Origin of the sequence: Microcoleus sp. PH2017_34_RAT_O_A (genome assembly GCF_020737885.1) — a bacterium.
Lineage (GTDB): Bacteria > Cyanobacteriota > Cyanobacteriia > Cyanobacteriales > Microcoleaceae > Microcoleus.
Genome location: NZ_JAEQDD010000051.1, coordinates 1 through 57,671, shown reverse-complemented (window position 1 = coordinate 57,671; position 57,671 = coordinate 1). Strand labels below are relative to the sequence as shown.

Below are 57,671 nucleotides of genomic sequence, written 5' to 3'. Positions count from 1 at the left end.
CGGGCGGTGGATTCTACGTCAGCGGCTAGTTGTTCGGCGGACATCCATTCGGCACCGTAGCCGACTACGGTCAATTGCTGCGCTCGGTCTGAGGTGGCGACAATCATCCGCCCTTTGCCTTTGACCGATCGCAATTCGTAGCGCAAACTAGCACAAGACTTTTCAATATAAGTATCTGCCGTCTGACCAAAGTCAGTGTAGTGCACTGATAAATTTTTAGTAATAATTTCTTTAACGCTCGGAGTATCTCGATAGTGAGCGTCAAACACCAGTCTGGCCTCAAAATCTTGAACGGCGCTGTAGTTAACTAAAACCTCAATCAACTCGCGGCGGGCTGTTTCGAGTTCGTCGCGATCGCGCTTCTCTCGGAGTCGAGGCCAAAGTCCAATCATGTTATAGCCGTCTACAAGTAACACTGCTTGCGATATATAGGGTGACATGGTTCAAGGCTGAAGAGCTCCAGCAGATAGAGGACGTTATTTGCATTGTTCATCAAAGCTTTTGTTAAATCTTATTACAGATTGATGATTGATTGCTACCTCCGATCGCAATAATTAAACCCCCCAAATCCCGAAAAGCTTGGGATGTGGGGGGTGATACGATTTTCGATTTTTGATTTTCGATTTTTGATTAAATAATCTGGAATGACTTGTCAGATAAGGGTTTGGAGTTTGCTTACAGTTGCATTCCTGTGGGAAATTGGTGTGGGATTTGTGCGATCGTCTTCTGCAAGCTTTGCTAGCGCGCGATCGATAAATTTTTCCGCTTACTCGACAGATTCCACGGATACGGGCGATGGCTTACGCCCCGCTTCGCTACGGACAACCGTCGGCAGAGATATTTTCTCCACCGCAGGAGTACAGCCCAGCCACTGCACCGACAAGTCCGCAAACTGCTGCGGGGCGCCACTCACGCAAAAACGAGTCGGCAGCGCAGCACCCGAATTTCGCAGCCCTAAAACCTCCAATTCTCTGGCAGCAGCAGCCACCACGCGCACCGCAGGATCGATTAAATTCACCCCAGCAGGCAAGAGCGATCGCAACACGGGAGCCAACAGCGGATAATGAGTGCAGCCATAGATCAGCGTATCAATTCGCTGCTGAATCAAAGGAGCCAAATATTCCCGAGCCACCTCAGAAGTATAAGGATCGTGAATCCGATTTTGCTCCACCAGAGGCACAAAAGCCGGACAGCTAACCTGCCATACCCGACAAGAATCATCCATTTCCAAAATCGCATTTCGATAGGCATTGCTAGCAGCCGTAGCAGGAGTTGCGATCACCCCGATCCGCTTGCCTTGCTGCACCGCAGCCTGGGCCCCCGGCAGAATTACTCCCAGCACCGGAATATCAAACTCAGCCTGCACCATCTCCATCGCCAAAGCAGAACTGGTGTTGCAGGCCATAATGACCATTTTCACATCCTGTTCCACCAGCCAGGCCATAATTTCGCGGACAAAATGCACAATTTCCGACGCAGCCCGAGTGCCGTAAGGCAGCCTTGCCGTATCTCCAAAATAAAGTATTGATTCGTTGGGCAATTGTTTGTATAACTGCGTCAAAACAGTCAAACCGCCCACGCCACTGTCAAATATACCGATTCTTTGTTGTCTGGAGTCTGTTGTCATTTGTTAATTGTTAATTGTTAGTTGTTAGTTGTCTGTTGTCTGTTGACTGTTGACTGTTAACTGTTAACTGTTGGCAGGAAAGCAGTTGACAGGAAAGCAGTTGTCTGTTGTCATTTCAACTGTCAACTGTCAACTGTCAACTGTCAACTGTCAACTGTCAACTGTCAACTGTCAACTGTCAACTGTCAACTGTCAACTGTCAACTGTCAACTGTCCACTGTCAACTGTCAACCGCCCATTATCTTTGTTGAAGATAATATAAAATGCCACGAGCGATCGAAGCCGCCATTTGACTCCGGTAAGCTGGATCGGAAAGTTTAGCAGCATCCTCAGCACCTGTGACAAAACCGACTTCCAGCAACACAGAAGGCATAGCACTCTTCCTCAAAACATAAAATCTCGCCTGCCGCACCCGGCGGTCTTTCGCCCCCGTCCCATCCAAAATACTGGCGTGAATCACCCGAGCTAAATCTTCCCCGCTATCGAAATAATAAGTCTCAATCCCGCTAATATCCGGGCGACTCATATTAATCGCGTTGGCGTGAATGCTGACAAACAAAGTAGCATTCACCCGTGATGCTAAAGAAACTCTCGGTTCTAGGTCAATTTCGCTGTCGTCAGTCCGAGTCATTACGGCTTGCACGCCCTGCTGTTCTAGCAGCCTTGCCACCTGATATGAGATATCTAAAACAATTTCCTTCTCCTGAATGCCCCCAATCCCGACGGCACCCGGATCGCGGCCGCCGTGGCCAGGATCGATCGCCACTACGAAACGACGGTTAGAACCTTGGGGCAAATCACCCGCTCCTATACTGCTTCTCGGCGGCAACGGCTGCGGATTTGGATCGCGAGTCAAAGGTGACTGCGCGCTAGCACTCGATCGCAACTGCAAAGACAGCATCTGCGGGTTAGGTCTCGTCACCCTGCCTACCTGTACCCCCGATCGCGGTTGCACCCAAATCACCACAGTCTCCGCGTCTTCCTGGCTGGCGGTAAACGATACAGGACTGTTGCCATCGAGCTGAGGAATTTGCCCCGCCAGAGAACTAGAAGCAAGCCGAATCCAGTAAGCTTTCGATGATTGATCCCACCCGCTGGTATAGGAGACTTGGCGGTCAGTTCTCACCACGAATTGCGTGCCGTTACTCGCTAAATCAATGGACTGAACTCTCGCTAAACTTCCTTGAGCTGGTCTCCCAACAGTTAGGGGTTGGGAGCGCGTCAGGATTGGCGGACTCGTGCCTCCTGGCGATAGCACAACCGAGCCAGAATTGCCGACAGAAGCGCGCCACTGAGTATTAGAACTCTTCATCCGCAAAGTTACGCGGGTAACGGGCGGATCTGTTGGCAATTGCCGGACTTCAATCTTGTCAACTCCGTGCTTGCCGTTAGTTTGAGGCTGTTGGCCGCCCGCGCCCGCAGCTAAAGTAGCTCCTTCAATATCGAGGGTGGCGATGTCCCCGGCTCGACTTTGTTGAAAATTAATTTGGGGGTTGCCACCGGCAGTACGGATCAAAAAACCGTCCGCCGTCACCTGAACGTTCTGAACTACAGTCGCTTCAGCAGATTGGGTTTCCCTTGCTGAAGGTTCAACCGATAATCTTTCTCCCCCAGGTTCTGAGATCGAATTTTGAGTTCCTCCGCGTACTGGTGCGGGCAAATCTACTGTCCACTCGCTGGCAGAAATGCCCCGAAATTTTACTTGCTGGGGGTCTAGAGTAAACCCGTCTTTGAGTTCGACGACTATTCTGGTGGTATCGTCGTCAAACTGTCCTACTCGCACAGATTCGATCGCCCCTGACAGCGGTTTGTTGACCGAGGGACTGCCCAGACTCGTCCCCGGTAAGTCGATTACCAATCGCGTGGGGTTGAAAATCAGTTGAGCCTTGGGTTGGACTCCCCCCTCTGTTCTAATGTAGAGCCGGTTCTCTGAAGCATCAAACCGCCAAGATTGCAGTCTAGCTGCTTCGGCGGCTCCGGCGAGCAAAAATACACTTAAGAAACTTGGTAGTAGCCAGTGGAATTTCACGACAGTTTTTTCCTCGTTTGCGTTACTGCTAAAAGCTGGAAGGGTGCTGCTTGCCCGAGTGGCTTTCAGCAGTTCGCCGCCAGCAGACCGGGGGCCAGGGGCCGTCAGTTGTTGGCTAAATGACTTTTTTATGCGTTAACTGGCCGCCAAATCCCCAATTATGACATTTTGGAACTTTCCTGCATACTTGGGGGCGATCGGTTATAAGCTGACTGAGAAATTGTTGGCACAAGGGAAGGTATTTATAGCAAAAGGAAGAAGGAAGTTCGGCAACGAGCACGCGATCGGGATTTTTAAAATGCGATCGGTTAGAAAACTTTAATTATCTATCGTCGCCAGAGAACTCAGAAGCAATAAAGTCAATGGTTTCAGCAATTCATAATATCCGGACGATCTGGTGCTGCTACTATTTATAGGAGCAATTAACCCTTATTTCTTGAAGTTAGAAGTTGAAATTTTACCAGAAAGAATTGGTTGAAAGCCGGAACCCCGATCGGGAGAATTTAAAATCAGACTATTCATTACTCCAATCCTCATCCTTCTAGGTAGAGGTCGCTCTCCTTCGGTCAACTGTCAACTGTCAACTGTCAACTGTCAACTGTTGAACGCTCTTCAAGGAATCTGTACGACGGGTCTTTAATGGATAGAGATAGTTACAGTAAGGGTAATAATCCGTTTGACAGTTGCATTGTCTTCTAACTTTTCATAGGCTACCTTGATAACTTAACAACCTACTTTCAGCATGATCAGGATTTCCCAGATTGAAATGACTTTTGAATGCAGCTAAATATTAGTTCCAGACCAACTGGCATATCCTTTTATAAAATCATTGTCTCTCACAGCTTGACATTGACATACAACTACATAGCGCCTCTTCCGTCTTTTTTTATGGCATTGTTACAGTCGGACATTTTGGGTAGTAATGGAAACTTAGTTGTTAGTTAGGTTTCCGGCATCGCTAATCTTAAACGATGATAGCCAGTCAATGCTGTTAACTGTAAATGGAGAATGTTTTGTCTCACTTTGTTTGGTGCCTAATGCTTTGTCACCAACAGTCTTTGAGCGTATACGATCGACAGCCAAAGGATTGGTTGCTTGACGGGGGAAAAGTTTTGACCGGAGATATTGTTATCGCAGTTGTCAAGTTTTTGCGACACCAGAAACAATCGATCGGCTTCTGGCAAAAACCTGTGATTTGGTTTGATGACCTGCCTTTCGACTAACTGCATAACTCCCACGTATACTACCAGTTAGAGAAGATACAGTATCTTGGCGATTCTGTCAATCTCTAAATTGCTGAAAAAAGCGACCATAAAATTAAATAAATCAACTCACCTTAGCTGCAAAATTTCGATCGATCCAGTTCAAAATTGCTTCATTTACTTGTTCCGGGCATTCATCCTGGGGACAGTGGCCGGCATTGTCTAATTCAACTAGCTCTACATACTGGGGATTGCATTCGACAAATTGGTGGGGCCGGGCGAACCGAGGGGGAATCATCCGGTCTTGTTTGCCCCAAATTAACAGCATCGGGATTGTGGAATTTCGCAGTACAGTCTTGACACCGGGGCTGAATTGTGAACTGCCTACAGCTTTAAATACAGCGCAGAAGGTACGGGCGGCTCCCCGATCGCCCGCAGGCCCTGATAGAATGTCCACTAATTCGTCGGTAACAGATTCCGGGTTGGCGTAGGCAAAGCCGACCCAGCGGCGGACAACTGAAGGTTTGCGGACGAAAGCAAACAGAGGTCTGAGGATGAGCGGAGAAACAAACCAGCTTTCCACAGCTTCGATCGCCGGTAACAGCCATCCGGGTACCGCCTCGGCTCGCACAGACGGGTCTGGGAGGCTAATCATCACCGTGCCGGCTACCATCTCCGGGTGAGCGGCGGCGGCGGCCAGACAAATCAGGGAACCGATCGAATTTCCTGCCAATACTACCGGCTCTCTGATAAAAGTCAGCCAAAAATCATACACTTGATCGACCCACAAAGACACAGAGTAGTTAACGGGAGCTTTTTGGGAAGCGCCAAAACCCAACAAATCCAAGGCGTAAACTGTATGTTTTTCAGCGAGGGGGCCGAGATTTTGACGCCAATGACCGATCGAAGCTCCAAACCCGTGCAGTAAAATAATTGGGGTGCTTGATGTGGCGGAGGCTATTGGTTTGGTAGCAGCATCTGGAAGATCGATCGCGCCTTGATTGTTCCCCAAAGCCGGCCGCAAATAGCTGTAGCGAGTTTGCCAACCGCGCCACACCCAGTCTCGTTGAGTTCCTACCCGTTGGTGCCAGTGCAGATAATTTGTCAATTTTGCCTCAGCTCGCAACATAAATTTACATTTGCTTATACCCATTCTACAAGGCAAATCAGGGGACTTGGGGAACGGAGCGGACTGGCTAGATTAGCTAATAAAAGCCGTTTTAGCTGATTTTTAACGATTTACCGGGAATTTGCGACCTTTTTACCATCAATCTGGCACGGGGGCGGGCGATCGTGTGTGAAGTTAAAATAAAACTAAGCAGAAACTTAGCCAGACTGAGTAGAATAACAGGTATTGTAAGAATTCATTTACGATAGTCCAAATATTCCCTAAGGCTTTAGCTGAGGGGAGAGAGGGCGCGGTAGTACGTCCGGTAAGGGTAACACCTTACAAAATAGCTCGATCGGACAAAATGAAAGATTGGTCGATCGAACCTGTAATTATCAAGAAGCTTCAATATTAAACTACTGATTGTAAAACCATTCATGCCTGTGATTGAAAGAAGACAAAATCGCAACCTACCCCAGATTAACGAAAATATTCGATACCCCAAAATCCGGGTGATCGATACCGACGGCGCGCAACTAGGGATATTGACACCCGCAGAAGCGCTGCGTCTGGCAGAAGAAAAAGAACTCGACCTCGTACTTGTCAGCGACAAAGCTGACCCGCCTGTATGTCGCGTCATGGACTACGGGAAGTACAAATTCGAGCAGGAAAAGAAAGCGCGAGAAGCTAAACGGAAGCAACACACTGCTGACGTGAAGGAAGTGAAGATGCGCTATAAAATTGAAGAACACGACTACCAAGTGCGCCTCAAACTAGCAGACCGCTTTATCAAATCTGGGGACAAAGTAAAAGCCACGATCATGTTCAGAGGTCGGGAAATCCAACACAGTAACCTAGCAGAGGACTTGCTCAAGCGCATGGCCACAGATTTGCAGGAAATCGCAGAGGTGCAGCAAGCGCCGAAAAAAGAAGGCCGCAGTATGATGATGCTGCTGTCGCCGAAAAAATAGTTATGAGCGATTAGTCATCAGTCATCAGTCATCAGTCAATAGTAATAGACTGGTGACGGTAGACTAATTGCCACGCCCCAAAAAAGATATAGGTTTCCGACTCTAGTCGTCGAGGGTCAAAACAAAAATTTTAGACCAAAGTTCCAGCTCCTAGATTCCATCTGTGGAGCAAATCTAAAATCGTTCGATGCTCGCGCTAGCCGAAGTCTAAAATCTAAAATCTAAAATCTAAAATCGGGATATCTACGCACTCTTAAGCATGGAAAATTTTCAAATCAGCGCTTGGGCGGGAGCAGGAAAAGGAGTGCTGCGATCGCTCAACCTGCGATCGGAAGAAGTAGAGCGAACCATACTGATGTTCCTCGTCTACACTCTAACCTCCGTCGGGCTGATCTGGCTGGAACTCAGCACGGTAGGTCTGTTTTTAGACGAATTCGGTGCGGACAAAATGCCCTTTATCTATATAGCCAGCGCCTTTATTGGTTCTGGTTTGGGATTTGTCTACTCGTGGATGCAAAAAATCCTGCCGCTGAGACGCACCGTTGTAGCGGTTCTGGGAATGATGTCGGTACCGCTATTTTTGTTTAGATTCGGCATCGGCTACGAAAATACTAAGATAGCTGGCATCAGCATCGCTTTTATTACTATTTTTTTGATGTGGCTGTGGGTGGAAGCTTGCTATGTCCTCAACGACCTCAATACTTCCATTACTTCCAACCAACTGTTTAATATTAGAGAAATCAAGCGCACCTATCCGCTAGTCAGTAGTGGTTATCTAGTGGCTGGGGTAGTTAGCGGGTTTTCTCTGCCAGTTTTGCTCTATGTAGTCGGACTCAAAAACGTTACTCTAGTATCGGGGTTAATGGTGGCGACAGGCTCGCTGTTGCTGTACTACCTCACAGAAAAATACCGTCAAGCTTTCCCGGAAACGGCTCACTGGACAGATGACGAGGACGAAGACGACCAACAAGAATTTACCGCCCGAAAAATAACAGGCCCTCTCCAAAAATACGCCATACCTCTAGTTAGTTTTTTCGTCCTTGCAGAAGTCCTCTATGTGTTGGTAGATTTTCAATTCTACAGCCAGCTAGAATACCAAAACCCTTCGGACGGCGCTAGTGGAGCTAGCTGGATTGCTAGCTTTTTGGGCATTTACGAGGGGATTCAAGGTCTGTTTCAAGTGGCGACTCAGTGGTTCGCATCGAGCCGCTTGGTAGAACGAATCGGTGTATTCGTGACGGCGATGATTTTGCCGGCGGGAATCGCTATTCTGGGCGTGCTGACGATAGGAGCATCCCTGGGCCAGCTAGTATCTGTGTTCATCGGACTGATATTGCTGAGATTTCTGGACGAACTGCTGCACTACACGCTGTTGGAAACTGTGAGCCCGGTTTTATTCCAACCGATTCCTGACAATATTCGATCGGGAATTCAAACTCTAGTCAACGGTGTGGGCGAACCTCTGTCCTGCGGTGTGACAGGAGTTGGCATCCTAATTATGCTGTGGGTGACAGACAAGGTACTTCCCCACCAAGACGAAAAAGACACACTATTTCATGACAACCAAAGCTTGGTATTCATCGGGGCGATCGTACTTTTGGCTTTGGTGTGGCTGTTTGTAGTCTGGCTGATCCGCTCTCAATACGTGGGTTTGTTGGTCAAAAGTGCTGAACGGGGGCGCTTGGGCGTCACTGACGTTGACCTGAAAGCTCTCAAACGCGCAGTGGTGGAAACTCTGGAAAAGCCGGGGGGCGAAGATGAAAAGCGCTCTTGTATAGAACTGCTGACGCAAATTGACCCGAAAAATGTCGGAGAAGTTTTGGCGCCGATCCTGGAAGTGTTACCTTCGGCTTTGCAGCGCCAGAGCTTGGAAACAATGCTGCAACACCCAAACCCGGAATATTTAGAAGCTGTACGGGCTCTATCGCAGCAATCCTTGCCGCCGGAGGTGCTGGCCTTGGCTTTGCGCTACATCTGGCTGACGGAGGCTGAACCGAATATTGACAACTTGCGGCCTTATTTGCAGCCGAATGTCGATCCGGTAGTACGGGGTACGGCGGCTGCTTTAATTATGAGAAGGGGCGATCGCCAGCAAAAGGCAGAGGCTACTAATACGCTGCGCCAAATGCTGACGCACAAGATGGAACGAGAACGGGTGATGGGGACGCGGGCTCTGGGAGAGGCTGATTATTTGCAAGGACTGCGGCTTTATATTCCCAATCTGTTGCAAGATGAATCTCTGCGAGTGCGCTGCGCTCTGTTAGACGTGATTTCTTCTACTCATTCGGAAGAATATTATCCTTCGCTGCTGCGCGGACTCGGTTACAAATCGACTCGGGAAGCGGCTTTGCAGGCGATCGTCAAACTTCACAATGATGCGATTCCTTTGCTCGTCTATTTGGCTGAGGATATCCATAAGTCAGATTTGGTCAGATTGCAAGCTTGGACGGCTCTCGGTCAAATAGGGACTGTGGAGGCGATCGACATTTTGGTCAGCAATTTGATGACGGCTTGGGGAACTACCAGGCGCAACATCCTCCGCATCCTGTTGAAAATGCCATCGGAAGCGGGTATAGAAGGGATTCTAGACCGCATCGGCCGCAGCGGATTGGAAACTCTTATCGAACAGGAGTTGATGTTTATCGGTCAAATTTATGCAGCTATGGTGGATTTGTCTGGTGTAACAACCTATGGCAATTTTGCCGATCGAGATGCCAGCAGGGGTGCACCCGAGAACGATACGGCTCAATTGTTGCAGCGCGCTCTGGCGGGGTTGGAAGCTGATGCTAAGGAACGATGTTTTTTGCTGATGAAGTTTCTTTATCCGTTGGACACCGTACAAGCTGCTGCTTTCAACATTGCTTCTGGCCAACCTTCTTTGGTGGCTAGGGGATTGGAAATTCTCGACAATACTGTGGATATCGCTAAGAAGCGATCGCTGATCAATTTGTTGGATCAGCACTCGGAAAGAGAGAAATTGAGCAATCTCTCGGAATTAATGGTGTACAAACCTCTATCCCCGAGCGATCGTTTGCGCCGCTTACTGGAATTGCGCCATTTCCTTTCGGATTGGACTTTAGCTTGCTGTTTTCACTTGGCGAGGGAAGCGCGTTGGAGCCTTACCGCCCAACAAACTCTTGTCTGTCTGCAACACCCGACGGGTTTTGTCCGCGAAGCAGTGTTAGCCTATTTGAAAATAGCTTCACCGCGGGCTTTGCTCGAATTGTTGCCGAGGCTGCAAAATGACCCCGATAATTTGGTATCAGCTCAAGTTGAAGAGATGATGGCAGAGTTGGGTGCTGGGGGGAAAAGGTAAAGAAGGAAGAGGGAAGAAGGAAGAAGGAAGAAGGAAGAAGGAAGAAGGAAGAAGGAAGAAGGAAGAAGGAACAAAAAGAAACTATCTTCAATACCTAATTCCCAATACCTAATGCCCAATGCCCAATGCCCAATGCCCAATGCCCAATTCCCCTTCCTTTGTTAAAGTTTAAATTAATCACTGCATCGCATTATGTTAACTAGCGTCGAACGCCTATTGTTTGTCAGGGAAGTTCCGATTTTTAAGGAACTGCGGGATGATTTTCTTGTCCGTCTAGCATCGGTAATGGACGAACTTTCGTTTCCTTCTAAGCACAGGATTTTTACGGAAGGACAAGAAGGTCGATCGCTCTATATCTTGGTATCGGGTACGGTGCGGGTGCATATAGGCGATCGGGATTTGGCACAGTTGAAAGCGGGGGCTTGTTTCGGGGAAATGTCGCTATTTGATGCGGAACCTCGATCGGCTTCTATTTCGACTCTGGAACAATCGGAGTGTTTGATGCTGACTCAAATGCAGCTTTATGATGCGATCGATGAAACGCCGGGAATTGCTGTTAATATTATTCGCTTGCTGTCGCGCCGGATTCGCGAGTTGAATATCAAGTTGAATGCTAAAGAGGCGGTTATGCCACCGACAGATCCTGTGAGAGTTCCTGAAATGCGATGAATATTGGGAATCGGGAATTGGGAATTGGGAATTGGGAATTGGGAATTGGGAATTGCGGATAGTTTATTCCTTCTTCCTTCTTTCCTCTTCCTTCTTCCTTCTTCCTTCTTCCTTCCGGGCTAGAAGCCCATCCCACAAAAATCTTTTTTCTTGTGGGATGGGCTTCTAGCCCGTCCCAAAATTTGGTTAAAAGGATTTTTGCAAGAGGTCTATTGAAGAAATCGGGTTGTTTAAAATCGATAATGAAGCGCGATTTGCTGTCTAAACTATTCGGAAAATAAAAGGGTAGCGGTAAGCTTCGTTTGGAGTTTGCAACACGTGGATAATAGCCATGATTGTCAGTCCCCAATGTAGGAGATAACCTAGCGGCACTAGGATAAACCCGGCAAGCCCAAAAGTCACCACAGTTAACGCCACAATCACAGCGCTGTACACCCATACATTCAAGTGAAAATTGATGGCTTCGGTGGCGTTTTCTTTGACAACGGGGTCATCAGATACTAACAATACAGCGATCGGCGCTCCGATCGATAAAACTAACGTGCTGAAAAAAATCGCCCCGTGACACACCAGTGATAGCAGCTTTCGCTTGTCGGAGTCGTACATATTACTTTGATTCCTTGACTTTAGTGATAATTTTACCTTTAATAGCAACTCTAGCACAGGCTATAATGGCGATCGGGTGATGATTCCCCTACCTATTTTGTGATGACAACAGAACTCGAAACTGAACTGCTAACTGCTGTTGAGCGCCGGCGCAACTTTGCTATTATCTCGCACCCTGACGCGGGGAAAACTACTTTGACAGAAAAGCTGCTGCTTTACGGAGGTGCAATTCACGAAGCAGGTTCTGTGAAAGCACGGCGGGCTCAGCGACACGCTACTTCTGACTGGATGGCGATGGAACAGCAGCGGGGAATTTCGATTACTTCTACTGTTTTGCAGTTTGAATATCAAAATTATCACATTAATCTGCTCGATACTCCCGGACACCAAGATTTTAGTGAAGATACTTATCGTACTCTGGCGGCTGCTGATAATGCGGTGATGCTTGAGGATGCTGCTAAGGGTTTGGAACCGCAAACTCGCAAGTTATTTGAAGTTTGTAAGTTGCGACGTTTGCCTATTTTTACTTTCTTTAATAAGCTCGATCGCCCTAGCAGAGATCCTTTGGATTTGTTGGACGAAATTGAGAAGGAATTGGGGTTGCAGACTTATCCGGTGAATTGGCCGATCGGTACGGGCGATCGCTTTAAAGGTGTTTTCGATCGCAGAGGGCGCAAAATTCACTTGTTCGAGCGGACTAAACACGGTTCTCGCGCTGCTGTTGATACGGTGATCGAATTGGGCGATCCGCGCATTGAGGATTTGTTGGAACAAGACCTTTACTATCAGCTCAAAGAAGAGTTGGAACTGTTGGATGAGTTGGGAACTGAACTCGATTTAGACTCCGTTCGCGCTGGGAAAATGACTCCCGTTTTCTTTGGTAGTGCGATGAGCAATTTTGGGGTCGAGCTGTTTTTGGATGCGTTTTTAGATTACGCCATGAAGCCGATCGCCCGCAACAGCAGCGCCGGGGAACTTCCGCCAACTTACGAAGATTTTACCGGGTTTGTGTTTAAGTTGCAAGCGAATATGGATCCGAGACATCGCGATCGCGTGGCGTTTATTCGCGTTTGTACCGGCAAGTTTGAAAAGGACATGAACGTCACTCACGCTCGGACTGGTAAAACGGTGCGTTTGTCAAGACCTCAAAAGTTATTTGCTCAGGATCGGGAATCGATCGAGGTTGCGTATCCGGGCGATGTTATCGGTTTGAACAATCCGGGGGTTTTTGCGATCGGCGATACTATTTTCACCGGTCAAAAAGTCGAATATGAAGGGATTCCCTGTTTTTCGCCGGAACTTTTTGCCTTTTTGAGAAATCCGAATCCTTCTAAGTTTAAGCAGTTCCGCAAAGGTGTTTCGGAGTTGCAGGAAGAGGGCGCTGTGCAAATTATGTATTCGGTTGATGAGTCGAAACGCGAACCGATTTTGGCGGCTGTGGGACAGTTGCAATTTGAAGTGGTGCAGTTCCGAATGCAGTCGGAATATAATGTCGAAACTACGATCGATATGTTGCCTTACAGTGTAGCTCGTTGGGTAGATGGCGGTTGGGATGCCCTGGCCAAGGTGGGACGGCTGTTTAATACTGTGACGGTGAAGGATTGTTGGGGAAGGCCGGTTTTGTTATTTAGGAATGACTGGAATTGCCGTCAGGTGGAAGGTGAGCATCCTGTTTTGATGTTAAATGCGATCGCGCCTGTGGTTTCTGGTTTGGCCGTTACCGCGGAGTGAGATTACCACGATTACCTTGAATGAAAGACAACCCTAGATTCGATCGAAATCTTCCGAGTGGCGATCGTTGACATAAGCGCGATCGCCTCCATCAACCCCAAGCAGTGCGAAGTGCAAGCAGATTTCGACATTCGGGGCGATCGAGTTTGATCGATCGCCCCCGGCTACGGCAAACTGATCGCTTTGTACGAATCCCGCAAACAAGAAACCAGGAAGCATCCAGTCACAAATGATTCCCTCACCTACCGCCGCTTGTTTGAATTAGAAGCGTGTCTGCTGGAAAAAGAACGATCGGGAAAAAGCGGTTTATTCGGTCAATTAATTGTGCGCTGAGGTGATACAATGGCATCAGAAAAAAACTGGTATCTAGTTGGCATCGCATTATGGTTGCTTTACCCGATCGCCTATTGATGAGCGCAGAAGAATACCTGACTTGGGAACCCACCCAAGAAGAGCGCTACGAGTATTGGGATGGCGAAGTCGTCGCTATGAGTGGCGGAACCCGCAATCACAATCGGATTACCTTCAACTTCTCCAAGGTTCTAGATGATGCCCTTGTCGATCGCCCTTGCGAGATGTACATGGCCGATGTCAAAGTCCAAGTGGAACCAGGACAAAAGTATTTTTATCCTGATGTTGTGGTAACTTGCGACGATCGCGATAACGATCCGCAATTGGTGCAATTTCCTTCCTTGATTGTCGAAGTTTTGTCACCTTCAACAGAAGCTTTGGATCGCGGCGCAAAATTTGCTAAATATCGCCAATTTTCAACGCTGCAAGAGTACGTCTTGGTGCAAGTCGAACAGCCCAGAGTAGAAATGTTTCGGCGCAACGAACAAGGGCTATGGGTGCTGTCGGAGTATGGTTTGGGCGATACTTTGCGACTGGAATCAGTGGATGTCGAAATTGCGATCGACCAATTGTACCGCCAAATACAATTTTCTTAGTCTCGCGTTGCGCGGACATTGTTTGTGTAGCCACGAATTCCATTCGTCCTTTCTCTCTTTCTTTCTTTCTTTCTTTCTTAGTCCGCGGAGGCGGACATTGTTTGTGTAGCCGCGAATTCCATTCGCCGGGTATCCAACGGAAATTCACCCAATATTCACCCAATATTCACCCAATATTCACCAGATATTCCCCCTTTCTTCCTTACAAAACTTGCTTGGGGGCGATCGGAATTTCAATAATAAACTCAGTCCCCTCTCCAGGTGCAGAAACACAACTCAACTTTCCGCCATGAGAACTCACAACAATCGAGTGCGAAATCGATAATCCCAAACCAGTTCCCGAACCCACCGGCTTAGTTGTAAAAAACGGATCGAATATCTTGTGCAGCACCTCACTGCTCATCCCTGGCCCACTATCAGCCATTCTAATAATAGCAGAATTGCGATCGGTCACCTCCGTAGAAATTGTAATAGTAGGCTGTTTATGAGAGCTTTCCGGGCAATCTCTTGCCAACAGCAGCGCATCGATCGCATTTGTCAAAATATTCATAAATACCTGATTCAACTGCGACGCATAACAAGTAATTAACGGTAGCTTGCTGTAATTTTTAATCACCTCAATTCCCAAACGGCCACCTTCTTTTCTCAGGCGGGGTTGCAGCAACATCACTGTACTGTCTATGCCTTCATCGATATTAACCGACTTCATTTGCGCTTCATCCAGGCGCGAGAAATTCCGCAAACTCAACACAATATCCCGGATTCTTTCCGCTCCGACTTTCATAGAATCCAGCAGCTTTTGCAAATCTTCGCTCAAAAATTCCAGTTCAATTGTTTCTATTTCCTCGATGATTTCATCAGCAGGTTCGGGATAGTGGTGCTGGTAAAGCTCAATCAACTTCAGCAAGTCTTTCACGTAGTCGCTAGCTGGATTGAGATTGCCGTAGATAAAACTTACAGGGTTATTAATTTCGTGAGCAACACCAGCCACCATTTGCCCCAAACTCGACATTTTTTCAGTTTGAATTAATTGAGCTTGAGTTAGTTTCAGCTCCAGCAAAGTTTGTTCTAAACGCTCATTCTTGTCATTTAACTCATACGTCCGCTCTTGCACTTTCTGCTCCACAGAATTGTAAAGCAGAGCATTTTCCAAAGAAATAGCAACTTGCGAAGAAAGCAGCCTTAAAACTTCCAATCTATGCGCCGTAAAAGCCCCGAGTGTTAAATTGTTTTCTAAATAAAGAATCCCAATTAGTTTGCCTTGATTGACAATCGGCGTACACAAAAGAGATTTGAGCTGGTGTTTGGCGATGTAAGGATCGGCAGTAAATCGCCCCTCAGCCACAGCATTGCTCAACACCAAGTCCGAGCGAGTCCTTTCCACATAATTAATCACCGTAACAGGCAAATCCTGACATTCTTCCACAGGCGTAAATTGCAGCACTGCTACATCTTCAGCAATTACTGACGCTTTGGCAGAAATCAACAGTTTTTCATCTCTCACCAAAATTAAAAACCCGGATTGTGCGCCTGCGTTTTCGAGGGATATCCTCATCAAAGAAGCCAGCAATTTGTCTAGGACAATTTCGCTGGAAATTGCCAGAGATGCTTTCATTACAGTTGCTAAATCCAGCACTCTCGCATCGCTTCCAGTAGAAGTATGAATAGTTGTGGTAGTTTGATTGTTGTGAAAACTGCCGTTGAGCGGCGTCATTTCCCGCAACTGGGGATACTTCTGTTCTAAATCTTCAACTTTGCGGACTGCACCCCAGCGCAAGTAGCACGAGTGAGCTTCGCGCAAGTGGATTTTGGCATATTGATATTTGCCTTTACTCAACCAAAACTTGGCGGCTAGTTCGTTAGCGAGGGCTTCATTTTGGACAAACTCATTGTCTTGAGCTAAATTGATCGAGAAATCGTAAAGCTCTACAGCTTCTGAATCTTTCTTAGTAATTCTGGCTATTTCTGCTTGTACTAAAAGATACTTGTGCAGAAAGTTTTCACGACAGTTATCAGCCCAGATTTTCATCTGTTTTTGATTGGCTTCTAACTTTTCCAGATATTGTTTTTGCTTGCTTTTTGAAACATTGGGAAAAACGGCAGCTAAAACTAGAGAAAAGAAAAAATTCCACTCGGTAGCGGGTATCGCTCCGGTAATAAAAGATAGTTGCTTTTCTACTTCCAATGCTAGTTGTAGTGCTTCATTGAAGTTGCCATACCAGTACATTACCTGGCATTTGCGAATCTGGTAAAGGCAAAGCGAGTACAAATTTTGATGAGCTTGACAGTTTTGTACGTATTCAGCTTCGCTCATATCGTCGCTTTCAAAGACAAACTTGTCAACAGTGAGTTGGCTCAAGTTACGCAGTATCAGCTCCACTCCTAATAATGTATCGGTAACAAGCTGATTTTTGGTTTTTTGGCTGAACTGCAAATACCTGCTCGTGTCTGCCAGAATTTGCGATATTTCTTTGCCTTGAAAAAAGTAATTGGCTATGCGGTTGGATAGGATATAACCGGCATATTCTAAATCTCCTGATTCTAAAGCTGCTTGATATCCTTCATTACTGATTGCGTGTGCCTCTTTAATATGGTTGAACCAGTAATGAAAAATACTAACCAGCGAAGAACAAGCTCTGCACTTCAAGCCGATATTGCCAGATTTTTCACTCAAATTCAGCGATAGCATGGCAAATTGATACGCGGCTTTGTAATCTCCCGAAACAGCGTTTAAGAACATACCGTAGCCTGCGTAGCAGAGAGATGCTTCGGGTACTAAACCGTAGGTGAGAGAAAGATTGACTCCTTTTAAAACGCTGACTTTCCACAAGTCGGGATTGCTGAGGTAAGCTGATGTTAAGAAGTTGGTGATTAATTTGACTGCGACTTTTTTGTCGGGTACTGTCATTTCGGGAGCGTCAATCAGGGAAGCTATTTCTCTACCTGCTAAAAAGTTTGTGGCTGCTGCAAATTCTTCGGCTATGACTTTTTGCAGCCCGTCTAGCGGCAAGTCAATGCCCAGCAAGTTCAAGGCTTTGATTCCAGCTTTAACTGCTTCCTCGTATTTGGCTCGCAGGGTGTACTGCACGATCAGGAGGTTGTAAATTTCTACTTTTTCTAAAGGCGATCGCGCTTTTTGCAAAGTTATGTTGATAAATTCTTCTGAATGCTCGAAATAGCCGTTCAGATACTCAACGTTAGCGCGCTCCATGTGCAGAGCAAAGGCTAAATCGTAGTGGGAATCCCAGATATCGGCGGTTAAACCGTCCATACCTGCGGTTAAATACTGCAACGCAGCAACATAAGCAGTGGCATCTTTGGCTCTGCGGGCGGCGTCTAAATTCAGGGTTGCCAGTTCAATTAGTTCTCGCTCGTCTCGAATTAGCGATCGCGCTACATTCAAGTGATCGACTAACTCAAAGATTCTGTCAGCGCGATATTCAGCAGGAGTATTTTCGAGGATCTGCCTGCCGATTTTCAGGTGAACGTCTTTTTTTTGCGAATCATCAATTAAAGCATAAGCTGCTTGTTGTACGCGATCGTGCAAAAATTTATAATTGAGAATTAACAGCGGAAACAGCACGTAATCTAATGACTTGCTTTCCAATTCCGAAGTCGGCAGAATCAGCCCCGACTTAATCGCCGGCAACAGGTGAGAAAAAGTTTCCGACGCTTCTTTCTCATTAATTAAAGAAAGAGTATTTAAGTCAAATTCGTTGCCCAAACAAGCCACTAAACGCAAAACCTGCTGCGTTGAACTTGGCAGTTTTCTCAACTTCTGCACCATCAAATCTACTACATTGTCAGTGATAGCGCACTGCTCAATTTGAGTCATATCCCAATGCCAGCCGCCCTTGCTCCCCAACTGTGGCGGATGAAAAACTAGCAGATTTTCTTGATACAATGTTTGTAGGAATTGATTAACAAAAAAAGGATTGCCGTCTGTTTTACTGACAACCAGTTCAGCTAAGGGTTTGACCGATTTGCGATCGCTGTGCAAAGTCTCGGCAATCAAATGAGTGATGTTGTCCACCCCCAGCGGCGACAGAGCAATCTCATTAATGATGGCTTCCTGATTTCGCAGCGTCTCCACAGTCATCATTAAAGGATGAGTGGGACTGACTTCATTATCCCGATAAGCGCCAATTAAAAACAGATATTGAGTAGCTTCATCTGTCATCATCAACTCAATCAATTTGAGTGTGGCAGAATCAGCCCACTGCAAATCGTCGAGAAAAATTACCAGCGGATGTTCGGGCTGGCAAAATACGCGAATGAAATTTTGAAAGACTAAATTAAAGCGGTTGAGAGATTCCGTCGGCCCCAATTCAGCTACAGGAGACTGAGCTCCGACAATTAGTTCTACTTCGGGAATTACATCAATAATAATTTGCCCGTTTTGCCCGAAAGCAGTACGGAGTTTTTCGCGCCAAACTGCCAATTGAGCTTCGCTTTCAGTTAAGAGTTGTCGCACCAATTCCGAAAAGGCGCTAACAACTGCTGAGTAAGGAATAGTCCGCTTGTACTGGTCAAATTTTCCCCAAATAAAATAGCCGCGCCTGCGGGTAATAGGTTTGTCTAAAATCTTCACCATTGCAGATTTGCCAATGCCGGAATAACCAGCAATCAGCATCATCTCGCTGCGGGATTTATGCTGTCCTCTCGCGAGCACTGACAGGGAACTTTCTTTGCGCGATTTGCTCTCTTTCTTGATGACAGAAATTTGGGACTGTTCGATGCGGTAGGCTCGATTATTTGTTGCTGCTACCCGTTCAAATGCCGCTAAAAGAGTTTCAACTTCTCGCTGTCTGCCGTAAAGTTTTTGAGGAATTTGAAATTTGTCAGAAATATCTTGGCTGCCGAGAGCAAACTCGGAAATAACCCCAGATGTTTGCAACTGAAACAGACAGGATTCCAAATCCGCTTTCAGTCCCCAAGCACTTTGATAGCGATCCTCAGCCGCTTTTGCTAGCAATTTCATCACAATGTCTGAAATAGCTTGAGGAATTTCTGGTGAAAGTTCAGCGAGAGGTACTGGCTGTTTGGCGATGTGACAGTGAACTAACTCCATGGGATCGGTAGTGGTAAAAGGGAGCTGTCCTGCCAGGACTTCATAGAAGGTGACGCCAAGGGAATAAAAGTCCGTGCGGTAATCGATTACCCGGTTCATTCTGCCGGTTTGTTCCGGCGACATATAGGCTAAAGTCCCTTCTAAAAAGTTGGGATTTTTATTGGCAACGTTTTCCTGATTTGAGTCACTTGAGATGCTAAAATCTATGACTTTAACTTGTCCAGTCGCGGGATTAAAAACTATATTAGAGGGGTTTATATCTTTATGAATTACATTTTTTGCGTGAATCTCTCCCAAAGTTTCAGCAACTTTGATGGCTGTGGTCAAAAATCCCAAAGAGGTAAATTTTTGGGTAGCCATAAATATTTTTAAAGATTCGCCACCAAAATCTTCTAAAATCATTGCCAGACTATTTCTAACCTGCTGCAACCTGTGCATTTTAACAACTCCGTCGAGCTGGTTTAAGTTGGCAGTGATGTCATATTCCCGTTTGTATCTATTCAGTTCTTCGGGAGTCGGATAGTCTTCTTTGAGAATTTTGATAATAACAGGTTGGTTGTCTTGCTCGTTGCGGCCGCGGTAAACCAGGGAAGTGCTGCTTTCATAAATGAGAGCGAGAACTGCAACGCCGGGAATTGCCATCATAGTTGGTTCTCTCAAATTAGGTGTGCTTGTTGGTCAATATTACAGGACTTACGCGCGGCGGGCTAGAAACCCGGTTTCTTTGTTGGTAGTTGCTGACAATCTCAAGATTTTTTCCTATGAACCGGGTTTTTTCCGTAAATCCTATGTTATTCTTCATTATCACTCAAGAGCTATGTTTTGGGATGTGTGGGAAGACACGCCGTATCCAGCAAAGAGCTGTTGCTGACTTGCATGGGCCTGGGGCTTTTTCACCTCAGCAGTTAGGTAAACAAAAGCACAGATACAGGATTTGTGCAATGATTTGGTGTGGCGATCGATCGCACGGCTGACAAAAAAACAATCTCAGCTTTTAGGAGATTGCTTGAATTTAGCCTCGCATCTATGTTTTCGGTCAAATTACGCAAGTATTCACACTTCAATCAAACCGCTTCACTGTGCGACTGCTAACTACACGCCCGTCAGTCGATTTTCCATTTTTCGATTTGAGATTTAATTGCAGCGCTGTGAATCACCCGATTCCGAACTTAAGTGTAAAATTTTAATCTCTCCAGGATAGGAGTCGAGGGCTTGTATCCGTTTTAGAGCGAGTCATCTACGCACCGGCTGGAATAATAACCTTTAATCTCGGAGTTAAAAAATCGGCCTGTAGAATCAGCTTCTTGCAGAGATTCCCAAATTTCCGATTCTACGTCGCTGTATTGATAGACTGACCCGCTGCTAAATTCTATTTGCAAAACTTGATCCTCTTCATTGTATCCGATCGCGCTAGCCATTGCCGAATCAACCGGCATCATAGCAATGGGTTCGTCGGCTGGGGCAATTTCTGTTAATTCAATACCGCCACTGAGTTCGGTAGAATCTGTATTGGCTATGAAATCAACCATGTGCAGGCCGTGCATTGCAGCTTCGGGTGCGGCAATTTCGATAAATTCGAGGCATTCCCCGCGATCGATCAACAGTCCTAGCTGGCCGTTAGAGTGACCGACTGCTAAGACATTGCTCAAGTCTATTTTGGATAGTTTCATGGGTTTTGTCAACAAGGATTTGTTTTACGTCAATATTTCCCGATCTTTGCAAGTTTCGGTGTCGAGGAAATAGTGGATTAATTAATAGTGTAGCCCGTATTGCCTAAAAAGTCAACTAACGTATCTTTTATGTGTAAAGTGTGCATTTAGCATCCTAATTTGGTATGATTTGTCTGTTGCTTAAGGAAATTAGACCTCTTCCACTCCTAAGCTTTCCTACCCTAAAATTATCTGCGTTTATCTGTATTTATCTGCCTGAAATCTGCGGTTTGTGTGTCGATCGCAGACTTATGCAAGAGCTGTATTGAGCAAGGTTCGCCATAAGCACCCTACTTTGATAAGATGTGTCAGCTTCTTAACGAAACTTGACAATAAATTAAGAATTATTGCCATAAAACAAAGGTAAAGTTGTGGCAATGGCGAGTCAAAGCCCAACCTGTAAAAGCGTTTGAGGATTTTTCCCATCTGTAAATCTTCAGAAAGTTACTATTTCTAAAGGATTCATCTGGTGAGAAAATCTCAAACAACCTTAAAATTTAGCAGTAATCGCCCGATCGGGCAAATCTCAACCAGCATAAGGGAAAATACCTATGAAATTGGCTTATTGGATGTACGCAGGCCCAGCCCACATCGGCACTCTGCGCGTTGCGACTTCCTTCAAAAACGTCCACGCGATCATGCACGCACCGATTGGAGACGACTATTTTAACGTGATGCGATCGATGCTGGAGAGGGAACGGGACTTCACTCCGGTAACTACCAGCGTGGTTGACAGACACGTACTGGCGCGGGGCTCGCAGGAACGGGTGGTGGACAATATCACCCGCAAAGACAGAGAAGAGCACCCCGATTTAATTGTACTTACCCCGACTTGCACCTCCAGCATTCTGCAAGAAGACTTGGAAAACTTTGTTAACCGAGCTCAATTGGATGCCAAAGGCGATGTGATGCTGGCGGATGTTAACCATTATCGGTTTAACGAACTCCAAGCTGCCGATCGGACTTTGGATCAAATCGTCCAACTTTACATTAACAAAGCTCGCAAAAAAGGCGATTTGGAAGGTAAAAGCGAAAAACCATCGGTGAATATTATCGGTATGTCTACGCTGGGTTTCCACAACCAGCACGACTGCACCGAGTTGAAGCGTTTGATGGCAGATTTGGGAATCGAAGTCAACGAAGTTATTCCCGAAGGTGCTTCGGTTCACAACTTAAAAAGACTGCCGCGCGCTTGGTTTAACCTTGTTCCTTATCGGGAATTGGGGATGGCAGCCGGGGAGTATTTGCAAAAAGAATTCGGCACGCCGATGGTGGATATTACGCCGATGGGTGTGGTGGAAACTGCGCGCTGCATTCGGAAGATTCAGGAAGTTCTGAATGCTCAAGGTGCGGATGTTAATTATGAAGAGTTTATTGACCAACAAACGCGGTTTGTGTCTCAGGCTGCTTGGTTCTCAAGGTCGATCGACTGCCAAAACTTAACCGGCAAAAAAGCCGTCGTATTTGGCGATAATACGCACGCTGCGGCGATGACGAAGATTTTGGCTCGCGAGATGGGTATCCACGTTGTGTGGGCAGGAACCTACTGCAAACACGATGCTGATTGGTTCCGGGAAGAGGTAAAAGGATATTGCGATGAAGTGCTGGTGACGGAGGATCATGGGGCGATCGGGGATGCGATCGCCAAAGCCGAACCTTCGGCGATTTTCGGCACGCAGATGGAACGCCACGTGGGTAAAAGGCTTGATATTCCGTGCGGTGTGATTGCTGCGCCGATTCACGTGCAAAATTTCCCGATCGGCTACAAGCCATTTTTGGGCTATGAAGGCACAAATCAGTGCGTAGATTTGGTCTACAATTCCTTTACTTTGGGCATGGAAGACCACTTGCTGGAAATCTTTGGCGGCCACGATACTAAGGAAGTTATTACCAAGGGAATTTCGGCTGATTCTGATATGAATTGGACGAAGGACGGACAGGCAGAATTGAACAAAATCCCCGGTTTTGTGCGCGGGAAAGTCAAGCGGAATACTGAGAAGTTTGCTCGCGAGCGCGGTATTGCTCTAATTAATGCTGAGGTGTTGTACGCGGCCAAGGAAGCTGTCGGCGCGTAGTTACGCAGTACGGGGCATCTCTTGTAGATGCCCTTGCTTATTTATGAAATTTCAGATAAAATGACGGAAGATAGCAATCTACTTTGGACGAGCCGTTCATTCAATAATGTTCCAATACGCCTCACCAAAGAGCGATGGCAACATATCTTGAAAGAACACCCTGAAATGCAAGCTCAATATGAGCGAGTTTTAGAAACTTTAGAAAATCCCGATCTGATTCAAATAGATGACGTTACAGGCGGATTACTAGCCCTACGCTTCTATCCATTGATTCCCGAAAGTAGAAAATTTGTGGTAGTGGTGTATCTAGAAATAAATAACTCTGATGGATTTATCACAACAGCTTACCTCAGAAGACAGCCATCATCAAATAAGCGAATAATATGGACACAACAGTAAAAATTCTCGAAGACTCCACAAATATTACAGGTTTTTACGATAAGGAAGCGGATGTTCTCTATCTCTCGCTGGGAGAACCGCGAGAGGCTGTAGCTGTGGACATTAGCGATGGAGTTATCGCCCGCTATAATGAGGATAGTGAAACAATTGTCGGCATTACTTTAATTGGGTTGCGGCAGCGGGTATTGAAGGAATTAAATCGGAAACTGCACGTATTACCTCATCCAAATGGGTGGGCGGTGACTGAGGAAAATCTAGAGTCAAGTGAGAAGGTGTTTGCTACTCAGGAAGCAGCTTTTAAATATGCCGTTGGTTTGGCAAAAGCTCGATGGCTTGAGGTGGTAATTTATGATGAAAATGGAGAAGTTCGGGAAACTATAAATCCAGCGATAGATGCGTTATTGCAGCGTAGAATCGATCGCCCCGAATCTGACGGAGAGAAGCGGGAATGTTTAGAAATTGTTTAGATGTAGGGAAATAGATACCTGTGACCAAAGGAAGAATATATCAAATTAGTTAGGTGTGGTTTTCTGTGATGCTCGTAAATTCTTTCAATGCTGCATCAAGCCAGTGTTCGTACCACTGAAAAAAGGTAAAGTGCTTTGGGATATCAGCACGAGGCTCTTGCTCGGGATCGTGAAGGTGAACGGCATAGCCAAAGGGACAATATGATGGAGAATTGCTTTCCCAAATCCAAATTTCTCCGCAATACTTACCGTTGAGAACAAGCTCCCCATAAATATCGCAACCGTAATGTGTTAGCAACAGGCTACCACCGTCAGGAATTTTTTTCCATTCGGCGAGAAACTTCTTGTAAGCTTCCCATTCCTGCTCTGAATCGAGCTTTGAAGTGTCAATCGATCCTAAACCTAAAAATGGTTCAACGAGGGGAAAGGGCTCTTTTAGATCCGACGTTAAATTTGTCTCGGTGAGCTTCCGCATCCCCAAACCAGGGCCTGCTGGGCCTTCTCCAAGCTCGCGGAGAAATAATCGGTATTCTTCTGGGAGCTTTACCTGGGCACGAGCTTCCCAGTTGGCGATAAATTCTTCCGACAAGGGAGGGGAAAGCTGATACTTGTGGTGTTCGACCTGCATCACCCATAACTTGGTGTCGTGCTCTCGGAGTTGTGCCAACTTTTCTTTAATTCGTTCGATCGCGCTCATAACAAACTTCTCTCTTGCCTGCTAATTATTCACTAAGCTACTCATTTGTGTCACGGCTATTTTTTCCTGAGTTAACACGATCGCCCTTATTCAGTTTAACACGAGGGAGGAGCGATCGCCCTTTTCAAAGCAAGTGCGATCGCCCATCTGAAAAATTGCTATAATATCAAATGAGCCAACCTTGCTCTCAGTGAAAAAATATGTCAACCCCTACACAAACTCCCCAAACAAGCACCCTTGAGATAACTATCAATCAGGAACAAAAAGAACTGTTAGAAAAAGCAGCTACCCTGTGGGGTATTAGTCTGAGCGAATATCTGCTCGAAGTTGCTCTAAATCTAGCCCAAGAAATGCCACTTAAACCAGAACCGATCGTTCTTTCCGAACCAAATTGGAAAATTGTTACCTCAGCGATAGAAAATCCACCAGCACTTAACTCTAAGCTGAAAGCAGCGATCGAAAGGTATCGACAAAAATACAATCGCAAATAAATAATGGAATGGATTTTTTGCTCTATAGATGATAGGGTAAATTGCTACAATAAAATTAGTCGATCGCTATTTGGTAACAAAACAATGTCAACAGCAAGCGACACCCAAACAAAAATAGAGTTAACTCTCAGCCAATTTGACTAAAGTGCTTGAATAAATAAGAAAGCGATCGCCCTTATTCCACCTCACTCTCTTCTGGCTGATTCTCCGCCTCATCTTCCGCCGCAAAATCCACCTTCTCATAGACATCAGCCAGTGGCACTTCAACTTGAAAGAAATTAAAAACTAGCGCCGCATCTTCCTCATCGTACTGATGGTACGACCACCGCTTGTTAGCCAACTTACAATACTGTTCTACATAAACCTGAGATTGGTCAATCAGAATATACTCTTGAAATGCCGGCAGCGTTTGATAAAACTTAAATTTATCACTGCGATCGTAAGCTTTCGTAGATTTCGATAAAACTTCCACAATTACTTGCGGATTCATCACCGTATCCTGGCGATTATTGTAATACTCAGGTTTACCCGGAATTACCATCACATCGGGATAAGTATAAAATCGCTTTTTCGGCAGCCACAAACGCACGTCACCGAAGAAAACTCGATAGTCCTGTTTTTTGAGCCCAAGACTTAATGCAATATAAATATTGCCAGCGATTTGATTGTGATTTGTAGTTCCGCCTGTCATGGGAATAATTACTCCATCGCGATACTCACTTTTGTACTCTGCTGCTTCTTCCAGGGCGAGATATTCTTCGGGAGTGAAGTAGCATTGTGCTGTTGGCTGTTCTGTTACTTGTAGAATAGCTGTCACGGTTTTTTCCCCAACTCAATTGATATCTTGCATCTAGTTTAACATTGCCCTAAATTGCGGGCGGGCAGGATGCCCACCCCACAACAAAACTCATTCTTTGTGGAACAGGCATCTTGCCTGTTATTGAAAATAGTGCAACATATGCGATCGCCCTTCTCAAACAAAAAGCGATCGCACTTCAATAACTCGCAACCAAAATTAGTCGATCGGATCGAAAACTAAAGTCAATCTCGCAGCCGGAAGCAGTTATTTGATCGCACGCAAATGACCCTCTGCATCAGACCAACTGCGAAAGCGACCGATAACGACCCTTTGCAGGTTCGGAAGCAAACGAACCACAATCCACGGCTTGAGACGTTTCTCATACGGCATAATAGTTGTATCTCCTTGTTAATTGGAGCCATAGCCAGTCCTTGCTTTCCATGGCGGGGGACTGGCTTTTGACTGTGTATTGATTGGATTAGAGGAATTATAACATAATAAGCCCAAATATGTGTCAATTCTTTTCAAGAACAGGGCAACAACACGATCGGGAGCGTAAGCTTGTACCATTAAAAGCGTTAGTAAACCAACAAATATTTACATTGAGCAAGCGCGTTCACGTTACGTTTCCTGATTACGTATATGAAGCTTTGGATCGATGGGCTGACAAACAAGGCCGATCCACGGCTAACCTGATAGCCTTTCTCGTGGAAACGGCTTTATTGGAAGCCCAACAAAAGGGAGAAGTACCCCCTGGGCCCGAAGATCCCAAAAGTGACAAGTAAAGAGTTCCCTCGTGGGTTACATTGGTGGCAACTTAAGTTCAAACCCATCGACAGACTGCTGTTTAAGTATTAAACTTAGATCCCCCCCCCTAGCTCGCCTTAAGAAGCTATGCTTTATAAACATCTTTCTTGACAATCTTGAAAGCTTTGTACAGCAAAAATTTCAGGAGAAGTTGTGACACAAGCCTTGACAATTTAACAACTTTATTTATTGAAAGCAGCTTGCGTTTATTGAGAATTGGCAATCGAGGAATAAGGGTTTGATAGCCTCGCTCGCGCTCGCTCTCAAATGTTAAGAAAAATCCTTATAACGCAGAGCTTCTTAAGGGGGGAACCGGAATCTTCTCAAAGTCCCCCTTCTTAAGGGGGATTTAGGGGGAACTCCTCGGAGTAAACAGTTTTAACCCAGGCGTATTGCGGTATACATCCCATGTCTATCGCAACTCGCCCATATTTCAACTAATCCCCAAAACCCAAAAAACCCTCCCCAACAAGGAAGAGGGAGGGCGCACATAAAATAGAGTTAGAAATTCAGGCTTTTGCAAAATTAACAATAATGAGTCACATCCTCGCCGCACTCATCGGCCAAATAACACAAAGCACGAAAGCGCAGCCCCACCACTTGCTCGTATAGCGGATTTAACTTGCACAGCGGCGGAATGTAAAATAAAGTGCGATCGCAAATTTTGACTTCCCGCTCAAACGGACACTGGCTGGGAATAAACTTGCACAGAAACCGAGCTAACTTTTGACTTTTAATTGCACTATTGTCAAGCCACTGTTTCAGCGGATTCAACAAGTCAAAGCGCGGCTTGTGGCCGTAAGGTTGAGGATTTGTAGCGACACTAACAGGGGTTTCTTCTTTGCCATGCCATACCCAAATTGGCAGAATTCGATCGGACTGTGTATTCTCAAATACGTTCATATTTCTCTGTTCCTCTTTTACAACGAGGTGCCAAGAACTCTTTGTAGAGCTTGTACGAGATTTTGTCTACAATAAGTACCTACAGCAGCTCGTTTTGCTTTACCGGATGAAACTTCTTGAATTAATGACTTGATCCGAGAAAAGTAGTTCCTGATTATTTTTGAGAGACGGTGTGCGATCGCAAAAGTGTCCTCATTGCCAGCCCAAGGATTTATCTATGGGGTAAAAACTCTGCCTTAAACCTTAAACCTTCAACCTTCAGTTAACTCTCCTTTTGTACTTCCTCTACGATAATGACGCATCGAGGTCAATAATTCCCTGCGTGAAAATGCGGAATTTTCAATCAAAGTTATAATAGTTTCAAATAAGCACGGCGCTGCAAAAAACCCTGAAACCCAGCGCCCACTGTCGCTGCGTGCGTGAATCGTAGCTATCCCGAGCGTGAATCGGCCAGAAACTCCTACAATTATAAATAATCGGCATTACCGCCCTCACCACCCATGAGCAACCCAGAAACCAAATCTATCACCCGCGAATTGCAAAGCCACGTCGCCATTCTCGGCGGCTTCGTCTCCCTCCTCTGGATTATTGAGATTCTCGATGTATTCATATTTCGAGGCGCGCTGAATTCCTACGGAGTCCGCCCCCGCAGCATCGACGGACTTGAAGGCATCCTATTCATGCCTTTTCTGCACGGCAGTTTTGCTCACTTAGCCGCCAATACCCTCCCGTTTCTGACATTTGGTTGGCTGATAATGTTGCAAGAAGTAAGCGACTTTTTTATAGTTAGTGCCGTTACTGTACTCATCAGCGGATTGGGAGTTTGGCTGACAGGCGCGCCCAATTCCGTGCACATTGGTGCCAGCGGATTAATCTTTGGTTACTTCGGATTTTTGCTATTGCGGGGCTTTTTTGAACGCAGTTTTACGTCTATTATGGTATCTTTAATTGTCGGTTTCTTCTACGGCGGTTTAATCTGGGGAGTTTTGCCCTCGCAGCCTGGAGTTTCCTGGCAAGCGCATTTCTTTGGCTTTGTCGGCGGCGTATTAGCAGCTCAACTTTTGGGGCGGCAGAAACGGCAAATCAACTAGGATAAGACTTATGCTGCATCGTATTATGACCTTAGGTACGTTGTTGCGCTTCAGCGCTCTTTTCTATAGCAATGAGCGCTGAAGCGCAACAACGTACCTTGCCAGCCCAAAAAATAAATTTAAATGCAGAAAAGCTTAACAATTTCGTCCCGAAAAGTAAGACTAACTGCTTACTAATAATTCTACTTGCGCCGGCAAGCACACAGTAAAAACCGAACCGCCACCTAACTGGCTTTGAACTTGCATATCACCGCCCATCATCAAACAAAAGTGACGGCTAATAGTCAATCCCAAACCCGTGCCGCCGTACTTGCGCGTAGTTGAGGCGTCACCCTGCATAAAAGCTTGAAATAAATGCTGCATTTGTTCGGGGGGAATCCCAATACCAGTATCAGCTACGCGGAAAATTATTAAATCGGAAGGTTCTGCTATTTCTTGAGTTGTTAAGCTGTCATGTTTAACTCTTTCAATGGACAGGGTAATAGTCCCGCCTTCGGTAAATTTTGCTGCATTGCTCAGCAGGTTGAGCAATATTTGACGAGTTTTGGTAATGTCAGCATACATCACTCCCAAGTCATTAGCACAATTAACTTCAAATTTATTAAATTTTTTCTCTACCAAGGGTTCGGCAGTAGAAACTACCTCGTCAATTAAATTAACCGGGTTGAAAGTTTCTAAATAAAGTTCCATCCGCCCCGCTTCAATTTTAGAAATATCGAGAATGTCGCTAATTAAAGATAGCAAGTGTTTGCCGGCAGTTTGAATTTTGTGCAAGTCTGGGATAAAATCTTCGCAGCCCAAATCCTCGGCGTCTTCTTTGAGCATCTCGCTGTAACCGATAATGGCGTTGAGGGGAGTTCGCAATTCGTGGCTCATATTGGCTAAGAATGAGCTTTTGGCTTGGCTGGCTGCTTGAGCGGTTTGAGCGACTTGTTGGAATTCTTCTGCTAGTTTGCGTTGGGTAATGTCTTCGGCAATGCCGACTATACGGTAAATTTCTCCTGTTTCGTTGCGGACTGGAAAAGCCCGATCGCGCACCCAGCAAACTGAACCGTCGGATCGCACTACCCGATACTCCTCATCATAATCCCCCTGCACCTGTTTTTCAAAGGCAGCCTTAACGCGATCGCGATCGTCTCGGTGAATAGCATCCCAAAAAGCCTCCGGATGTGACAGCAAACTCCGATAGCTTAAATTCCATATTTTCTCGCAAGCAGGGCTCACATAAATTATGTGCTTTTGATTCGGTTCTCTAATCCAAAATACCTCATGAATATTTTCTGCCAACTGGCGAAACCGTTCCTCGCTGGCGCGCAACTGATCCACAGCACGGTGAAACTCTGTCACGTCTTGAACCAGCGATGCCACCCCAATTATACAGCCCTCAGCATCAACCAAAGTCGTATTGTACCACTCGCAAAGAATAATTTTGCCGTCCTTTCTAATGTTCTCGTTAATGCTACTAATTCCTCCTTGATTAGTGAGCAAAGTTATAGATAGTTGCCTGACATACTCCTTAGCATTTTCAGGAACTATGAGATCTACTCCGTGGCGTCCCATTGCTTCCAAGCGATTGAATCCAAAAATTCTTTCTGCTGACAAATTCCAGTCCGCAACTTCAAAATTGAGATTCCATTCGATCGCCCCCAAAGGAGTTTGATAGAGGTGAAAAGCGAGTTTTTCCTGAGATAGTTTCAGAGAGCGAATTAATTGAGTTTTATCAGCAATCGCAGCTTCCACCCGCTCTTCGAGAGTAGTAAACGACTCTTCCAATTGATCTGCCATCGTATTAAAAGAGCGAGCCAGGACACCCACCTCATCCTCCCGCTCTACAGACGCCATCAAGCGGGGATCTACCGCCATTGAGTCCCATTCTCCCCGCGACAAAGCCTCCGCAGCCTTGCTCAGACGCTGAATTGGCATGACAATCCACCTCGAAGTCACACATCCTAGAGCCGTCGCCACAACCAAAGCACCGAAACAGAGCAAAATTGTGTAGCGAGTATTGGCGTTAATCGCTTCCATAAAATCGGCTTCGGGAACCGCCACCACAATCAACCAGTCGAGGCCCTTGCTGTCTGAGAGCGGTGTCACCTGTAGAAATTGTCGTTTCCCATCGATCGCAAAATCTAACTGGTAAATACGATCGATCTTGCTCAAATGCCCGAAGCGTTGTGTCAAATAGCGGGCAGTCGATCGAATTAGAACATTTTTGCTATTCGCTGCCCCAATCCGTTGTGGAACGCCTTTGCTCACAATAAATGGCGCTTCTGGAGTTGAATTTGCAACCAATTCTCCAGACCTTTCGACAATAAAAGTTTGTCCTGATTTACCAATCTTCAGTTTTTCCAAAAATTGATGAATATCAGAGAGTGTCAAATCAGAACCAAGAATTCCAATCAGTTTATTATTCTTTCCGTAAACGGGTTGAGCAGCAGTAATTGCTAGTTTGGGAGTGTCAAAATAAGTATAAATTTTAGTCCATGTCGGCTTGCCAGCCCGCACCGGAGCTACATACCAAGGTCGGGTGCGAGGGTCGTAGTTAGGAGTAGTTTTTAAAAGCTTAGTTGCTTCGCCGAACTTAGACGGCGTGTAGCTGTGCAAATTATAGCCACTAGACTTATTAGAAATCCGAATTTGCAAATTGCCATCGTCAAGCCTTTCAACTCCCGTAAAAATTTTTTGTTCGGAGCCGAATTGAATGTAGCTAATTGTATTAAAGGTTTCGAGTTGTTTGGAGAAGTAGCTGAGTAAACTGGCTTCATCCTGCACGTTCAAAATACCCAGACGGATGGCATCGAGATTCAGTTGATTGATTTGGTGCGGCCTTTCGATATAACTATAAATGTGTTGCTGGATGCGCGATGTGACTTCGGCCCGCAGTTGCGCGGCAACATCGTTGACAGCTATGCGCCCGTGGCGCAGGGACAGCCACCCCGTCAGCCCCACCGCAGCGAAAGTCTGGATGGCAAAAGGCACTACAAGGACGAGGCGAATTGGCACTTGGCGCGACATTTTTAAAATATGGTCGCTCAGATATCTGATTGGCATATTGAAGCAGAAATATTACGAACCCACAAAGTTTCGGTAAAGTACAACCTGATGAGCGCAGATTTTGAATGAGACCGTTTTCTGTGGCAGAGTGCTGTTAAAAACTGGGAATCTGCCGCTACTAACTTAATTTTTAACGACTGCCACCGTTATCTTAGCGCGATCGCGTGCTTGGTCAGGGCGATCGAGATTAATGCAGTAAGTATAAGGAAGAAGGAAGAAGGAAGAAGGAAGAAGGAAGAAGACAGACACAGCAAGCTTGAGCTTGATTCATATTTTATGTTTAATTAGGTGGATTTACTTATCACTCCTGGAATGAATGTAGGCGCTGATACTATTTGAGATTTTACATTTGAAATTGGGTAGTTTGCGATCGCACTCCCAGCATCAGAAACTGTTTTTTTTCTCGCGTCTACTTCATTGCATCCGCCAGATGCACTAAACAAGCAGGTTTCTGAGAGTCGGAGCGCGATCGCAAGTTATAAATATTTACAATAAATTCACTTGATATCTCCACAACAAGCTACTTTTGATAGAGCGCAACTTAATTCCGGCTGGGTAGAATAAGTATAGTAGGATGCAACTAGCGGAGGCATGGATGATGAACGCAGTTATTGCTACTCTTGGCACTGCTCTCGGACTGAGCTCAATTTTGATCGGTTTGACCCCGGCGGTTATCGCCCAACAAAGGCTGCAACCAGCGCCCCAAAATTCAGAAACGACTTTATCAGGGGATTCCCTCAGAACTGTGGAGGACAGAACCGTAGACTCGGACTACCAAAACTTGATTGGTGAACGAGAAACGGCGGCTAATGCTGCTATTCGGCAGCGCAGCTTGGGGGATACATTTCGCCTCAAAATCGGCCCCGAATTGGAATTTATCACTACTCCTTCCGACGCCCAGCGCCAAGGAAATCCCGTTCCTCTCCAACCCAACGACAGTGGTACAGGAGCTGGAGTTCAGCTTCAGCTAGGACTTTAGTAATTTTGAATGAATTGATGTCAAGCAAACGAGCGATCGCACAGCCCGATTTTTGAGGCTGGGAGTTCTTGTGACTGCGATCGCTCGTTTCTCTGAATTTTATCACAAGTTTTGTGCGGCTTGTATCACAGGAGAGTCTTTATTCTCAATCTACAATTGGGGCTATTAAACATCAGACGCATCCCAATTAGATACGTATCTTTACAATAGCGCATAAAACTGGCGGTGAAGGTCATGGGAAAGGCTCAACTAATCGATTATTTGCGGGGAGAGTTGGCGATATCGAATTCTGCGATCGCCGTTGCTCTGAGACACGATGAACAAGATGCCGGCCAACTGCCGATGGTTCTGTGGCAGTACGGGTTAGTTACCTTGGAACAGTTAGACCTGATTTTTGATTGGCTGGAAACTCAGTCGGCTTAATAATTTAAAATTCCGAATTTTAAAATATGGATATCTGATTCCAGATTTTTGAGAAATAAAGCTTACCAAAAGATTGGGTCTAGAACCCCGTCATTATAGGACGGCTTGAATTCAAAGTCTAAAGATTACTTTCCAATCAAGTTTATAGCTACAATTGCCCATAAGCGTCATAGAATAATTCCATGATTGTACTAGAGTTCAAGTTAAAAGGCAAGCCACAGCAATACCGGATCGTAGACGAAATGATCCGCACAGCTCAGTTTGTCCGAAACAAAGCTCTCAGATATTGGATCGACAATTCCAGAGTTAAGCTATCGGATTTATACAAACAATGCGCCATCATGGCGAAAGAGTTTGAATGGGCCGGAAAACTTAACTCAATGGCGCGTCAAGCTTCGGCTGAGCGTGCCATTTTTGCTATTCAACGTTTCTTTTCTAATTGCCAAGCTAAGAAACCAGGAAAAAAAGGATACCCACAATTCAAAAAACACACTCATTCCGTAGAATACAAAACTTCCGGATGGGCGATTTCCACCGACAAAAAATGTCTAACATTCACGGACGGTTTTGCGGCGGGTACCTTTAGGTTACTCGGTAGTCGAGACTTGCACTTCTATGCACCTACTGAGATTAAACGAGTCAGAGTAATTCGTCGAGCCGATGGTTACTACGCTCAGTTCTGTATCAATGTAGAGCGAACAGAAGAAATAGTTCCTACGGGGAAAACGATTGGCATAGATGTGGGATTGAACCATTTCTACACCGATAGTACAGGGGCAACAGCTCCTAATCCTCGGCATTTGCGTAAAAGTGAAAAAGCTTTAAAGCGGTTGCAGAAACGAGTTTCTCGGAAAAAGAAAGGATCGAGTAATCGCAAGAAAGCGATAAATAAGTTAAGCAGAAAGCACTTAAAAGTCAGTAGGCAGCGTAAAGACTTCGCCATCAAGACGGCGTTGTGCGTAGTGAAATCTAACGATTTCGTAGCCTACGAAGACCTTCAGGTAAAAAATATGGTGAAGAACCATAAGCTTGCCAAATCAATTAGCGATGCAGCGTGGTCACAGTTTGCCCAATGGTTGCAATATTTTGGGAAAGTGTACGGTAAAACAGTAGTTGCTGTAGCACCTGGGTACACTTCCCAAGATTGCTCAAGTTGTGGCAATCGCGTTCAGAAATCCCTATCGGTCAAAACTCATATTTGCCTGTGCGGTGCGGTGTTAGACCGCGACCACAATGCAGCTTTGAATATTTTGGCTAAAGGATTGAAAGCCCGTGCAGGAATTAATTTAAATACGGTGGGGCACACCGGAATTAACGCTTGGGGACAGACCGACCTCTACCCATTGGTGGTGACATCAACGGGCAAGCCGACTGGTTGAACCAAGAATCCCTGTGCGTTCAAGCCGGGGAGTGTCAAACAAACGGTCGTCTAAATAAAAGTATAGGGTTGAGTGTTGAGGTTGAGGTTGAGGTTGATTTTTTACCTTTGGGTAAGATCTAAATATGCGATAGGGACACAGCACTGCTGTGTCCCTATTGTTATGGCTCCAGACGCGATAAAACAAGCCCCAGCAACTTTTAGGTTTGCCGGGGCTTGTTCGATTGAATTTGGTGGCGGGAAGTGGATTTGAACCACTGACCTTCGGGTTATGAGCCCGACGAGCTACCAGGCTGCTCTATCCCGCGTCGCTTTATATCTATCTATTCTCAAAAATCAAACCCTGCATCCTCAAAGATTGCAGGGCTTGTTTCAAGTTGGTGGCGGGAAGTGGATTTGAACCACTGACCTTCGGGTTATGAGCCCGACGAGCTACCAGGCTGCTCTATCCCGCGTCGCTTTGTCTACTCTCTAATATAAACACATCTTTCTGGAAATTGCAACCCCTCAATCAAAAAAACTTTTGAGGTTGTGGTAGGGGTTGCTGAAATTGGCGAAGAAGTGTCGATCGAACTAAAGCATCGAAACTTCGCCGACCACCTCCAATCGTTTAAAATCGCTGAGAGTCAGGTAAGTGTCCGAAAGAGTTTCGGCGATCGTCGCAGTAATCCAGCCCAACTGCTTGAGCAAGTGAATCGCCACAGCAAATTTAGCGCGCTTTCCTCCATCAGTTACCTTAATTGCCAAACCCATACCTTCGCCAACCCGGCCAATACACTGAACCCCTTCAGCACCGGATTTGCTCACCAATTCGCCTTGAGTCAAGCGCATCAGTTCCGTGTCAAATCTCCCCTCACCAGCAACCATCATCGGGTGATGAGTCATAGCGCGGACAATCCGCTCCATATCCACATTGTCACCGGAGGCTAATTTAGCGTACAAAGACGCCATTTGCCCCAACTGCAACAGATAGGTAGGAGCGCCGCAGTCGTCGCGAGCGCTGATAAACTCTTCGGCAGGCATGGCCAGCAAGTCAGCCACTTTGCCCAAAATAAGCTGCTGGACGGGATGTTTGCGCCGCAAATAAGTTTCCAGCGGCCAGTGCAGTTGCTGACAGACAGCTAGCATTCCGGCGTGTTTGCCAGAACAGTTGTATTGCAGGGCGCTCTTTTTGCCTTCGGGAATGGGGCATTGAAGTTTAGAGGGGTCAATGTCGCAGCGCCACAGGACGTTAAACACCTGTCGCGATTGCTCGATCGTACCTTGATGAGAACTGCAAATAATCGCTAAATCTCGATCGGTCAATTCGTAGCGTTCCAAAGTGCCGCTCGCCGTCACAGCCAAAGCTTGAAAAGGTTTGAGTGAAGAACGGACAAATGTCGCCGTTTCCGAGTTACCGGCAACGGAAAGAACGCGGCCGCGTTTGTCGCAAACAGCGGCTTGGGCGCGGTGCTTCGATTCCGGAATACCTTCGCGCAGCAGTGTGACTTCGAGTTCGGGAGCTTGGGTTCGTTTTCCCCTTGTCATATCAATTTTAGATTTTAGATTTTAGATTTTAGATTGGGGTGAAAGAAGTCTTGAGTTGCCAGTTGTGAAGTTAATCTTTTGGTGATTGTTTGTAACTCAAAACTATCGGGCGGGCAGAAAACTGCGCCGCCCCTACGACTCAAAACTTCCCTTTTACCATGAACGATTACACAAAACTCCAAATTAGTCCCCCGCCAACCAGCAATACTGTCAAACCATAAAATGTCTGCCGCAGACGCCTGAGAATTGGTTCTAGTTCGTAGTTGACTATCAATTGGTCTTGAGCTAAAACTTCGGGAGTTTTAGGCCAAGATTGACAATCGTACCAGCCAGACTCTTCGTAGACGACTGTGGGATTGGAAAGTCGCGATCGCACGTAGAACCAACCCAAGTAAAGCCGCAGCAAAGCTAATCCTAGAATAAAACCGGCACCAGCGGCAGCGCACAGGGCAAACTGAACTGGATACTTCAGCGGAGCAAAGCTGGCTGCTGCTAAGGGCCCGGATACCAAGCAACTCCAACCCCATACCCAAGCAAGTTTTGCCAGATATGCGGGCAAATCGAGAGTTACCCAGCTAAAAAACCAGGATTCTGTAAGTTCTTGATATTCATTAACCGGGCGTTGTTCCTGGGGAACAGGACAAATAGAAACAGAAGTGTCTTTCACATTAGCGATCCTCTCGGCGCGGTGGAAAATTCAATGCGTTCGGCGTGTCCCCAGAACGCTTCTAAATTGTAAAATTCGCGCTCTTGAGGTTTCAAGATGTGGATAATCACGTCGCCGTAGTCCATGACGACCCAACTGGCGTCTGATAGCCCTTGTGTACGCAGCGGTAAGCGTCCCCATTCTTCTTCTACTTGGTCGGCGATGGCTTGGGAGATGGCTCGTACCTGGACGTTGGAGAATCCGGTGACGATCGCAAAGTAGTCAGCGAGATAGCATACTTCTGCGACGCCCAGCAATACAATATCAACTGCTTTGCGGTCATCGGCAGCTTGTGCAGCGGTCAATATCAGGCCGCGGGCTTCGTCTGGGATGGTGGCGTCGGTTACTGTGGACTGGGCCCGGGAGTATTCGAGTTGGGTTAGATCTGACATTAAGTGTTTAAGTTCCTAATTGATACGGTAAGGGGGAATTGGTGCGCTATTGGCTTTCGGTTGTTGGCAGTTTGAGACTGGAAATAGGAGTTAAATTCAAGCCAAAAGTAAGTACAGGATTGCTGGTAAATTTTACGTTTAACTTGTGATTTGTTCGATCGACTTGGATGTCGAATTTCCTATTTCGGGCGATTGGGCGCGGGCCATTTGCAGCGCCCAATTCCGCGTAAGTACGGTGCGCGGGTGGATGTAGCAGCGAGTTTCTAGCAAATATTTGAGAGAATGATCGCTAGTTTGCCACACGGCTGCATAAAGATTTTGGACGCTTGTCTCGCGCAGTGCTTCTAGTTCGGCTGTGTTGCCGCGGCTGGGTTCTATAGTGTCTGCTATAAATACGGTACAACTGAGCTGGCTCATGTTTGGTCTGCCGAGGGTATGATTGGCGATTGCGTCCAAAATTTCTCGATCGACCACCCCGAATTCGTCTCTAGCGACGATCGCGCTCGCGTCTGCGTGCAGCAAATGCGGGTGTGCTTCCAACACTGAGTCTAACTCTAAACCTTCGTTCTGAGCCATTTGCAGCAGCATTTGGGGTTTGAAGTATTTTGCCAAGTCGTGCAACAATCCTGCCGATCGGGCTTTTGCTTCGTCGAGGCCGTAATGGCGAGCCAAGTCTCCTGCTGTCTGTTCGACTCCGAGGATGTGTGTGATGCGGGCGGCAGGAACGCGCTGTGTGAGCCAAGCTAGGACTTTTTCGCGATCGAGTGCAAGTGTCAAATATTAACTCCCAAATTGTAGGATCTATTATTTTAGCGTTTTGTTTTAATGGACTGCGGTGTAGGGCTGACAGGGGTGCGGTGGCTTGTGGGATGGGGAGAGGTGAAGGGGGCGATCGGTTCTACCTAAACCATTCAAAAATCTGTTAAAGTCGGTGGCTGTAACGACAAATTGTAGTTACCATAGACATCTGGCAAAAAGACAGTCAAGAACAGGCAGGATGCCTGTTCCACAATAATTATGCCAGAAGTCTAATATTTAGTAACAATCAATGAACAACGAATTTACTTCGAGCAAATCTCAAACTGACTGGCAACGCCTAGATGCCATGACTGATGAAGATATTGATTTCTCCGATTGCCCTGAAATTACGCCTGAAACGTTTGCCAAAGCATTAGTTCGGCGAGGCTTACCCAACCCTAAGACGAAAGCTCAAGTGACCTTACGCATTGACCGTGATGTTTTGGAGTGGTTTAAATCTCAAGGTCGAGGTTATCAAACACAGATTAACGCCTTACTCAGAGAATACATGAAAGCCCATCAATAATGGATTTGCTATTTTTTGTATCGTTCTCATTTATTCTACTTTTAATCAGTGCCATCAAAGGTTATTTTATAGTTGCTCCGCTTCTAGCTTCGATGGCAATTTTGACGGTCATTTTGTTGCGGAGGGGATTTCCGCTAAAAACCTTAATCAAAATGGCTGTTGCTGGCAGTCAAAAATCTTTTTCAGTCATCGCTATTTTACTTTTAATCGGCGCAGTCATGGCTGTGTGGATGGCTGCGGGGACGGTTCCGGTTCTGGTATATTGGGGAATTAAATCGATCGACCCTCAGTATTTCATTTTTTGGGCGTTTATCTTAACCAGCGTTTTTTCTGTACTACTGGGAACATCTTTTGGTGCTGCGAGTACGATCGGCATTGCTTTGATGATAATCGCCAACGGCAGCGGTGTAAATCCGAATCCGATCGCCGGGGCGATTGTAGCGGGAGCTTATGTGGGCGATCGGTGTTCTCCGATGTCTTCGAGCGCTATTTTGATTGCCATCCTTACCAAAACCGAAATTTATACCAATCTCAAAAATATGGCGGTGACGGGCTTATTACCGCTGCTCGTTTCCAGCTTGTTGTATTTAATTTTATCGGCTTCAAATCCCGTCGAACTTTCCGGCAACAATTTGGCTTTGGAACTAGGCACAGCCTTCAATCTTAATTCGATAACTTTGCTGCCAGCCTTGACAATTCTCATACTTTGTGTACTGCGAGTCGAAGTCAAAATCGCGATGGCTGTTAGTATCATTACCGGAAGTGCGATCGCCTTTTTCGTTCAAGGTTATTCGCCGATCGAGATTCTGCAATTCGCGATCGCAGGATTTAAATTAGAATCAACTTCTAGTTTAAAAGATATTGTAGCAGGAGGAGGAATTTTGTCTATGGCAAAAGTTTCATTAGTTGTAGTTGTCTCGACAGCATTTGCTGGCATTTTTGCCGGCACCAGAATTTTAGAATTTGTGGAAGTGTCTCTCAATAAAGCTCGAACCAGAGGAGATTTATTTTTTGCCACAACAGTAATTAGCATTTTTTCAGCAGCCTTTGGTTGTACCCAGACGATCGCAATTATCTTGACCCATCAATTAGTGGAATCAAAGTACCGCCAACAAAAATTAGATGATTATCAACTTGCTGTAGACTTAGAAAATACCGCTGTTGTGATTTCCCCCTTAATTCCTTGGAATATTGCCGGATTAGTTCCAGCAACTGTCTTGGGTGTCAATTCGGATTTTATACCCTATGCGTTTTATTTATATCTGATTCCTTTATTTAATTTGATTCAACTGAAACTGGCTAAGGCACCTCATAAAAATTAACCAAAATTAAGAGATATCTTACATTCATTATCTCGCTTTTCTTAAAATTATCGGTGTTCATCTGTGTTGCGTCGGGAGCATCTCAGTTTTGCATCTGTAGTGCTGTCCCCGCTCGCGTGCTGATTGATATAGCAGGCGAGCGGGGACGCTCGCACTGCAATAAAAAATGCTTCTTGCAAAAATGAGATGCTCCCTGTTGCGTCTGCCTTAAATCTGCGATCGATCGCAGATGTATGCAATTGCTCGTCTACTTTGGCAGCGGTTGCAATATTTTCTCAGCATGACTTGCCGCCACCGCCGCAAATAAAGCCTCATAATGATTCAAAGCTTCCTCAAATCCGTAATTCTCCACAGCATACTTTCTACCTTGCTCGCCCAACGCATCCACCCGATCGCGATTTAAGAACAAATCCTCCACAGCATCAGCCAAAGCCTGCGGATCTTCCGGCGCTACCACCACCCCGCCACCGCTTTGCTGCACTGCTTTATGCGCCGTACCAGTTTCGGGAACGGACGCCAAAATTGCCCGACCGCTCGCCAGCAGCACTTGAATTTTTGAAGGCATATTAAAGTTAGTTACCCGGCGCTTTTGTACGACTAAACTAACATCCGCAGCAGCTAACATTTCGGGCAATTTTTCTCGCGGTTCAAACGACAGTAACATTACATTAGTAGCTTTGTAAGTTTCGCAATCTTTTTGCAAGCGCGTCAGTGCTGTTGATTCCCCCACAATTACAAAAGCAATTTCAGGTATGTGCTTCAAACGGGTCGCTGCTTTGACCACTGTTTGTAAGCCTTGGGTAAGGGCAATATTTCCAGCATAAAGAACCACAAACTTGCCATTTAGTTTGTGGGTTTCGCGAAAGGGGTTATTTTCTTTTGGTAAAGGGCGGATGAAATTGACATCAACCCAATTCGGAAGGCAAACTATTTTTTCCGGGGGTACTCCCTGAGAGTGCAATTTGCTGACAAAACCGCTGTCGATAACGCTGACTTGGCTGGCTGTGCTGTAGGCAAATTTTTCTAAGGCGTCCGCAATCTGAATTAGCAGTCCGTTTTTTTTCACCAAGCCGACGCGCACGGCTGCTTCTGAGACGATATCCTGTACGTTGAGGACGATCGGGATATTGCGAGTCCAGCCGTAAAAGGCCACTGGAACGCAAATCGGTAAAGGTGGCATTGTTGAGAAAATCACGTCGGGACGCCAGCCTCTGAATGCTTGGACGGCGCTGGATACGACAAAACTACCGTCTAGCAAAAGTCGGTCTAGCAGGCTGGGGTGAGGGCCGTTGACGCGCAGGTAACTCCGCTGAATAGTGACGCCGTTGTGTTCTTCGGTGAGGTAAAATTTGCCCCGATATTGCGGATAAATTCGCCGCTGGGGATAGTTGGGCATTCCGGTGACGACTCGAACTTGGTGCCCTCGCTTGACTAGGCCTTGGGCTAGTTCTGTCATCAAGGGGGCAATGCCGATCGGCTCTGGATAGTAGTTATAGGAATAAATTAGAATACGCATAATATATTTAGTTTGAAGCAAATAGTCCTGCCGCTCCTCTACTCGATCGTCCACCCGGTGAATTGCTGAGGAGGTGGTTGGGTGTCAGGGAGCATCGCAGGGGCGGCGCCCGGCCCTGCCGACGATCGCCAGAAGCCGCCCAGGGGAGGGCCCTGCCGGCGCCCTCAGGTAAGGTTTTTCCGCATTACCAGGCAGTTGGAGCGATCGTCGGTACGGATATAGTGCAGCTCGTCGGTGAGCTTGTACATAAACACCAGTCCCCTTTCTCCTTCTCTATCCAACGGATCGCGCTGCTCTTGCAGGATCGAGCGCAGCTTTGATTCCAGGTTGAAGGGTTGACCTCTGTCCCAAATCCTAATTTCTAAGTAGTCTGCAAACACTTTTACGTCAATGTCGATCGGCGTCTCGGGGGGCAAGTTCTGGTGAGCATGGCGGACAGCATTTGTAAACCCTTCATTAACAATCAGGCTGCACTGCCACCACAAGTCCTGTGGTATCAGCGGCAGAACAATATTCTCCAACCATTCCGAAACTTGTGTCAGAGCGTTCAGGTCTGTTGTAACCTGAAGGTCAAACTCGGCAATTGGTTGCTCGTCTTTCATTTTTCTTCTCCCTGGTCGCCCCCCACCACCGCTGTAGCCAGCGCAGGTTGGAGAGGAAAAGGAGGGCAAGGTCTTGGCAACATATTAGTTTAGTCAAGCTTGAATTGAAGAAGCCCGTTTTGCCTCAAGGTGAGCATTCCTTTCGCACCATTTACTCGATCGCGAAAATGAGAGACTTCCGATACTGTAACCCGCTTCGGTAGGACGTTTAAATCGGAAAATTTCCCGACTCAGCAGCTTGCGATGAGTTATTTCAGCTTCGACCGTGTTAGCAGTCGGTACTTTTCTCAACACACCTGAGTTCTTGTCGTCCTCGAAAACCCTGCTGGAGTCATTCGAGTACGACCTCGAACTCGCCAATTGCTAATTAATGCTCCGATCGCAGAGCTGGTAAATAGATGCACATTTTCTGTGTGAATTTTAACACTTAATACTAACGTAAGTATCGCGATCGATCGCCTACTTGACTAAGTATCAAGTTCGAGTTCCGGCTGTCGAGAAATCAACAGCAACTAAAATTTCAGCAATCGGTTGTTGACCGCTCTACATAGCGCCACTATTTTTGTTAAACAGCACAGTTATGGTTTTAACAATTAGTTTCAGGTCATACATCAGGCTCCAGTCTTGTTGGTATTTTAAATCTAAACGGATGACATCTTCAAAATCGCGGACTTTAGAGCGACCGTTGACTTGCCATTCGCCTGTCATTCCAGGTTTGACATCAAAACGCTGCCACTGAGGGACTTCGTAGCGCTCAACTTCGTCTGGAGTAGGCGGTCTGGTGCCGACTAGACTCATTTCGCCTTTGAGCACGTTCCAAAACTGTGGCAGTTCGTCGAGACTCGTTTTCCGCAAGATGCGTCCGACTTTGGTAATCCGCGGGTCGTTGTCATTTTTGAAAAATGCGCCAGAAGCTTGGTTTTTAATTTCGGCTTTCATGGCTTCGGCATTAGTACACATCGATCGAAATTTCCAAATCCGAAATCTTCTGCCCATCCAGCCGCAGCGGGTTTGTGCAAACAATATCGGGCCCGGATCGTTAATCGTGATGGCTGCCGCTATGGGTACAAACAAAATTCCTGTAATTATCAAACCGACGATCGCCCCAACGACATCTATCACCCGTTTCACCAACGACTGCACCGAGGGATGCGTCATCGGTAGCTGATTGTCGGAGGGGTGTGTCTCTATGGGAGTTGACGTTGCAGAAGGCTGCTCGATTGTCAGCACTTGATCTAGGCTGGTGAGAGCAAATACTGCCATCACCTGTGGCTTGAGGCTTCGGAGCACCAAGTCGCTGCCGCGCTGTTTGGAAAATTTCAGATTGCTGACTAAAGCACCGATCCCGCTACTGTCAATGAATGTCGTCTGACTGAAGTCTAGGACAATTTTGCTGGGAACGGTGTTTTCAGAGAAAAGTTGCTGGCAGGTTGTCTTGAAGTTTACGGCTTCAAGTACGCTCAAGCGCACGGGTATGTGAACCGAGGGAATCTCGTCCAAGTATGTAACCCGAAAATCTGTCTCTGGGGTTTGGCTGACCATGAAGTCCTAGTTTCAAATTTCAAGCTGATGTCTTTAGCCTATTGTGTCCTAGCCGCTCCACGTTTACCAAATATTGTTCCGATCTAAAGCCCAGCTTTATACAAACTTTACAAAAGCGCCCGAAAATGTGGCCGCCGAGCCTCGCCATATCACAGGTCAGGGTAGACTCAAGTCTACCGGTCATCAACCCGTCCAAGTTTTGGCGGAAAAATTTTGAACCCATCAGCTACCCAACTGTCCGGGCTGGAAGTATCTCATTTTTGCAAAAAGGATTTTTTTTAGTGCAGTCGCCGCTCTGGTGCTATACATAGCACCAGAGCGGGGACTGCACAAAGGAATGAGAATTAAATAACTTACAATTTTTATTGTTGTTGTGGGATGGGCGTCCCGCCCGTCCTTTCTGGACAGGCGGGACGCCCATCCCACAAATATGTGTAAATTATTTAATTCGCGATCCTAAGAATGCCAAATTGAGATGCACCCCCGGGCTGGAAGTATCTGTCATTTTTTTAAAGTTATGACAGACTTTGGCAAACAGGGAAAGTGTATAAATTACAATGTCTTGTCGTGTTCGATCTCTATCGGATCTTTAGAAAAATGGTATCAAATCTGAATCAAGATTTTTGTGGATTCAGAGCGATTAATTTTGTCGTTAAGAATTTTCGATCCTGTATTGCAGGGGGAAAGTTACCGCAGCGAACAGCTAAAAGTTAACGGTTAACTGTGTAACAGGAAAGTCAACAGTTAACCGTTAACTTGAAAACCCCGCACCAAAAGTCAGAGGATTAGGTTAAGAATTGTAGACGTTTTCTGACTGGGAGGTTTCGCGGCTGATGGGTTGGACTTTGGCTTTGGCTTTGGCTGCGTTGCGTTTCAGGGCCTGGAGACGAGCTTCGTATTTAGCCCGTTGAGTTTTTTTGGAGGTTTGCTCGATTAAGGTTTTTAAGGCACTACCGAGGCTTTTATAAGCGTTTGGCAGAGTGTAGCCGAAGCGAGTGGCGAGGGTGAGAGCTTTTTCGTCAGCGTCTACTGCTTCTTTTAAACTTTTGTCTCCGTTGTTTTTTTGGTAAAGTCTCCAGCCGGAGACGCCGCACAAAGATAGGGCCAGTACCAGCAGCAAGCCGTCTTGCACCCAAAGTTCGCCGACGGCGCCGCCTAAACCGATCGCCAGAGCAGCCATTTCCCAACCGTCTCTGGGGATGGTGTCGTTTTGGATGCGGGCGACTTCATGCCAAAATAGGAGGTTGCGCTGATCCATTGCTAGCTGTTCCCAGCGGATCAGGTCTATCTGTATTTCTACCTGGTCTTTGCCTATTTCTTCGCTACGGATTAGGGTGGGATTAACTTCTATTGTTTTTTCTACTGTTACCCAACTTTGGAGTTCTGGGGGCAGTATATTTTTCAAGCGCCGGATCTCACTCATCTCGGCTCTTGCTGTAGAGGTTGCATAGGATGTCATAGCTCCGGCCTATTGATTTTCCAAAGGTTAATATGTGTCTATTTCTGGAGTATAGCAAACCTTGAATCCAAATATAGCCGAGCTGCGGGGGTCGATCGACCTTTTGGCAATTTTATTTGATTTTAGTCGTTGTGGGCGATCGATTTCTTCCGACTATTTCATCAACGGTTGAATTTCCTGCCGCAATTTCGACCAAGCCGCCAAAACTTCCGGCTTAGAAGTAATCCCTTTTTGAACCAAAACAACTCCGTCCAATACTTCAGCAATTCCGTAAGAACCGTTCCGCAGAGCTTCGTCTGTAAAACGCACTGCCCCCCTAACTCTACCCCGATCCAGCGGAACTTTTAAATTATGCTGCTGCAACTGCCACAAATCTAACAGCGCATAATCGACATCGACTACCTTTCCCTCTTCATCTCGAAACTGCATCATTTCTAAACGGATGAGGTTTCTGCGACCCGAAAGGTGAGAAACTATGTAACCGCTTGTCGAAACGCTAGCAGCTTGCGGAATCAATTTTAGCACGGTTTGCAGGTCTGTGGCGTGTTCTAATTGCTCCGGCAAGGATTGATAAACCAAAGGATTAAAAGAATAAGGCGACAGAAAATACAAAGCCCCATAGGGATTGGAAGTCAAGGTAAATAATAGCGACAATCCAATACATCCAATCCAAAAACGGTGCAGCCTCGGTTTAAATCTTTCTGGATGTTCCGACCACCATAAAATTACAGCATAAACCAGTAAAGGAATCACGCTTAAGGTATAGCGAGTATTGATAGAAGTCGCTGATTTATTGTAAACTTGCACCAGCAGAACCAGCAAAGGAAAGCTTGACATAATCCAAGCTGGCAGCGAAACAACAGGTATAAATGCCAGCGGCAGCCACAAACCTAAAATAAACCTGATCCGCCTTTCTAAATCGTTAAAAAATACCTCAATTATAATTTGAGGTTGGGTAACAATCCCCCACAGCAGTTCCAGCGTAGACGGATTTTCTGTTTTGACGAATTTCCTAAAAAAATTAGCTAAGTAAAGCCGGGAATTGTCATCAGAAAACATGGGCATCACAACATTGGTAATCAGCGAAACATAACTAAAACTCAACACGCACAGCGCTATTCCGGCTCGCAGATAGCGGCGGCTTACTATTAAATAAGCTCCGATTCCGAACAAACTAATTCCAGTTTCTTCGCGAATTCCTAACGTCAGCGCTGCAAAAATCCAAAACCACACCCACTTTTGCTTTTCTAAAGCTAACAGCAAACTAAATATAAATAGAGGAAGTTGGCAGTGTTCGTAAAAATTTCCCAGCGTCGGGCCTATTACACCATTTGCTCCGTAATAACTGGCTACTATCATTACCGACAGGGGAACAGATAGATAATGTCTTGCTAAAAGATACAAAACTATTCCGGCGACGGCGATTAAAGCTACTTGCAAAACTATCAGGGTAACAGGGGATGGAAACAAGGCATAAATCGGCATCCAAATTAGAAAATTGATAACGAAGTGTTGCCCTAAATGGATGTAAGATGGAGATGACAGTTGTCTGTCTATCAGCGAGGCGCTGGAGGCGCCTGATGACAGGGAACTTTGAAAGAATCTGCCGTGTATGCTGTTCCAAAATACTTGGTTAAATAGGCCGTGATCGTAGGATGCTAAGAAGCTTTCGTAGCGAATTATGCTGAAAGTTAAAACTAATATAAAAAAAATCGCTGCTAGGATTGTAACTTGACGAAATCCTGTTTGATTGTTCCACGAGTCGAGAGGTTTGAATTTCATATTTTTTACTGCACCGATATTTTTTCTAAGGTTGATAGGACTTATCGACAAGTTGCCAGAAACCGGGTTTTTCGCCAAAATACTTGGCTCAAACCCTTAATAAGAGTTGAAAAACCCGGTTTCTTTAGTCGGAGCGATCAAGCCCTGGTTGACTGAAGTTGTGCTTAAATTCGGAAATAGAAATAAATTTGCCTTGGGTTTTAAGCTTGGTAAGGTATTTTTCGAGTTTATCAACCATTTTGCTGCCTGAGTCTTTTTTGACGTAACCGGGTAATTTAAACTGGGAAATATCAGTGAATTCCCAGGGGTGAAAGTAGATGTTCAGATACGAGTCTGTTTCTAGCGTTAGCTTGGTTGCCAATTGTATCATTGACAGAGGAAAGTTTTTAAAGCTCAACCAAAATAACGGAAATCGGATCATAGGAGTGACTGAAATGGGAAGGTTGAGCAGTTTATTCGTATAATATGCAGTTCTGGATTTAGATAGATTATTGTATCTGCCGGGGATGTAAGTAGGATTCATTGAGGAGTTGTATTCGTAGCCTGCTTTTTCTATTTCTATGTCGTCAACTGGCTGAAGTCTTGCCATCCTGAATCCAGTGACTTGAGTATTCGTTATTTCTTCTAAGGTTTGCTTTGATTTTTGTAAATCTTCGAGGCTAAATTGAGAGTGGTAAAAGCCGTGGGAGGCGATTTCGTGGTGTTTTGATAGTTCTCTGATTGTATCTCGGTTGTTGAGTGCAAAGTTGGCTGTCACAAAAAATGTGGCTGTAATCTCTAATCTGTCGAGAAGTGATATAATATTTGACAATCCTCGGCTAGATATTTCAAATTTGATTTCCTCTTCCAGGTGTTGACCGTATTCTTCGGGGATGTCAAATTCTTCTAGATCAAAACTCAACAATATTGATTTATTCATAGTAGCCTGCGCGGTCGTTGTATCTAATTTTAAACAAGCTGATCAGCATTTTTAGGGAATCTTTAAGTATGTTGACTTGAGAAAGTTTGTAGAGATGTTCTTGTGAAACTCGGGCGGGTATCTCACCAGTTGTATATCCTTTTTTGTGAGCTAAAAACAGCAGTTCTGCATCAAAGGAAAACCCGGTAATTGTTTGTCTTTTAAATATTTCTTGGGCTGGTATTTTCTTGAAGCCTTTGAGTCCGGCTTGCATATCTCTATATGGTAGATTCAGGATGGCTCTGGAAATTAAGTTAAATATTTTGCCAGCTATTTTTCTGAGTAAGGTAAGATTTCGGAAGTTGTCTCGATCGAGATTTCGGCAACCAATTACGACATCAAATTTTTCTAATTTTTCTACTAAGGGTTCGAGATGTTCGAGGGAGTATGCTAAGTCGCCATCCATGAAGCAAATGCAGTCGGCGTCTGCATCTTCGCATCCTTTTTTGACGGCATACCCTTTGCCTTGACGGTTGCTGTAAGAAATTAGTTTTATGTGATGTGTGGGAAAAGCTTTGAGTTTGTTTTCTATAATTTCCAGTGTATTGTCGGTCGAGCCGTCATTAACAATGATAAAATTGTAAGCATAATTTTTTTGAGTAAATTCTAAAATTCTGTTAAAGGTTTGCTCTATGCAATTTGCTTCGTTGTAAACAGGCAGAATTACTGCGATTTTCATCATTGTTGTTCGATCGCGCTTTCGCAGAAGTATGCTACCACCTCGGGCAAGAAATCACAAGTACAGGACATCAGGTGTCAAAAAGTTAGCCAACAATAAATCTTGTCAAGTTTGAAGGGGGCTGCGGAAAAAGTACGATCGCCATAAATTGTATCATGGTAGGCTTGACCTAGCTCATCTTTAGGGGCGACACGGGCGATCGACAATCTAGACACTCCCAACATCTGAACTCGAAAAACCGTCATACTACCGCCTGAACTATATACCTTATGAGGTTGTAATTGTCAATGATAAATTATTTAGTTAACAAATGGCCCGAGTATTTTCAACCCGGTATGACGCCCCGAAAAAAACGTATTATTAGATTTTTACTAGCATTCCTCCTAACTTTCATCACCTATCAAGCAATCCTAGAAATCATCACAGTAGAAATTCCGATTTTCGGCTTTCACGATATAGTAGACCTCCGGAATCCCCAGGAAATACCGCCGCAGCGGCGAGACTTTCCCGGCGACTACAGCGAGCAAAACTTGGAACCTTTTTTAGATGACTTAGTTAGGCAGAACTATTGGTTTTTGTCAACCCAAGAGCTTTACGAGCATTTCATCGCCAATCCCAAAAAGCCGGTACCGAGTGAATATCGCGATCGCAAAAAAGTTATGATTACCTTTGACGATGGCAACAAAAGCATTTATACGCACTTACTCCCGATTTTACAAAGACTCGAAAATAAATACAGCAGAAAAACTAAAGTAGTTGTATTTGTCAACTCCGGCTTTTTAGGTCGTCAAGACTCACTCATAAAAAAAGTAACTTGTCAGGACTTAAGAGACGGAATGCAAAAAGGATTTTATGACATTCAATCCCACGGACTGAACCACGAAAATCTTACAAAAATTTCTATGACAGCATTAGACAGAGAACTATCTCAAGACCAAATTAGACTCAGAAAATGCACCAAAGACTTAGATCCAAATCAAATAGTTGCGTCTCACATAGCCTACCCCTTTGGCGCAGTCAACAAAGAAGTTGACAAATACCTCGTCAAATACTTCTCATCAGGATACTTGTACGACAGTCTCAAATTAAAATTGCGGTTTTTTCCACCCAATAAATACCGGATTTCGAGATTAACAGTCAACAAAAAACACTCCGCAGAAAGACTCAGCAGCCTAGCTTCAGGAAGCTGGCTACACAAACTAATTGGCAAAAAATAAGCTATACAGCTTTTACAGTTATTCAATGAAGAATTGGTGAGTGCATTGGAACACGCAACATCGGAATCACAAAATAGCATCGAAAACCAAAAACCCTTAGCAATTGCTGCCGTTTCCCAACGCGCCGACGCACTGGATGCGCTGCGCGGACTAGCAGTATTAGCAATGGTTTTATCAGGTACAATAGCCCGCAAAACCTTACCAGCGTGGATGTATCACGCCCAATTACCACCACCAGACCATATTTTCAATAACAAACTGCCAGGATTAACCTGGGTTGACTTAGTTTTCCCCTTCTTTTTGTTTGCAATGGGCGCCGCGATACCGCTAGCTTTGTCGCGCCGCATCGCCAAGGGAGGGGATTTTAAAAAAGTAATATTCTCTATTTTGCAAAGAGGCTTTTTGTTAGCATCATTTGCGATATTTCTCCAGCACATTCGCCCGACTACAATTAATCCAGACGAACCCAGCCCACAAAAGTGGTGGCTGGCTTTGTGCGGTTTTTTTCTATTATTTTTAATGTACGTTCGCTGGCCACAAAAATGGTCAACTTGGCTGTGGCGAGGGATGACAGTTGCTGGTTGGAGTGCCGGGATTAGCTTCATCTCTCATATCAAATATCCCGATGGTAGGGGAATTTCTTTTGAACGCAACGATATTATCTTGATGGTACTGGCAAATGTGGCGGTTTTTGGTTCTCTAATTTGGCTGTTTACTCGTTCAAATGTGTGGTTGCGAGTCGGATTTTTGGGCTTGCTGTTGGCAGCGCGGATGTCTTCTCATACTGACGGTTGGATTCAGTCTATTTGGCTGTACTCTCCTGCACCTTGGCTGTTTCAATTTGATTATTTAAAGTATTTGTTTGTAGTGATTCCTGGTACGATTGTTGGGGATTTGCTTCGGAGGTGGATAGAGTATCGTTCGCCGGAAGAGGCGAGTTATGCTAGCTGGAAAAGTTGGCGCTATTTTAGCATTATGATTTTGATGTTTGCAGTCAATTTAGTCTTGTTAGTTGGACTGCAATCTAGATTGGTGTGGCAGACGACCTTAGTGACGGTGGTACTGTGTTTGTGCGGTTTGGTTTTGTTTATAAAGCCTAGGAATGTCACGGAAAATGTATTGAACCGCCTTTACAAATGGGGTTTTTATTGGCTGGTTCTGGGTTTGCTATTTGAGCCTTATGAAGGCGGAATTAAGAAAGATTCGGCGACGATGAGTTACTTTTTTGTAACGACTGGAATGGCGATTTTTCTGTTAATTGGGTTGACGATAATTATCGATGTGTTTCAGAAGAGATGCTTTTTGCAGTTGTTTATTGATAACGGGGTGAATCCGATGATTGGGTATGCGGGATTTGCGAATATTATCTGGCCGATTCTGGTGTTAAATGAATGGGAACCTGTGATTATTGAGATGACTTCAACTGATCCGTTTATGGGTTTTTTGAGGGGCTTTGGATATACGGCGATTTTAGCGTTAATTGTGGTGGTATTTACGAGGTTGAAACTGTTTTTGAGGACGTGAGTTAATTAAAGGGCGAGTTTATCTTCAGCTATTGTAGCGGAATGATTTAACCGCAGAGAACACAGAGGACGCAGAGGGAGAGAATGGATCGTGACTTACGCACGGGGTTCATAAACCTGGTTTTTGGTCTCCCATGCGTAACTTCTAGGAAAGTGACTTTAAAATGCCACTTTCTAATTGATAAATCGCTGCCATAATTCCAGTTTCAGGATTGGTTAACAGGGATTTTTTGACATCTTTCAAGTAACTTACAAGGTGTTCGCGCAAAATTGGTCTTTCTATTGTGACTGTATGATTGTAATCCCACAAATCCCACATGATAATCCCGACACCGACAATCGGGTCGATTAAACCTACTCCTAGCTGACTTGCAACTGTACCGCCTGTTTTTGTTGCTATTTTGGCGGCGGCTTTGCTGGCAACTTTTGCTGTAACTTTGCTGCCGACTTTGGTTGCTACTCCCAATATTAATGGTTTAGCAATTAAGTAACCGCTGCCGCCAACTAATACTTTTAATGATAAATTTGAGACGTTTCCTTTGTCGCTAATTGTGGTGGCAATGTCGTTCAGATATTTGTCCCACTGTACTTGTGGGATGTTATAGTTGTTTTGAACTACTTTGACATTTTTGCTGACTTCGGCTATGTACAAGTTAGCAGTATCTTGAGTGATTAATTGAAATTTCAATTGAGCGTTTTTGGGAACCAGCACGCGGTTAGCAAATTCTCTTTGGAAGTCTTCTGTTAATTTTTCGGAAACAGCACGAGAGGCTGCTGTCATGTCAAATCGGTTGAGTACGGCGGATTTGACGAAGTTGAAAGGTACTGTAAACTCCATCTTTTTTTGGTTGAAGTAATCGAAGTACCAATCGAGGAAGCTGTTGTCTACTCGTGCTATTACTTCGGTTTCCCATTTGTCCAATTCTTTTGATGCGAAAGTCTCGGCTGTTGTATTGGCTTTTTGAATGGCGTTTTTAAGGTCTTGGTTGATTTTGCTGAAGTCGTGGGGCGGGGAGACTACAACTGTTGTGGTTGCGGTATTTGTTAGGGATTTGGAGATTAGAAAGTTGCCTAGTAGGGGAATGATGACTACTATAATGACAACTGTCCAAATCATCGGTGTCACGGTTTTGATAAACTGGGTGATGACTTTGAGGCGTTCTGTTTTCTCTGAGTAGCTGATTTTTTCGCTGTCTCGACTCATGGCGGTTCCTCAATTGATGAGATTTTGGGGCTAGTTTTGATTATAGGCGGCGTTTTGGGCGATCGTGTTACGGGCGTGTAGGCTGGGATTCTGCAAAGGTTGGGGGAAAGGGCGATCGCACTCTTTATCTGGGTTAATCTGCGTTGGGATATTAATGCTCTGAATCTTTTACAAAATTAGCCTGTGTTTGGTCAGAGTATTCTGATTGGTAAGTCGTCAAGTTACGCAGCAAGTCTAATAGTTCTTCGTCTGACAAATCTTTCGGGGATTGCTTGCCATACATTGTATTCATATATGTCTGCACGACACTTATTGACCATCCCAATTCCTTAATCTTAGTCTCAATCTGAGCCAAGATGTCCAGCATATCCATGTTTGTTTATCCTAATAATCTAGAGATTTAAGCTTGACTTTCATCATCAATAACTTAAGCCACTTGCTCAACATTGAGCCGCCCTTCAACCCGCTCATATTCATCTTCAAGCAGCCAAAGTCTTGCTTCCTCATAGCTAGAACAAGCAAAAACAATCTTATAGTCTTCAGTCGGGTCGAAAACGCAAAAATTATTTTTATCATCACCGAGCAACATCAAAACATAAGGAGGGACAGAGGTAGGGTCAACCCATATTTCTGTAAACTGCCAGTTATTTGCTAGGTTGGGTACGGGGGATGACATGATATTTATCTCCTATCACTTTAATTTCACCGTAATGTAAAGGAATTTGACTGCCATCACTCTCAATTCTATAACCGATTGGGCTGGCAAAGTAGAGTCCATATCGTTCGTGATTGCGAATAATGCCTGTGAATTCCCCATTTTCTATTATGGCTTGTGCCACCCTAATCATTGTAGCTTCATTGTTAAATACATGAGCAGCTCCCCCTCGCTGCAATAACCTTTGCATTTGTAGTGTATCTGGGAGATGCTTGGCAATGTGTCTATTGTCTATAGTTAGTTCACGGTTAATACCACTCATTTAATCTGAAAATTTCAGTATTTTTTTAATAAAAACCCGGTTTCTCCAAAAAACCGGGTTTTTAATTCAAGGCTAAAAGTAATTAAACCTTAGCTTCTTTCTTTACCAAATCACCCCAGCCCAAATCCTTGAGCGAATTATTCCGGCGCAGGGGACGAGTCACCAACTCCAAAATATCCCGCGCATTACCAAAGCCGTGAATCTGAGCAAAAGTAAACTCAACTGACCATTTAGTATTGATTCCCCGCGCTTCCAAAGGATTAGCGTGAGCCATACCGGTAATCACCAAGTCTATATTCTGCGCGTAAATCCGCTGTAGCTGATTGTAATTGTCCGGTTTCTCGACAATCCGAGGAGTCGGAACTCCCATCTCGTGACAGGTTTTTTCTAACAGCGCCAATTCGGCGGCTTGATAGCGCTTGTCCATGTAAGGAATGCCGATTTCGGGACAAGTCATGCCGCAGCGGATCAAGAATCGTGCTAAAGAAATTTCTAGCAAATTGTCGCCCATGAAGAAGACTGATTTGCCGCGAATTATTTGCAGGTAATCTTCTAAGCCCGCCCAGATTTGTGCTTCCCGTTCGTCTAAACCTTTTGGTTCTATGTTGAGTACGGAGCAAATTTTTTCAATCCAAGCGCGAGTTCCGTCTGGCCCGATCGGGAATGGAGCACCAATTAGCTTACACTTGCGACGGCGCATCAACGTAGAAGCCGTACGGGACAAGAACGGATTCATGCCGGATACATAATAACCTTCTTCCAAAACGGGCAATTCAGTGTAGCGCTTGGAAGGAAGCCAACCAGAAACTTTGATGCCTTGCTTCTTCAATTCTAAGGTTAGCTGAGTCACAACCGGATCGGGCAAAGAACCGAAAAGTACCAGCGGTGTGTGCTTGACATATTCCGATTCATCTGCTGCAACTTCCTCTTTTTTCTTGCCGAAATTCAGCAGTTGAGAGATGGCGTTGCGTTCTACTTTCTGAGATTCCATCACTGGCGCTTTCTCAGGGCATTTAGCAGCCATCGCCGCCAAAACTGTATCTTCCCCTTGGGTAAAGGCGTAATCCAAGCCGTTAGCGCGGGCTGTGACGATGGGGATGCCGATTTCTGCTTCGAGTTTCGGTGCTAACCCTTCCAAGTCCATTTTGATGATTTCGGTGGTGCAAGTGCCGATCCAGACAATTACACTGGGGTTACGATCGCGCTTAATTTGCAAGCACAGCCGCTTCAACTCATCAAAATCGTTTAATTGAGCGGAAATGTCGCCTTCTTCCAACTCAGCCATCGCATAGCGCGGTTCGGCAAAAATCATCACGCCCATGGCGTTTTGCAAGAAGTAGCCGCAAGTTTTGGTACCGATGACTAGGAAAAAGCTATCTTCAATTTTTTGATAAAGCCAAGCTACGCAGCTAATCGGACAAAATGTGTGATAATTACCAGTTTCGCATTCAAAGTTTAAAGCTTCTGGCTCAGTAGTCGTAATTGCAGTCATATTTCAAATGTTCTCCATTTAAATTGTTTTTCGTCTTGAACTTTCCCAGGCTAGGCTAGCGAGGAAATAGCTGTATTTGGCGATCGCGCGATCGCAGAACAATAATAGAAATACCTGGTTTTGGCGTAATTCCTGTGAAAAATAGATGCAGCAAACTGAATATTTTCGCAGCAGCAGCATCTAAAATTCCAGCTCAAAAATTCTGCGCGAGGGCTTGTAATCCCTCACAGCAGGGATTTAGTGTTTTTCAACTCGCTAAGCTAAAAACCATTTTGGTGGTTGTGAGTTTGAGTCAATTAAAATTTAACAATTAAAATTTAACAACTCGCAACTCACAACTCACAAATAGGCGGGAAAACTCCCGACTAGGATAGACTTTGGCGATCGCAACAACCTTACTTAAAATCCGACAAAAAGCCCGAAATCTCTTCATCCTCATCATCAGAATCCAAATCACCGAGACCTAGAGCATCTAAATCATCTTCATCAGGATCTCCGGTAGTTGCTTCCCCCAAATCGTCTAGTCCGAGTTCGTCGAGGTCATCGTCATCAGATACAGAGAAATCGTCAAGACCATCTTCGTCCAAGTCGCCCAGATCCATATCTAGGTCATCTGAGGTCGTAGCCCCAAACGGATCGGGTATTGCTTCGGCGACAAACTCTGCATCTTCTTCCCCAAACGGATCGGATATCCCCGCTTCGAGATCCCCAGAGGTCAAAGTCCCAAATTCTGAGGCTTCATCTTCCTCGTCATCGAGGTCGAGACCGCCCAAAGCCGAGCCTTCATCTTCCTCATCGTCGAGGTCGAGACCGCCCAAAGCTGAGGCTTCATCTTCCTCATCATCGAGGTCGAGACCGCCCAAAGCTGAGGCTTCATCTTCCTCATCGTCGAGGTCGAGACCGCCCAAAGCTGAGGCTTCATCTTCCTCGTCATCGCCCATATCGAAGTCTGATATGGCGTCTTCCTCATCCTCGCCCATATCGAAGCCAGATATGCCGTCTTCCTCATCCTCGCTCATATCAAAGTCTGATATGGAGTCTTCCTCATCGTCCCCGAGAGCGAGACCGTCCAAAGCCGAGGCTTCTTCTTCCTCATCCTCGTCCATGTCGAAGTCGGAGACAGATTCTTCCTCATCCTCGTCCATGTCGAAGTCAGAGATAGATTCTGCCTCGTCCTCGTCCATGTCGAAGTCGGAGATAGATTCTGCTTCGTCCTCGTCCATGTCGAAGTCAGAGACTGCTTCTTCCTCATCCGGTCTCAGTGCGTTAACAGCAGCAGCCAGACCAGCGACTCCGGCGACTCCGGCGACTACTCCGGCTGCTGTTAACGCCGCACCGCCTAATTTATTAGATTTGGCATCAGCAGTTGGAGCGGCTGCGGGTGCAGCAGTTGCAGTTGGAGCGGCTGCGGGTGCAGCAGTTGCAGTTGGAGCGGCTGCGGGTGCAGCAGTTGCAGTTGGAGTGGCTGCGGGTGCAGCAGTTGCAGTTGGAGCGGCTGCGGGTGCAGCAGTTGCAGTTGGAGGTTGACCGGCTACCTGTGGCACGGTACTTGAAGGCATACCCAGTGCTAGATCCGGGTCAAAATTTAGACCCAAGACTTCGATCAGGCTGTCTGCATCCGGCTTGAGTTTTGAGAAGGGCAGCATTAATTGCTGGAGTTCCGGCTCCAGGGCAGCCGCAATTCCCAGGATGAGGTAAGAAACAGGCCTTTTCCCGCCGTCGGGTGTGGCGACCGTGTTGTCAGCCGTCATGTGCAGGAGCAGCCAAGTCCGATTTGCCTGGTAGTAGTCCAACCACTTCTGTTTGAGAGCAACTGAAAAAGTATCAAAAAAAGCCATAACCTCTTTATCCTCATCCTGATCGCTAGACCTATTAAACCATCATCAGGTCTAGCTCATCTTCCTCCTTCTTGACCACTGGTTGCACAGGATTTAGATAAAAATCTGACAACAAGGAGAATAATTCGCGATCGGGCGTGTCGTTGGGCACTACTCCTTCGGGCATTGCCAAAATTTGGTCGGCGATGTTGAGGTAGTAATCGCAGACGTAGTTGAGGGAGGGATCGCTCTCGGCCATCTCAAACAAAGTCTTGCCTTTGACGCGAGAAACGCGGATGTCTTCAATTAGCGGCAGGACTTCGAGCACTGGCATGGGTACAGTGTCGATGTACTTGTCGATCAAATCGCGCTTGGAGGTGCGGTTGCCAATTAGACCGGCGAGGCGCAACGGGTGAGTGCGGGCTTTTTCGCGAACTGAGGCGGCGATGCGGTTGGCTGCAAATAATGCGTCGAATCCGTTGTCGGTCACAATCATGCAGTAGTCGGCGTAGTTCAATGGGGCAGCAAAACCGCCGCACACTACGTCGCCGAGTACGTCGAACAGGATGATGTCGTATTCCTCAAAGGCGTTGAGTTCTTTGAGCAGTTTAACGGTCTCTCCGACTACGTAGCCGCCGCAACCAGCTCCTGCGGGCGGGCCGCCTGCTTCTACGCAGTCAACGCCGCCGTAGCCTTTGTAGATGACATCTTCGGGCCAAACGTCTTCGTAGTGATAGTCCTTTTCCTGAAGGGTGTCAATAATTGTGGGGATCAAGAAGCCCGTGAGGGTAAATGTGCTGTCGTGCTTTGGATCGCAACCGATTTGCAAAACTTTCTTGCCGCGTTTGGCTAGGGCAACGGAGATGTTGCAGCTTGTTGTCGATTTGCCAATTCCACCTTTTCCGTAAACTGCGAGTTTCACTCTTTTTTTCTCCTATAGGTTTCTATCAAAACGATCGGGCTGGGGTTTGACGCTTTGATGTTGCGATCGCTACGCCTCTAATCGCCAATTAATTGGACAAACGTGGACTCAGCATACAAAAGAAAACCTTGGCACCTCAAAAGTGGTCATTCTTTTTGGCA

55 protein-coding genes and 2 tRNA genes (1 of these 57 running past the window's edge) are annotated in these 57,671 nt (G+C 45.8%); 22 read left to right on the top strand and 35 right to left on the bottom strand.

The genetic code is table 11. From position 1 onward, the window contains the following. The 3 genes from JGK11_RS18105 to JGK11_RS18095 form a co-directional block, all read right to left on the bottom strand. Positions 1-440: the 5' portion of an NYN domain-containing protein gene (locus JGK11_RS18105; RefSeq protein ID WP_293184667.1), read on the bottom strand. Its footprint begins 115 nt before the window's first position; only the first 440 of its 555 coding nucleotides appear in the window; its start codon is at positions 438-440; the stop codon falls past the left edge of the window. 326 nt (positions 441-766) lie between these two features. After that, on the bottom strand, positions 767-1,627 hold the full coding sequence (gene murI / locus JGK11_RS18100; protein ID WP_293184665.1) for a glutamate racemase: 861 nt from the start codon (positions 1,625-1,627) through the stop codon (positions 767-769). Positions 1,628-1,865: 238 nt separating this feature from the next. Then, positions 1,866-3,656 (bottom strand): N-acetylmuramoyl-L-alanine amidase, encoded by a 1,791-nt coding sequence (locus tag JGK11_RS18095; RefSeq protein WP_293212408.1) that lies wholly within the window; start codon positions 3,654-3,656, stop codon positions 1,866-1,868. 160 nt (positions 3,657-3,816) lie between these two features. On the opposite strand from JGK11_RS18095, the gene JGK11_RS18090 reads away from it, so the two are divergent. After that, on the top strand, positions 3,817-3,978 hold the full coding sequence (locus tag JGK11_RS18090) for a hypothetical protein (RefSeq protein ID WP_293184661.1): 162 nt from the start codon (positions 3,817-3,819) through the stop codon (positions 3,976-3,978). A gap of 712 nt (positions 3,979-4,690) precedes the next feature. Here the strand turns inward: JGK11_RS18090 and JGK11_RS18085 are convergent. Together JGK11_RS18085 and JGK11_RS18080 are read right to left on the bottom strand one after the other, a co-directional pair. Then, positions 4,691-4,885 carry a hypothetical protein gene (locus JGK11_RS18085; RefSeq protein ID WP_293184659.1) on the bottom strand — a complete coding sequence of 65 codons (195 nt, stop codon included), beginning with the start codon at positions 4,883-4,885 and terminating at the stop codon, positions 4,691-4,693. A gap of 97 nt (positions 4,886-4,982) precedes the next feature. Next, positions 4,983-5,987 (bottom strand): alpha/beta fold hydrolase, encoded by a 1,005-nt coding sequence (locus JGK11_RS18080; RefSeq protein ID WP_293184656.1) that lies wholly within the window; start codon positions 5,985-5,987, stop codon positions 4,983-4,985. Between the two features lie 416 nt (positions 5,988-6,403). Between JGK11_RS18080 and infC the strand changes: the two genes are divergently transcribed. The 4 genes from infC (at position 6,404) to JGK11_RS18060 (ending at position 10,922) form a co-directional block, all read left to right on the top strand. Next, positions 6,404-6,937 carry a translation initiation factor IF-3 gene (gene infC / locus JGK11_RS18075; protein WP_265239585.1) on the top strand — a complete coding sequence of 178 codons (534 nt, stop codon included), beginning with the start codon at positions 6,404-6,406 and terminating at the stop codon, positions 6,935-6,937. Between the two features lie 259 nt (positions 6,938-7,196). After that, a complete protein-coding gene (locus JGK11_RS18070) occupies positions 7,197-10,253 on the top strand; it encodes a HEAT repeat domain-containing protein (RefSeq protein WP_293196899.1) in 3,057 nt (1,018 codons plus the stop codon). Next, entirely contained in the window at positions 10,234-10,365 is a 132-nt protein-coding gene (locus JGK11_RS18065; protein ID WP_293184651.1) for a hypothetical protein, read from the top strand. Before JGK11_RS18070 ends, JGK11_RS18065 begins: the two co-directional genes overlap by 20 nt. Positions 10,366-10,445: 80 nt before the next feature. Then, positions 10,446-10,922 carry a cyclic nucleotide-binding domain-containing protein gene (locus JGK11_RS18060; RefSeq protein WP_293184648.1) on the top strand — a complete coding sequence of 159 codons (477 nt, stop codon included), beginning with the start codon at positions 10,446-10,448 and terminating at the stop codon, positions 10,920-10,922. Here the strand turns inward: JGK11_RS18060 and JGK11_RS18055 are convergent. Both JGK11_RS18055 and JGK11_RS18050 read right to left on the bottom strand, forming a co-directional pair. Then, entirely contained in the window at positions 10,879-11,058 is a 180-nt protein-coding gene (locus JGK11_RS18055; protein WP_293212407.1) for a hypothetical protein, read from the bottom strand. The genes JGK11_RS18060 and JGK11_RS18055 overlap by 44 nt on opposite strands. 125 nt (positions 11,059-11,183) lie before the next feature. Next, on the bottom strand, positions 11,184-11,528 hold the full coding sequence (locus tag JGK11_RS18050) for a DUF4870 domain-containing protein (RefSeq protein ID WP_293183305.1): 345 nt from the start codon (positions 11,526-11,528) through the stop codon (positions 11,184-11,186). Positions 11,529-11,630: 102 nt separating this feature from the next. On the opposite strand from JGK11_RS18050, the gene prfC reads away from it, so the two are divergent. The 3 genes from prfC to JGK11_RS18035 all read left to right on the top strand — a co-directional run bounded on the left by prfC (position 11,631) and on the right by JGK11_RS18035 (position 14,206). Then, entirely contained in the window at positions 11,631-13,259 is a 1,629-nt protein-coding gene (prfC, locus tag JGK11_RS18045) for a peptide chain release factor 3 (RefSeq protein WP_293207022.1), read from the top strand. Positions 13,260-13,442: 183 nt separating this feature from the next. Next, a complete protein-coding gene (locus JGK11_RS18040; protein ID WP_293212406.1) occupies positions 13,443-13,592 on the top strand; it encodes a hypothetical protein in 150 nt (49 codons plus the stop codon). Between the two features lie 50 nt (positions 13,593-13,642). Then, positions 13,643-14,206 (top strand): Uma2 family endonuclease, encoded by a 564-nt coding sequence (locus tag JGK11_RS18035; protein WP_293183299.1) that lies wholly within the window; start codon positions 13,643-13,645, stop codon positions 14,204-14,206. A 202-nt stretch (positions 14,207-14,408) separates the two neighbouring features. Here JGK11_RS18035 and JGK11_RS18030 read toward each other — a convergent pair whose 3' ends face one another. Both JGK11_RS18030 and JGK11_RS18025 read right to left on the bottom strand, forming a co-directional pair. After that, a complete protein-coding gene (locus JGK11_RS18030) occupies positions 14,409-19,922 on the bottom strand; it encodes an ATP-binding sensor histidine kinase (RefSeq protein ID WP_293212405.1) in 5,514 nt (1,837 codons plus the stop codon). A 578-nt stretch (positions 19,923-20,500) separates the two neighbouring features. After that, entirely contained in the window at positions 20,501-20,947 is a 447-nt protein-coding gene (locus JGK11_RS18025) for a KTSC domain-containing protein (RefSeq protein WP_293190539.1), read from the bottom strand. A gap of 590 nt (positions 20,948-21,537) precedes the next feature. Between JGK11_RS18025 and bchB the strand changes: the two genes are divergently transcribed. From bchB to JGK11_RS18010, 3 genes are read left to right on the top strand one after another with little or no spacing between them, the layout of a single operon-like run. Then, complete coding sequence (gene bchB, locus JGK11_RS18020) at positions 21,538-23,061, top strand: ferredoxin:protochlorophyllide reductase (ATP-dependent) subunit B (RefSeq protein ID WP_293156085.1); 1,524 nt, start codon at positions 21,538-21,540, stop codon at positions 23,059-23,061. Between the two features lie 27 nt (positions 23,062-23,088). Further along, positions 23,089-23,460, top strand: a complete 372-nt coding sequence (locus JGK11_RS18015; protein ID WP_293212404.1) for a hypothetical protein — start codon at positions 23,089-23,091, stop codon at positions 23,458-23,460. Continuing rightward, positions 23,445-23,927, top strand: a complete 483-nt coding sequence (locus JGK11_RS18010; RefSeq protein ID WP_293183289.1) for a DUF2188 domain-containing protein — start codon at positions 23,445-23,447, stop codon at positions 23,925-23,927. The genes JGK11_RS18015 and JGK11_RS18010 overlap by 16 nt, the downstream gene beginning before the upstream one ends. A 49-nt stretch (positions 23,928-23,976) precedes the next feature. Here the strand turns inward: JGK11_RS18010 and JGK11_RS18005 are convergent, their stop codons facing one another. Continuing rightward, positions 23,977-24,624, bottom strand: coding sequence for an SMI1/KNR4 family protein (locus JGK11_RS18005; protein ID WP_293183287.1), 648 nt, complete (start codon positions 24,622-24,624; stop codon positions 23,977-23,979). Positions 24,625-24,824: 200 nt separating this feature from the next. On the opposite strand from JGK11_RS18005, the gene JGK11_RS18000 reads away from it, so the two are divergent. Continuing rightward, positions 24,825-25,115: a DUF1778 domain-containing protein gene (locus JGK11_RS18000; RefSeq protein ID WP_293183285.1), complete on the top strand. Its 291-nt coding sequence runs from the start codon at positions 24,825-24,827 to the stop codon at positions 25,113-25,115. 175 nt (positions 25,116-25,290) lie between these two features. Here JGK11_RS18000 and JGK11_RS17995 read toward each other — a convergent pair whose 3' ends face one another. After that, positions 25,291-25,932: a Uma2 family endonuclease gene (locus JGK11_RS17995; protein WP_293183283.1), complete on the bottom strand. Its 642-nt coding sequence runs from the start codon at positions 25,930-25,932 to the stop codon at positions 25,291-25,293. 69 nt (positions 25,933-26,001) lie between these two features. On the opposite strand from JGK11_RS17995, the gene JGK11_RS17990 reads away from it, so the two are divergent. Further along, positions 26,002-26,154 carry a hypothetical protein gene (locus JGK11_RS17990; protein ID WP_293183281.1) on the top strand — a complete coding sequence of 51 codons (153 nt, stop codon included), beginning with the start codon at positions 26,002-26,004 and terminating at the stop codon, positions 26,152-26,154. A gap of 362 nt (positions 26,155-26,516) precedes the next feature. Continuing rightward, entirely contained in the window at positions 26,517-26,699 is a 183-nt protein-coding gene (locus tag JGK11_RS17985; RefSeq protein WP_293156875.1) for a hypothetical protein, read from the top strand. Between the two features lie 547 nt (positions 26,700-27,246). Here the strand turns inward: JGK11_RS17985 and JGK11_RS17980 are convergent. Continuing rightward, complete coding sequence (locus JGK11_RS17980; protein WP_293183279.1) at positions 27,247-27,624, bottom strand: Mo-dependent nitrogenase C-terminal domain-containing protein; 378 nt, start codon at positions 27,622-27,624, stop codon at positions 27,247-27,249. A gap of 500 nt (positions 27,625-28,124) precedes the next feature. On the opposite strand from JGK11_RS17980, the gene JGK11_RS17975 reads away from it, so the two are divergent. Next, entirely contained in the window at positions 28,125-28,715 is a 591-nt protein-coding gene (locus tag JGK11_RS17975) for a rhomboid family intramembrane serine protease (RefSeq protein WP_293190536.1), read from the top strand. Positions 28,716-28,877: 162 nt separating this feature from the next. Here the strand turns inward: JGK11_RS17975 and JGK11_RS17970 are convergent, their stop codons facing one another. Continuing rightward, positions 28,878-31,766 (bottom strand): PAS domain S-box protein, encoded by a 2,889-nt coding sequence (locus JGK11_RS17970; RefSeq protein ID WP_293212403.1) that lies wholly within the window; start codon positions 31,764-31,766, stop codon positions 28,878-28,880. A 598-nt stretch (positions 31,767-32,364) separates the two neighbouring features. Here JGK11_RS17970 and JGK11_RS17965 point away from each other — a divergent pair. The 3 genes from JGK11_RS17965 to JGK11_RS17955 all read left to right on the top strand — a co-directional run bounded on the left by JGK11_RS17965 (position 32,365) and on the right by JGK11_RS17955 (position 34,550). Then, entirely contained in the window at positions 32,365-32,748 is a 384-nt protein-coding gene (locus tag JGK11_RS17965) for a hypothetical protein (protein WP_293183273.1), read from the top strand. Between the two features lie 234 nt (positions 32,749-32,982). Further along, positions 32,983-33,171, top strand: coding sequence for a DUF2949 domain-containing protein (locus JGK11_RS17960; protein ID WP_293183271.1), 189 nt, complete (start codon positions 32,983-32,985; stop codon positions 33,169-33,171). A gap of 182 nt (positions 33,172-33,353) precedes the next feature. Next, positions 33,354-34,550, top strand: coding sequence for a transposase (locus tag JGK11_RS17955; protein ID WP_293212402.1), 1,197 nt, complete (start codon positions 33,354-33,356; stop codon positions 34,548-34,550). A gap of 230 nt (positions 34,551-34,780) precedes the next feature. Here JGK11_RS17955 and JGK11_RS17950 read toward each other — a convergent pair. From JGK11_RS17950 to yqeK, 6 genes are all read right to left on the bottom strand, one after another. Beyond that, positions 34,781-34,857 (bottom strand) — tRNA-Met (locus JGK11_RS17950). 70 nt (positions 34,858-34,927) lie between these two features. Beyond that, positions 34,928-35,004 (bottom strand) — tRNA-Met (locus tag JGK11_RS17945). A gap of 118 nt (positions 35,005-35,122) precedes the next feature. After that, positions 35,123-36,076, bottom strand: coding sequence for an asparaginase (locus JGK11_RS17940; RefSeq protein WP_293196897.1), 954 nt, complete (start codon positions 36,074-36,076; stop codon positions 35,123-35,125). A gap of 166 nt (positions 36,077-36,242) precedes the next feature. Next, positions 36,243-36,743, bottom strand: a complete 501-nt coding sequence (locus JGK11_RS17935; RefSeq protein WP_293183265.1) for a CGLD27 family protein — start codon at positions 36,741-36,743, stop codon at positions 36,243-36,245. After that, the gene (rsfS, locus tag JGK11_RS17930) at positions 36,740-37,174 is read right to left on the bottom strand and encodes a ribosome silencing factor (protein ID WP_293183263.1); all 435 of its coding nucleotides are present in this window, start codon (positions 37,172-37,174) and stop codon (positions 36,740-36,742) included. Before rsfS ends, JGK11_RS17935 begins: the two co-directional genes overlap by 4 nt. 138 nt (positions 37,175-37,312) lie before the next feature. Then, a complete protein-coding gene (gene yqeK, locus JGK11_RS17925; RefSeq protein ID WP_293212401.1) occupies positions 37,313-37,951 on the bottom strand; it encodes a bis(5'-nucleosyl)-tetraphosphatase (symmetrical) YqeK in 639 nt (212 codons plus the stop codon). Positions 37,952-38,222: 271 nt separating this feature from the next. On the opposite strand from yqeK, the gene JGK11_RS17920 reads away from it, so the two are divergent. Together JGK11_RS17920 and JGK11_RS17915 are read left to right on the top strand one after the other, a co-directional pair. Further along, positions 38,223-38,498, top strand: a complete 276-nt coding sequence (locus tag JGK11_RS17920; RefSeq protein WP_293207086.1) for a BrnA antitoxin family protein — start codon at positions 38,223-38,225, stop codon at positions 38,496-38,498. Next, complete coding sequence (locus JGK11_RS17915) at positions 38,498-39,820, top strand: Na+/H+ antiporter NhaC family protein (RefSeq protein ID WP_293190531.1); 1,323 nt, start codon at positions 38,498-38,500, stop codon at positions 39,818-39,820. Before JGK11_RS17920 ends, JGK11_RS17915 begins: the two co-directional genes overlap by 1 nt. 247 nt (positions 39,821-40,067) lie before the next feature. Here JGK11_RS17915 and JGK11_RS17910 read toward each other — a convergent pair whose 3' ends face one another. The 9 genes from JGK11_RS17910 to JGK11_RS17870 all read right to left on the bottom strand — a co-directional run bounded on the left by JGK11_RS17910 (position 40,068) and on the right by JGK11_RS17870 (position 48,603). Beyond that, a complete protein-coding gene (locus JGK11_RS17910; RefSeq protein ID WP_293183255.1) occupies positions 40,068-41,336 on the bottom strand; it encodes a WcaI family glycosyltransferase in 1,269 nt (422 codons plus the stop codon). 164 nt (positions 41,337-41,500) lie between these two features. Then, the gene (locus tag JGK11_RS17905; RefSeq protein ID WP_293207092.1) at positions 41,501-41,938 is read right to left on the bottom strand and encodes an ATP-binding protein; all 438 of its coding nucleotides are present in this window, start codon (positions 41,936-41,938) and stop codon (positions 41,501-41,503) included. 93 nt (positions 41,939-42,031) lie between these two features. After that, positions 42,032-42,232 (bottom strand): hypothetical protein, encoded by a 201-nt coding sequence (locus JGK11_RS17900; RefSeq protein ID WP_293183251.1) that lies wholly within the window; start codon positions 42,230-42,232, stop codon positions 42,032-42,034. A gap of 249 nt (positions 42,233-42,481) precedes the next feature. Further along, a complete protein-coding gene (locus JGK11_RS17895) occupies positions 42,482-43,480 on the bottom strand; it encodes a sugar transferase (protein WP_293183249.1) in 999 nt (332 codons plus the stop codon). Positions 43,481-44,270: 790 nt separating this feature from the next. Then, positions 44,271-44,939, bottom strand: coding sequence for a DUF3318 domain-containing protein (locus tag JGK11_RS17890; protein WP_293183247.1), 669 nt, complete (start codon positions 44,937-44,939; stop codon positions 44,271-44,273). Between the two features lie 153 nt (positions 44,940-45,092). After that, a complete protein-coding gene (locus JGK11_RS17885; protein ID WP_293196893.1) occupies positions 45,093-46,721 on the bottom strand; it encodes a DUF2079 domain-containing protein in 1,629 nt (542 codons plus the stop codon). 124 nt (positions 46,722-46,845) lie between these two features. Next, entirely contained in the window at positions 46,846-47,640 is a 795-nt protein-coding gene (locus tag JGK11_RS17880; RefSeq protein WP_293183243.1) for a polysaccharide deacetylase family protein, read from the bottom strand. Next, on the bottom strand, positions 47,633-48,361 hold the full coding sequence (locus JGK11_RS17875) for a glycosyltransferase (protein WP_293183241.1): 729 nt from the start codon (positions 48,359-48,361) through the stop codon (positions 47,633-47,635). Before JGK11_RS17875 ends, JGK11_RS17880 begins: the two co-directional genes overlap by 8 nt. 74 nt (positions 48,362-48,435) lie before the next feature. Continuing rightward, complete coding sequence (locus tag JGK11_RS17870; RefSeq protein WP_293183239.1) at positions 48,436-48,603, bottom strand: hypothetical protein; 168 nt, start codon at positions 48,601-48,603, stop codon at positions 48,436-48,438. Positions 48,604-48,693: 90 nt separating this feature from the next. Between JGK11_RS17870 and JGK11_RS17865 the strand changes: the two genes are divergently transcribed. Next, complete coding sequence (locus JGK11_RS17865; protein ID WP_293196891.1) at positions 48,694-49,575, top strand: polysaccharide deacetylase family protein; 882 nt, start codon at positions 48,694-48,696, stop codon at positions 49,573-49,575. A gap of 36 nt (positions 49,576-49,611) precedes the next feature. After that, positions 49,612-51,099 carry a DUF5009 domain-containing protein gene (locus tag JGK11_RS17860; protein WP_293212400.1) on the top strand — a complete coding sequence of 496 codons (1,488 nt, stop codon included), beginning with the start codon at positions 49,612-49,614 and terminating at the stop codon, positions 51,097-51,099. A gap of 144 nt (positions 51,100-51,243) precedes the next feature. Here the strand turns inward: JGK11_RS17860 and JGK11_RS17855 are convergent, their stop codons facing one another. From JGK11_RS17855 to bchL, 7 genes are all read right to left on the bottom strand, one after another. Continuing rightward, complete coding sequence (locus tag JGK11_RS17855; RefSeq protein ID WP_293183233.1) at positions 51,244-52,302, bottom strand: hypothetical protein; 1,059 nt, start codon at positions 52,300-52,302, stop codon at positions 51,244-51,246. A 151-nt stretch (positions 52,303-52,453) separates the two neighbouring features. Further along, a complete protein-coding gene (locus JGK11_RS17850; RefSeq protein WP_293212399.1) occupies positions 52,454-52,675 on the bottom strand; it encodes a hypothetical protein in 222 nt (73 codons plus the stop codon). Between the two features lie 54 nt (positions 52,676-52,729). Continuing rightward, the gene (locus tag JGK11_RS17845) at positions 52,730-52,978 is read right to left on the bottom strand and encodes a hypothetical protein (protein ID WP_293212398.1); all 249 of its coding nucleotides are present in this window, start codon (positions 52,976-52,978) and stop codon (positions 52,730-52,732) included. Continuing rightward, positions 52,947-53,279 (bottom strand): hypothetical protein, encoded by a 333-nt coding sequence (locus JGK11_RS17840; protein WP_293212397.1) that lies wholly within the window; start codon positions 53,277-53,279, stop codon positions 52,947-52,949. Before JGK11_RS17840 ends, JGK11_RS17845 begins: the two co-directional genes overlap by 32 nt. Positions 53,280-53,361: 82 nt before the next feature. Continuing rightward, positions 53,362-54,771 (bottom strand): ferredoxin:protochlorophyllide reductase (ATP-dependent) subunit N, encoded by a 1,410-nt coding sequence (locus tag JGK11_RS17835; protein WP_293212396.1) that lies wholly within the window; start codon positions 54,769-54,771, stop codon positions 53,362-53,364. 395 nt (positions 54,772-55,166) lie between these two features. Next, positions 55,167-56,609, bottom strand: a complete 1,443-nt coding sequence (locus tag JGK11_RS17830) for a DUF5331 domain-containing protein (protein WP_293183219.1) — start codon at positions 56,607-56,609, stop codon at positions 55,167-55,169. A 34-nt stretch (positions 56,610-56,643) separates the two neighbouring features. Further along, positions 56,644-57,510 carry a ferredoxin:protochlorophyllide reductase (ATP-dependent) iron-sulfur ATP-binding protein gene (bchL, locus tag JGK11_RS17825; RefSeq protein ID WP_265237962.1) on the bottom strand — a complete coding sequence of 289 codons (867 nt, stop codon included), beginning with the start codon at positions 57,508-57,510 and terminating at the stop codon, positions 56,644-56,646. Positions 57,511-57,671 lie beyond the last annotated feature (161 nt).

What these genes read in the sequence shown, in the direction of transcription:
- JGK11_RS17980 (WP_293183279.1), bottom strand. Translation starts at nt 27,624, where the DNA reads ATGAACGTATTTGAGAATACACAGTCCGATCGAATTCTGCCAATTTGG.
- prfC (WP_293207022.1), top strand. Translation starts at nt 11,631, where the DNA reads ATGACAACAGAACTCGAAACTGAACTGCTAACTGCTGTTGAGCGCCGG.
- JGK11_RS18025 (WP_293190539.1), bottom strand. Translation starts at nt 20,947, where the DNA reads ATGAAACTATCCAAAATAGACTTGAGCAATGTCTTAGCAGTCGGTCAC.
- JGK11_RS18060 (WP_293184648.1), top strand. Translation starts at nt 10,446, where the DNA reads ATGTTAACTAGCGTCGAACGCCTATTGTTTGTCAGGGAAGTTCCGATT.
- rsfS (WP_293183263.1), bottom strand. Translation starts at nt 37,174, where the DNA reads ATGTCAGATCTAACCCAACTCGAATACTCCCGGGCCCAGTCCACAGTA.
- JGK11_RS17940 (WP_293196897.1), bottom strand. Translation starts at nt 36,076, where the DNA reads ATGACAAGGGGAAAACGAACCCAAGCTCCCGAACTCGAAGTCACACTG.
- JGK11_RS17955 (WP_293212402.1), top strand. Translation starts at nt 33,354, where the DNA reads ATGATTGTACTAGAGTTCAAGTTAAAAGGCAAGCCACAGCAATACCGG.
- JGK11_RS17850 (WP_293212399.1), bottom strand. Translation starts at nt 52,675, where the DNA reads ATGGATATGCTGGACATCTTGGCTCAGATTGAGACTAAGATTAAGGAA.
- bchB (WP_293156085.1), top strand. Translation starts at nt 21,538, where the DNA reads ATGAAATTGGCTTATTGGATGTACGCAGGCCCAGCCCACATCGGCACT.
- JGK11_RS18080 (WP_293184656.1), bottom strand. Translation starts at nt 5,987, where the DNA reads ATGTTGCGAGCTGAGGCAAAATTGACAAATTATCTGCACTGGCACCAA.
- JGK11_RS17865 (WP_293196891.1), top strand. Translation starts at nt 48,694, where the DNA reads ATGACGCCCCGAAAAAAACGTATTATTAGATTTTTACTAGCATTCCTC.
- JGK11_RS17890 (WP_293183247.1), bottom strand. Translation starts at nt 44,939, where the DNA reads ATGACATCCTATGCAACCTCTACAGCAAGAGCCGAGATGAGTGAGATC.
- JGK11_RS17990 (WP_293183281.1), top strand. Translation starts at nt 26,002, where the DNA reads ATGCCCACCCCACAACAAAACTCATTCTTTGTGGAACAGGCATCTTGC.
- JGK11_RS18090 (WP_293184661.1), top strand. Translation starts at nt 3,817, where the DNA reads ATGACATTTTGGAACTTTCCTGCATACTTGGGGGCGATCGGTTATAAG.
- JGK11_RS17965 (WP_293183273.1), top strand. Translation starts at nt 32,365, where the DNA reads ATGATGAACGCAGTTATTGCTACTCTTGGCACTGCTCTCGGACTGAGC.
- JGK11_RS18085 (WP_293184659.1), bottom strand. Translation starts at nt 4,885, where the DNA reads ATGCAGTTAGTCGAAAGGCAGGTCATCAAACCAAATCACAGGTTTTTG.
- JGK11_RS17840 (WP_293212397.1), bottom strand. Translation starts at nt 53,279, where the DNA reads ATGAGTGGTATTAACCGTGAACTAACTATAGACAATAGACACATTGCC.
- JGK11_RS18010 (WP_293183289.1), top strand. Translation starts at nt 23,445, where the DNA reads ATGGACACAACAGTAAAAATTCTCGAAGACTCCACAAATATTACAGGT.
- JGK11_RS17960 (WP_293183271.1), top strand. Translation starts at nt 32,983, where the DNA reads ATGGGAAAGGCTCAACTAATCGATTATTTGCGGGGAGAGTTGGCGATA.
- JGK11_RS17910 (WP_293183255.1), bottom strand. Translation starts at nt 41,336, where the DNA reads ATGCGTATTCTAATTTATTCCTATAACTACTATCCAGAGCCGATCGGC.
- JGK11_RS17970 (WP_293212403.1), bottom strand. Translation starts at nt 31,766, where the DNA reads ATGCCAATCAGATATCTGAGCGACCATATTTTAAAAATGTCGCGCCAA.
- JGK11_RS18015 (WP_293212404.1), top strand. Translation starts at nt 23,089, where the DNA reads ATGCCCTTGCTTATTTATGAAATTTCAGATAAAATGACGGAAGATAGC.
- JGK11_RS17845 (WP_293212398.1), bottom strand. Translation starts at nt 52,978, where the DNA reads ATGTCATCCCCCGTACCCAACCTAGCAAATAACTGGCAGTTTACAGAA.
- JGK11_RS18000 (WP_293183285.1), top strand. Translation starts at nt 24,825, where the DNA reads ATGTCAACCCCTACACAAACTCCCCAAACAAGCACCCTTGAGATAACT.
- JGK11_RS17835 (WP_293212396.1), bottom strand. Translation starts at nt 54,771, where the DNA reads ATGACTGCAATTACGACTACTGAGCCAGAAGCTTTAAACTTTGAATGC.
- JGK11_RS17905 (WP_293207092.1), bottom strand. Translation starts at nt 41,938, where the DNA reads ATGAAAGACGAGCAACCAATTGCCGAGTTTGACCTTCAGGTTACAACA.
- JGK11_RS17920 (WP_293207086.1), top strand. Translation starts at nt 38,223, where the DNA reads ATGAACAACGAATTTACTTCGAGCAAATCTCAAACTGACTGGCAACGC.
- JGK11_RS18070 (WP_293196899.1), top strand. Translation starts at nt 7,197, where the DNA reads ATGGAAAATTTTCAAATCAGCGCTTGGGCGGGAGCAGGAAAAGGAGTG.
- JGK11_RS17885 (WP_293196893.1), bottom strand. Translation starts at nt 46,721, where the DNA reads ATGAAATTCAAACCTCTCGACTCGTGGAACAATCAAACAGGATTTCGT.
- JGK11_RS17830 (WP_293183219.1), bottom strand. Translation starts at nt 56,609, where the DNA reads ATGGCTTTTTTTGATACTTTTTCAGTTGCTCTCAAACAGAAGTGGTTG.
- JGK11_RS17895 (WP_293183249.1), bottom strand. Translation starts at nt 43,480, where the DNA reads ATGGTCAGCCAAACCCCAGAGACAGATTTTCGGGTTACATACTTGGAC.
- JGK11_RS17870 (WP_293183239.1), bottom strand. Translation starts at nt 48,603, where the DNA reads ATGACGGTTTTTCGAGTTCAGATGTTGGGAGTGTCTAGATTGTCGATC.
- murI (WP_293184665.1), bottom strand. Translation starts at nt 1,627, where the DNA reads ATGACAACAGACTCCAGACAACAAAGAATCGGTATATTTGACAGTGGC.
- JGK11_RS18005 (WP_293183287.1), bottom strand. Translation starts at nt 24,624, where the DNA reads ATGAGCGCGATCGAACGAATTAAAGAAAAGTTGGCACAACTCCGAGAG.
- JGK11_RS18030 (WP_293212405.1), bottom strand. Translation starts at nt 19,922, where the DNA reads ATGATGGCAATTCCCGGCGTTGCAGTTCTCGCTCTCATTTATGAAAGC.
- JGK11_RS18050 (WP_293183305.1), bottom strand. Translation starts at nt 11,528, where the DNA reads ATGTACGACTCCGACAAGCGAAAGCTGCTATCACTGGTGTGTCACGGG.
- JGK11_RS17880 (WP_293183243.1), bottom strand. Translation starts at nt 47,640, where the DNA reads ATGAATAAATCAATATTGTTGAGTTTTGATCTAGAAGAATTTGACATC.
- JGK11_RS18035 (WP_293183299.1), top strand. Translation starts at nt 13,643, where the DNA reads ATGGTTGCTTTACCCGATCGCCTATTGATGAGCGCAGAAGAATACCTG.
- JGK11_RS17875 (WP_293183241.1), bottom strand. Translation starts at nt 48,361, where the DNA reads ATGATGAAAATCGCAGTAATTCTGCCTGTTTACAACGAAGCAAATTGC.
- infC (WP_265239585.1), top strand. Translation starts at nt 6,404, where the DNA reads ATGCCTGTGATTGAAAGAAGACAAAATCGCAACCTACCCCAGATTAAC.
- JGK11_RS17915 (WP_293190531.1), top strand. Translation starts at nt 38,498, where the DNA reads ATGGATTTGCTATTTTTTGTATCGTTCTCATTTATTCTACTTTTAATC.
- JGK11_RS17855 (WP_293183233.1), bottom strand. Translation starts at nt 52,302, where the DNA reads ATGAGTCGAGACAGCGAAAAAATCAGCTACTCAGAGAAAACAGAACGC.
- JGK11_RS17975 (WP_293190536.1), top strand. Translation starts at nt 28,125, where the DNA reads ATGAGCAACCCAGAAACCAAATCTATCACCCGCGAATTGCAAAGCCAC.